General features: G+C 53.4%; 56 protein-coding genes and 11 tRNA genes (1 of these 67 only partly in view). 13 read left to right on the forward strand and 54 right to left on the reverse strand.

The annotated features are described in order from the left end of the window. Positions 1-138: 138 nt before the first annotated feature. The 20 genes from ilvN to murI form a co-directional block, all read right to left on the reverse strand. The gene (gene ilvN / locus BM322_RS06045; RefSeq protein ID WP_075429171.1) at positions 139-639 is read right to left on the reverse strand and encodes an acetolactate synthase small subunit; all 501 of its coding nucleotides are present in this window, start codon (positions 637-639) and stop codon (positions 139-141) included. Positions 640-641: 2 nt separating this feature from the next. Beyond that, positions 642-2,330, reverse strand: coding sequence for a biosynthetic-type acetolactate synthase large subunit (gene ilvB, locus BM322_RS06050; protein ID WP_082334404.1), 1,689 nt, complete (start codon positions 2,328-2,330; stop codon positions 642-644). A 127-nt stretch (positions 2,331-2,457) separates the two neighbouring features. Beyond that, on the reverse strand, positions 2,458-3,120 hold the full coding sequence (locus BM322_RS06055; RefSeq protein WP_075429172.1) for a phosphoribosyltransferase family protein: 663 nt from the start codon (positions 3,118-3,120) through the stop codon (positions 2,458-2,460). 25 nt (positions 3,121-3,145) lie between these two features. Continuing rightward, positions 3,146-3,988 carry a selenium-dependent molybdenum cofactor biosynthesis protein YqeB gene (gene yqeB / locus BM322_RS06060; RefSeq protein WP_075429173.1) on the reverse strand — a complete coding sequence of 281 codons (843 nt, stop codon included), beginning with the start codon at positions 3,986-3,988 and terminating at the stop codon, positions 3,146-3,148. A gap of 751 nt (positions 3,989-4,739) precedes the next feature. After that, the gene (locus tag BM322_RS06065) at positions 4,740-5,399 is read right to left on the reverse strand and encodes a TatD family nuclease-associated radical SAM protein (RefSeq protein ID WP_075429019.1); all 660 of its coding nucleotides are present in this window, start codon (positions 5,397-5,399) and stop codon (positions 4,740-4,742) included. A gap of 1 nt (position 5,400) precedes the next feature. Next, positions 5,401-6,225, reverse strand: a complete 825-nt coding sequence (locus BM322_RS06070; protein WP_075429020.1) for a pyridoxamine kinase — start codon at positions 6,223-6,225, stop codon at positions 5,401-5,403. A gap of 29 nt (positions 6,226-6,254) precedes the next feature. Then, a complete protein-coding gene (gene queF / locus BM322_RS06075; RefSeq protein WP_075429021.1) occupies positions 6,255-6,749 on the reverse strand; it encodes a preQ(1) synthase in 495 nt (164 codons plus the stop codon). Continuing rightward, positions 6,749-8,449 carry a GGDEF and EAL domain-containing protein gene (locus BM322_RS06080; RefSeq protein WP_075429022.1) on the reverse strand — a complete coding sequence of 567 codons (1,701 nt, stop codon included), beginning with the start codon at positions 8,447-8,449 and terminating at the stop codon, positions 6,749-6,751. The genes queF and BM322_RS06080 overlap by 1 nt, the downstream gene beginning before the upstream one ends. 189 nt (positions 8,450-8,638) lie before the next feature. Next, a complete protein-coding gene (gene sdhB / locus BM322_RS06085; protein ID WP_075429023.1) occupies positions 8,639-9,391 on the reverse strand; it encodes a succinate dehydrogenase iron-sulfur subunit in 753 nt (250 codons plus the stop codon). Between the two features lie 18 nt (positions 9,392-9,409). After that, complete coding sequence (gene sdhA, locus BM322_RS06090; protein WP_075429024.1) at positions 9,410-11,317, reverse strand: succinate dehydrogenase flavoprotein subunit; 1,908 nt, start codon at positions 11,315-11,317, stop codon at positions 9,410-9,412. Between the two features lie 31 nt (positions 11,318-11,348). Continuing rightward, positions 11,349-11,975 (reverse strand): succinate dehydrogenase, encoded by a 627-nt coding sequence (locus tag BM322_RS06095; protein WP_075429025.1) that lies wholly within the window; start codon positions 11,973-11,975, stop codon positions 11,349-11,351. A 33-nt stretch (positions 11,976-12,008) separates the two neighbouring features. After that, positions 12,009-12,575: a Fe-S-containing hydro-lyase gene (locus BM322_RS06100; protein ID WP_075429026.1), complete on the reverse strand. Its 567-nt coding sequence runs from the start codon at positions 12,573-12,575 to the stop codon at positions 12,009-12,011. Between the two features lie 23 nt (positions 12,576-12,598). Beyond that, complete coding sequence (locus BM322_RS06105; protein WP_075429027.1) at positions 12,599-13,441, reverse strand: fumarate hydratase; 843 nt, start codon at positions 13,439-13,441, stop codon at positions 12,599-12,601. A 275-nt stretch (positions 13,442-13,716) separates the two neighbouring features. Further along, positions 13,717-14,199: a metallophosphoesterase gene (locus BM322_RS06110; protein WP_075429028.1), complete on the reverse strand. Its 483-nt coding sequence runs from the start codon at positions 14,197-14,199 to the stop codon at positions 13,717-13,719. Next, the gene (gene rdgB, locus BM322_RS06115; RefSeq protein WP_075429029.1) at positions 14,196-14,795 is read right to left on the reverse strand and encodes an RdgB/HAM1 family non-canonical purine NTP pyrophosphatase; all 600 of its coding nucleotides are present in this window, start codon (positions 14,793-14,795) and stop codon (positions 14,196-14,198) included. Before rdgB ends, BM322_RS06110 begins: the two co-directional genes overlap by 4 nt. A gap of 19 nt (positions 14,796-14,814) precedes the next feature. Continuing rightward, complete coding sequence (gene rph / locus BM322_RS06120; RefSeq protein ID WP_075429030.1) at positions 14,815-15,561, reverse strand: ribonuclease PH; 747 nt, start codon at positions 15,559-15,561, stop codon at positions 14,815-14,817. Between the two features lie 50 nt (positions 15,562-15,611). Beyond that, positions 15,612-16,271 carry a coenzyme F420-0:L-glutamate ligase gene (locus BM322_RS06125; RefSeq protein ID WP_075429031.1) on the reverse strand — a complete coding sequence of 220 codons (660 nt, stop codon included), beginning with the start codon at positions 16,269-16,271 and terminating at the stop codon, positions 15,612-15,614. Positions 16,272-16,286: 15 nt separating this feature from the next. After that, a complete protein-coding gene (locus BM322_RS06130) occupies positions 16,287-16,838 on the reverse strand; it encodes a hypothetical protein (protein ID WP_075429032.1) in 552 nt (183 codons plus the stop codon). A 27-nt stretch (positions 16,839-16,865) separates the two neighbouring features. Continuing rightward, positions 16,866-17,297 (reverse strand): thioesterase family protein, encoded by a 432-nt coding sequence (locus tag BM322_RS06135; RefSeq protein ID WP_075429033.1) that lies wholly within the window; start codon positions 17,295-17,297, stop codon positions 16,866-16,868. Positions 17,298-17,384: 87 nt separating this feature from the next. Beyond that, positions 17,385-18,164 carry a glutamate racemase gene (gene murI, locus BM322_RS06140; RefSeq protein WP_075429034.1) on the reverse strand — a complete coding sequence of 260 codons (780 nt, stop codon included), beginning with the start codon at positions 18,162-18,164 and terminating at the stop codon, positions 17,385-17,387. A 118-nt stretch (positions 18,165-18,282) separates the two neighbouring features. Here murI and BM322_RS06145 point away from each other — a divergent pair. Next, positions 18,283-18,371, forward strand: a tRNA-Ser gene (locus BM322_RS06145). Positions 18,372-18,382: 11 nt separating this feature from the next. After that, a tRNA-Ser gene (locus tag BM322_RS06150) sits at positions 18,383-18,473 on the forward strand. A 47-nt stretch (positions 18,474-18,520) separates the two neighbouring features. Here the strand turns inward: BM322_RS06150 and sstT are convergent. The 6 genes from sstT to BM322_RS06180 form a co-directional block, all read right to left on the reverse strand. Continuing rightward, positions 18,521-19,786, reverse strand: a complete 1,266-nt coding sequence (gene sstT / locus BM322_RS06155) for a serine/threonine transporter SstT (protein WP_075429035.1) — start codon at positions 19,784-19,786, stop codon at positions 18,521-18,523. A 201-nt stretch (positions 19,787-19,987) separates the two neighbouring features. Next, positions 19,988-20,842 carry a dTDP-4-dehydrorhamnose reductase gene (rfbD, locus tag BM322_RS06160; protein WP_075429036.1) on the reverse strand — a complete coding sequence of 285 codons (855 nt, stop codon included), beginning with the start codon at positions 20,840-20,842 and terminating at the stop codon, positions 19,988-19,990. Between the two features lie 18 nt (positions 20,843-20,860). Further along, on the reverse strand, positions 20,861-22,282 hold the full coding sequence (locus tag BM322_RS06165; RefSeq protein WP_143102201.1) for an ATP-binding protein: 1,422 nt from the start codon (positions 22,280-22,282) through the stop codon (positions 20,861-20,863). Between the two features lie 25 nt (positions 22,283-22,307). Continuing rightward, the gene (locus tag BM322_RS06170) at positions 22,308-23,000 is read right to left on the reverse strand and encodes a response regulator transcription factor (RefSeq protein WP_075429038.1); all 693 of its coding nucleotides are present in this window, start codon (positions 22,998-23,000) and stop codon (positions 22,308-22,310) included. A 142-nt stretch (positions 23,001-23,142) separates the two neighbouring features. After that, positions 23,143-23,538: a thioesterase family protein gene (locus BM322_RS06175; RefSeq protein ID WP_075429039.1), complete on the reverse strand. Its 396-nt coding sequence runs from the start codon at positions 23,536-23,538 to the stop codon at positions 23,143-23,145. After that, positions 23,539-24,450: a LysR family transcriptional regulator gene (locus tag BM322_RS06180; protein ID WP_075429040.1), complete on the reverse strand. Its 912-nt coding sequence runs from the start codon at positions 24,448-24,450 to the stop codon at positions 23,539-23,541. Positions 24,451-24,765: 315 nt separating this feature from the next. Between BM322_RS06180 and dhaL the strand changes: the two genes are divergently transcribed. The 6 genes from dhaL to BM322_RS06210 all read left to right on the forward strand — a co-directional run bounded on the left by dhaL (position 24,766) and on the right by BM322_RS06210 (position 28,132). Further along, positions 24,766-25,389, forward strand: a complete 624-nt coding sequence (gene dhaL / locus BM322_RS06185; protein ID WP_075429041.1) for a dihydroxyacetone kinase subunit DhaL — start codon at positions 24,766-24,768, stop codon at positions 25,387-25,389. 131 nt (positions 25,390-25,520) lie between these two features. After that, complete coding sequence (gltX, locus tag BM322_RS06190; protein WP_075429042.1) at positions 25,521-26,981, forward strand: glutamate--tRNA ligase; 1,461 nt, start codon at positions 25,521-25,523, stop codon at positions 26,979-26,981. Positions 26,982-27,005: 24 nt separating this feature from the next. Continuing rightward, positions 27,006-27,080: transfer RNA gene (locus BM322_RS06195), tRNA-Glu, on the forward strand. A 6-nt stretch (positions 27,081-27,086) separates the two neighbouring features. After that, positions 27,087-27,161, forward strand: a tRNA-Glu gene (locus BM322_RS06200). Between the two features lie 4 nt (positions 27,162-27,165). After that, positions 27,166-27,240, forward strand: a tRNA-Glu gene (locus tag BM322_RS06205). 133 nt (positions 27,241-27,373) lie between these two features. Next, a complete protein-coding gene (locus BM322_RS06210) occupies positions 27,374-28,132 on the forward strand; it encodes a sulfite exporter TauE/SafE family protein (RefSeq protein WP_075429043.1) in 759 nt (252 codons plus the stop codon). Positions 28,133-28,207: 75 nt separating this feature from the next. On the opposite strand, the gene BM322_RS06215 is transcribed toward BM322_RS06210, so the two are convergent. From BM322_RS06215 to hydF, 6 genes are all read right to left on the reverse strand, one after another. Continuing rightward, positions 28,208-29,155 carry an LPP20 family lipoprotein gene (locus BM322_RS06215; RefSeq protein ID WP_075429044.1) on the reverse strand — a complete coding sequence of 316 codons (948 nt, stop codon included), beginning with the start codon at positions 29,153-29,155 and terminating at the stop codon, positions 28,208-28,210. Between the two features lie 106 nt (positions 29,156-29,261). Beyond that, entirely contained in the window at positions 29,262-30,161 is a 900-nt protein-coding gene (locus BM322_RS06220) for an ROK family protein (RefSeq protein WP_075429045.1), read from the reverse strand. 15 nt (positions 30,162-30,176) lie between these two features. Further along, a complete protein-coding gene (locus BM322_RS06225; protein ID WP_075429046.1) occupies positions 30,177-30,815 on the reverse strand; it encodes a hypothetical protein in 639 nt (212 codons plus the stop codon). Positions 30,816-30,889: 74 nt separating this feature from the next. Then, positions 30,890-31,825 (reverse strand): homoserine O-succinyltransferase, encoded by a 936-nt coding sequence (metA, locus tag BM322_RS06230; RefSeq protein ID WP_075429047.1) that lies wholly within the window; start codon positions 31,823-31,825, stop codon positions 30,890-30,892. A gap of 146 nt (positions 31,826-31,971) precedes the next feature. Then, positions 31,972-32,991: a hypothetical protein gene (locus tag BM322_RS06235; RefSeq protein WP_143102197.1), complete on the reverse strand. Its 1,020-nt coding sequence runs from the start codon at positions 32,989-32,991 to the stop codon at positions 31,972-31,974. An 86-nt stretch (positions 32,992-33,077) separates the two neighbouring features. Continuing rightward, complete coding sequence (gene hydF, locus BM322_RS06240) at positions 33,078-34,292, reverse strand: [FeFe] hydrogenase H-cluster maturation GTPase HydF (RefSeq protein WP_075429048.1); 1,215 nt, start codon at positions 34,290-34,292, stop codon at positions 33,078-33,080. Positions 34,293-34,396: 104 nt separating this feature from the next. Between hydF and BM322_RS06245 the strand changes: the two genes are divergently transcribed. Continuing rightward, positions 34,397-34,972: a hypothetical protein gene (locus BM322_RS06245; RefSeq protein WP_075429049.1), complete on the forward strand. Its 576-nt coding sequence runs from the start codon at positions 34,397-34,399 to the stop codon at positions 34,970-34,972. A 70-nt stretch (positions 34,973-35,042) separates the two neighbouring features. On the opposite strand, the gene BM322_RS06250 is transcribed toward BM322_RS06245, so the two are convergent. The 5 genes from BM322_RS06250 to BM322_RS06270 all read right to left on the reverse strand — a co-directional run bounded on the left by BM322_RS06250 (position 35,043) and on the right by BM322_RS06270 (position 39,380). Then, positions 35,043-35,276 (reverse strand): hypothetical protein, encoded by a 234-nt coding sequence (locus tag BM322_RS06250; protein WP_075429050.1) that lies wholly within the window; start codon positions 35,274-35,276, stop codon positions 35,043-35,045. A gap of 294 nt (positions 35,277-35,570) precedes the next feature. Next, positions 35,571-36,419 (reverse strand): histidinol-phosphatase, encoded by an 849-nt coding sequence (locus BM322_RS06255; protein WP_075429051.1) that lies wholly within the window; start codon positions 36,417-36,419, stop codon positions 35,571-35,573. Positions 36,420-36,537: 118 nt separating this feature from the next. Continuing rightward, entirely contained in the window at positions 36,538-37,536 is a 999-nt protein-coding gene (gene nirJ2, locus BM322_RS06260; RefSeq protein ID WP_075429052.1) for a putative heme d1 biosynthesis radical SAM protein NirJ2, read from the reverse strand. Position 37,537: 1 nt separating this feature from the next. Further along, a complete protein-coding gene (nirJ1, locus tag BM322_RS06265) occupies positions 37,538-38,725 on the reverse strand; it encodes a putative heme d1 biosynthesis radical SAM protein NirJ1 (protein ID WP_075429053.1) in 1,188 nt (395 codons plus the stop codon). 40 nt (positions 38,726-38,765) lie between these two features. Then, on the reverse strand, positions 38,766-39,380 hold the full coding sequence (locus BM322_RS06270; protein WP_082334407.1) for a TetR/AcrR family transcriptional regulator: 615 nt from the start codon (positions 39,378-39,380) through the stop codon (positions 38,766-38,768). A gap of 264 nt (positions 39,381-39,644) precedes the next feature. Between BM322_RS06270 and BM322_RS06275 the strand changes: the two genes are divergently transcribed. After that, positions 39,645-39,722: transfer RNA gene (locus BM322_RS06275), tRNA-Arg, on the forward strand. A 115-nt stretch (positions 39,723-39,837) separates the two neighbouring features. On the opposite strand, the gene BM322_RS06280 is transcribed toward BM322_RS06275, so the two are convergent. Genes BM322_RS06280 through BM322_RS06295 form a run of 4 tightly spaced genes read right to left on the reverse strand, consistent with a single transcriptional unit; the run spans position 39,838 to position 43,510 of the window. Further along, positions 39,838-40,656, reverse strand: a complete 819-nt coding sequence (locus tag BM322_RS06280; RefSeq protein ID WP_075429054.1) for a MetQ/NlpA family ABC transporter substrate-binding protein — start codon at positions 40,654-40,656, stop codon at positions 39,838-39,840. A gap of 28 nt (positions 40,657-40,684) precedes the next feature. Then, complete coding sequence (locus BM322_RS06285) at positions 40,685-41,344, reverse strand: methionine ABC transporter permease (protein WP_075429055.1); 660 nt, start codon at positions 41,342-41,344, stop codon at positions 40,685-40,687. Continuing rightward, positions 41,341-42,363, reverse strand: a complete 1,023-nt coding sequence (locus BM322_RS06290; protein WP_075429056.1) for a methionine ABC transporter ATP-binding protein — start codon at positions 42,361-42,363, stop codon at positions 41,341-41,343. The genes BM322_RS06285 and BM322_RS06290 overlap by 4 nt, the downstream gene beginning before the upstream one ends. Then, positions 42,356-43,510 carry an amidohydrolase gene (locus BM322_RS06295; protein WP_075429057.1) on the reverse strand — a complete coding sequence of 385 codons (1,155 nt, stop codon included), beginning with the start codon at positions 43,508-43,510 and terminating at the stop codon, positions 42,356-42,358. The genes BM322_RS06290 and BM322_RS06295 overlap by 8 nt, the downstream gene beginning before the upstream one ends. A 236-nt stretch (positions 43,511-43,746) precedes the next feature. Here BM322_RS06295 and BM322_RS06300 point away from each other — a divergent pair, with 236 nt between their 5' ends. Then, positions 43,747-44,715, forward strand: coding sequence for a bile acid:sodium symporter family protein (locus BM322_RS06300; protein WP_075429058.1), 969 nt, complete (start codon positions 43,747-43,749; stop codon positions 44,713-44,715). Positions 44,716-44,774: 59 nt separating this feature from the next. On the opposite strand, the gene BM322_RS06305 is transcribed toward BM322_RS06300, so the two are convergent. Continuing rightward, a complete protein-coding gene (locus BM322_RS06305; protein ID WP_318254551.1) occupies positions 44,775-45,110 on the reverse strand; it encodes a cupin domain-containing protein in 336 nt (111 codons plus the stop codon). A 227-nt stretch (positions 45,111-45,337) separates the two neighbouring features. Here BM322_RS06305 and BM322_RS06310 point away from each other — a divergent pair, with 227 nt between their 5' ends. Then, positions 45,338-45,976, forward strand: a complete 639-nt coding sequence (locus BM322_RS06310; RefSeq protein ID WP_075429060.1) for a TonB-dependent receptor domain-containing protein — start codon at positions 45,338-45,340, stop codon at positions 45,974-45,976. Between the two features lie 63 nt (positions 45,977-46,039). Here BM322_RS06310 and BM322_RS06315 read toward each other — a convergent pair whose 3' ends face one another. Further along, complete coding sequence (locus BM322_RS06315; protein WP_075429061.1) at positions 46,040-47,539, reverse strand: oligopeptide:H+ symporter; 1,500 nt, start codon at positions 47,537-47,539, stop codon at positions 46,040-46,042. 428 nt (positions 47,540-47,967) lie between these two features. On the opposite strand from BM322_RS06315, the gene BM322_RS06320 reads away from it, so the two are divergent. Then, positions 47,968-48,354, forward strand: a complete 387-nt coding sequence (locus BM322_RS06320; protein WP_075429062.1) for a hypothetical protein — start codon at positions 47,968-47,970, stop codon at positions 48,352-48,354. A 96-nt stretch (positions 48,355-48,450) separates the two neighbouring features. Here the strand turns inward: BM322_RS06320 and BM322_RS06325 are convergent. The 11 genes from BM322_RS06325 to narI all read right to left on the reverse strand — a co-directional run. Beyond that, positions 48,451-48,536, reverse strand: a tRNA-Tyr gene (locus BM322_RS06325). Positions 48,537-48,540: 4 nt separating this feature from the next. Further along, positions 48,541-48,618: transfer RNA gene (locus BM322_RS06330), tRNA-Arg, on the reverse strand. Between the two features lie 35 nt (positions 48,619-48,653). Beyond that, positions 48,654-48,730: transfer RNA gene (locus BM322_RS06335), tRNA-Ile, on the reverse strand. Between the two features lie 36 nt (positions 48,731-48,766). Further along, a tRNA-Gly gene (locus BM322_RS06340) sits at positions 48,767-48,841 on the reverse strand. A 4-nt stretch (positions 48,842-48,845) separates the two neighbouring features. Then, a tRNA-Gly gene (locus tag BM322_RS06345) sits at positions 48,846-48,920 on the reverse strand. 122 nt (positions 48,921-49,042) lie between these two features. Beyond that, entirely contained in the window at positions 49,043-53,089 is a 4,047-nt protein-coding gene (locus BM322_RS06350) for an AAA domain-containing protein (RefSeq protein ID WP_407047826.1), read from the reverse strand. Between the two features lie 686 nt (positions 53,090-53,775). Beyond that, positions 53,776-54,609: a hypothetical protein gene (locus BM322_RS06355; protein WP_075429064.1), complete on the reverse strand. Its 834-nt coding sequence runs from the start codon at positions 54,607-54,609 to the stop codon at positions 53,776-53,778. 110 nt (positions 54,610-54,719) lie between these two features. After that, entirely contained in the window at positions 54,720-55,706 is a 987-nt protein-coding gene (locus BM322_RS06360) for an asparaginase (protein ID WP_318254552.1), read from the reverse strand. Between the two features lie 2 nt (positions 55,707-55,708). After that, the gene (locus BM322_RS06365) at positions 55,709-56,551 is read right to left on the reverse strand and encodes an HAD-IIB family hydrolase (protein WP_143102198.1); all 843 of its coding nucleotides are present in this window, start codon (positions 56,549-56,551) and stop codon (positions 55,709-55,711) included. 96 nt (positions 56,552-56,647) lie between these two features. Next, positions 56,648-57,004 (reverse strand): nitrous oxide-stimulated promoter family protein, encoded by a 357-nt coding sequence (locus BM322_RS06370; RefSeq protein WP_075429067.1) that lies wholly within the window; start codon positions 57,002-57,004, stop codon positions 56,648-56,650. Between the two features lie 241 nt (positions 57,005-57,245). Next, a protein-coding gene (gene narI / locus BM322_RS06375; protein WP_075429068.1) for a respiratory nitrate reductase subunit gamma crosses the window boundary here: on the reverse strand, positions 57,246-57,396 show its final stretch. It continues 515 nt past the right edge of the window; only the last 151 of its 666 coding nucleotides appear in the window; its start codon lies beyond the right edge, outside the window; its stop codon occupies positions 57,246-57,248.

The following is a 57,396-nucleotide window of genomic DNA, read 5'->3' on the forward strand; positions in this document are numbered from 1 at the left end:
CCAGCGCGGGTCATTTAGCGGAGCGGAGAAAAAGTGCCCCCCTCCTCACCCAAGCTGAGCTGTAGCAAGCTTATTGTAATCTCGTACTGACAGCCAAACTGCAATTTATCTATATCTTTTTGCATCCCGTCTCACAATTCACATATGCTTGACCGGTACCGGTCCACGCGAGAGCGCAATCGCTCCTGTGCGGGCAATCTCCAGGATCTCATACTCCGACAACACCTCGATGATGCCATCAATCTTGCTTTGCGAACCCGTAAGCTCAACGACTACATCCTCAGGGCCGACATCGACGATTTTCGCCCGGAAGATCTCAACGATGTTGATGATGTCGGCCCGATTCTTGCGGCCAGCCTTGACCTTGATCATGACCAGCTCACGCTCGATGGACTCCACCTTGCTGAGATTTACGATCTTGATGACGTCGATGAGCTTCGACAGCTGCGTGACGACCTGATCGAGCTCATTTTCCGACTCCACCGATACGACGATGTTGATGCGCGTTACCTCAGGTTCTTCCGTATAGCCAGCCGAAATGCTCTCGATGTTGAACGCCCGGCGGCTGATGAGCCCCGAAACATGCGTGAGTACACCAGGCTTGTTATCGACCAGGACGGCCAGCAGATATTTTTTCATCATCACTTACTCCCTCCCAGTACCATCTGATCCAAACGTTTGCCGCCCGGCACCATCGGCAGGACGTCCTCTTCCTCCGGAATCAGCACATCAATCAGTGCTGGGCCCTTTTCCGCCAGGATAGACGGAAGCTTCGCCTCCAGCTCAGCCTTCGTCGTCAGCCGATAGCCCTTGAGGCCCATGGCCTCAGCCAACTTGACAAAATCCGTCTTGCCCTTGAGCTCCGACTGGGAATAGTGATGGTTATAGAACAGCCGCTGCCACTGACCGACCATGCCGAGGATACAGTTGTGGACAATGACGACCTTGACATCGATATCGTTATCGGCAATCGTCGCAAACTCCTGACAATTCATCATGATACTGCCATCGCCAGTGAACAGCACGACCTTGCTGTCCGGCTTGCCAATCTTGGCCCCCATCGCGGCTGGCAGGCCATAGCCCATGGTTCCCTGGCCCCCCGAGGTCAGGAAATGGCGCGGCTTGTAGACATCGAAGAACTGAGCCGCCCACATCTGGTGTTGGCCCACATCGGTAACAGCAATCGTATCCTCATCGGAAAGCTCGCTGATTTTCCGAATCAATGCGCCAGGCTTGATAAGCTCACCGTCTTCCTTATAGCTGAACGGACGCTCACGGCTCATGTCGATCGCATGCTGCAGCCAGTCCGCATACTCAGCCGCAAAGGCCCTGCCCGTAACATTGAGCTTCTCATAAAAGAGCGGCAGCGACCAGCGCAGATCGCCGAGCACGCGATAATCTGCGGCAACATTCTTATTGACCTCCGCCTTATCGAGCTCGAAATGCACGACTTTCGCCTTTGGCGCAAACCCCGAGACCTTACCCGTGACACGGTCGCTGAAACGCATGCCGATACAGAGCAAGAGATCGCACTGCTGGATGGACATATTGGCTGCATAGGAGCCATGCATGCCTGCAAAGCCCAAGAATCCCTTGCTGTCTGCCGGCACTGCGCCCAATCCCAAAAGGGTCGTCGTCACCGGCACGCCAAGCAGCTTGGCGAGCTTGCGCACTTCCTCTGACATCCCTGAGCCTATGACACCACCGCCGACAAACAGCAGCGGGCGCTCCGCCTGCTTGACTGCCTCGACCACAGCATCGATTTCAGCCGCATCCCCTGTGTATTCCCCCGAATAACCGCGCAGATACACTGACTCAGGATATTCGTAGTCAAACTTCGTATCGAATACATCCTTGGCCACATCGATGACCACTGGCCCCGGACGGCCCGTGCGGGCAATGAAGAATGCCTCCTTGAGGACACGCGGCAGTTCCGTTACATCCTTGACCAGATAATTATGCTTTGTAATCGGCGTCGTAATGCCAAAGATATCAGCCTCCTGGAAAGAATCCTTGCCGATATAGGGATTGGCCACCTGTCCCGTGATGCAGACCAGCGGCACGGAATCCGTGCAGGCAGTAGCAATACCAGTAATAAGATTCGTTGCGCCCGGCCCCGAAGTAGCAAAGACAACGCCGACCTTCCCCGTAGCCCGGGCATAACCATCAGCCGCATGGACAGCGCCCTGCTCATGACGCGTAAGCACATGCGGGAATTTCATCTTATAGACTGCATCATAAAGGGTCAGCACAGCACCGCCCGGATAGCCGAAGACGACGTCCACCCCTTCTCTTTTCAGGCTCTCCAAAACAGCCTGAGCACCATTCATCAACACACGAAAGCCCCCTCTGTCGTTTGTTTACAAAGCACAGCATTGTTCTGATATATTATACACTATTTGTATACATTATTACAACCAGAAAATACATATTTAACAACTCTCGTCTCCTATCGAGTCAAAAGTGATGATCGCTGGCCAATACCAGCACACGGATCTCAGCCGCACCTGCCCGCTCAAGCTCCTGACAGCAAGCAGCCAGCGTAGCACCTGTCGTCAGGATGTCGTCGATGAGCAGTACCCGCTTGTCTGCCACAGCCGCAGCAGCACATACGGCAAACGCTCCTTTGAGGTTTGTCCGTCGTTCCTCCAGTGTCAGCTGATACATAGGCTGCGTTGACCGTACCCGCTGCAGTGCACGTACCATACTGACACCATGTTCCTGCAGCCACTCCCCGAAGATGAGCTCCGCCTGGTTGAATCCCCGCTGACGCTCGCGGCTCACATGCAAAGGGACTGGCACGGCTATCTCACACCATGCCAATAGGGCTGCGATTCCCTCATCTTTCGCCGCTGTAGATAGCAATCGGCGGATATACGGCAATGCACTCCGCTGCTGCCGATACTTCAGCCGGCGTATCAGTTCCCGCGTACCGCCCCTATATACGCTAAGCGCCCATGCATTGCCAAGAATTGGCTGCATGGGCGCTGAAACTGGCAGCCGCATTGGCTGACAAGCCTGACGGAGACACTGCTCACACCAGTCTCCCTTATTCTGAACGTATTTATGACAAAGCGGGCAGCGTGCCGGGAAGAGAAAATCCCACAAGGCTTGAAACATATCAATCACCCTATCCATTCCTCTGTCAATGACGCTGAAAGAATCTCCGCTTGGGACGCTTATGATCCCATACCATGACGGCCTCGAGTACCGAACCAGCAATACAGCGCGCCTTATCCGAAATCGTGAAGCACTCCTCCTGCCCCATCGTCGGATGGATGTCAGCCACCTTCTGTCCCTTGCGCACGCGCGAACCACCATGCAACGCACCGCGCAGGACACCATCGATTGTTGCCTTGAGCTCAATGACTTTCCCATCATCCGTATGCAGATGCGCCAGCGATTCTCCCTGCTTGACCATCAGCGAAATGCTGCGCAGCATTTCCAGGCGGCCATTTTCCGGCGCAAATATCAGATGCTCGACATTCTGGCTCACACCCACCGTCGCATTTTCAAGATTCTGGTCTTTGGAGGAAAAGCCCTCATAGATCAAGCGGCCCAGATTATGACCACGCCCAGTCTCGACCACGACGTCCACGTCACGTCCGGCACAGAACCCCGGCCCGAGTGCTACCGTATGCTCGGCCATGTCGCGCTTTGTTCCCCGATTCTCATGTGCTACCATGGCGTCGACGAGCACCTGCGGCTTGAGTTCCCGCACACATTTGGCCTCAGGGTCCTCAAGCATCACCAGCTGACCTGCCTTCAAGCGCTTTTTCGCATCCTCAATATCTTTCGCGCGATAACAAGTGATGCGCTCCACCGTAGCCTCATCGCGGTACATCGCCTCCGAGAATGCGACGCGCCGACGCGTTGCCGTCGGCTCTGCCTGCTCCAGCACCAGCACGCGGAATCCCGTACGATAGAGCGCATGGATAACGCCACTGGCAATCTCGCCGCCGCCACGTACGATTATGAGATGTTTCATTGCCTTGCTCCCTTTCATTCTGTTCTACATCTTCTCTATTATACTATATCTGCATAGAAGCGCGTCTTATTTTTTTACAAAAAAATATTACATCTTTTGCCAAAAGTATTGCAATCGTCTGAAAAATATGTTAATATAAAGGCGTAAAGAGGAGATAGATAAGCAAACCAGCAGGAAAGTAGTCCTGGAGGTCGAAATCTTACAAGGTGTTTATCCAGCCGAAACAGGCTCTCTTCAAGAACAACCATATCTGTCTAACGTGAAAGGATGTGAGTGTTTATTGAAGATATCACGCAGTTGCCTTTTATTTCGGACTGACTAGCAAGTGCAAAGGTGAAGAAAACGATTATCCTCAGGACGGAAGCGAGACGTAATGATGGTCGGGTGGCCGCCAGTCGTACTCAGAGTCTGAGGAAGTTGGGAGCACATCGTCAGTGGCACGAAATAAGAAGAGTGACTATCCCGGGTAAATCTTTACGAATCATCTGGAAAACCGTCGAAACTTTAGGTACCCTATCGTTATCGATAACGGCGAGATGACTAACAAGAACGTGTACATGAACCATGGTGTATGCACATTGTTTCAGCTGAACGTCTACATACGTAGTTAACAAAGTGCGCAGCCTTCCTGCTCGAGAGGGAATGTTGCAGACAAATGAATAAGAAGGATCACAAATATCTATGGTTATCAAGAGATAAAGCCGGTTCACATGAAAATGGAACCGGCTTTTGTTATGCCTGAAATCATATATCAGCTGTCTTCATATTCACGTACACGCAAGGTAAGGCCGCGGCTGTCGCAGATTTCCTGGCAACGGGCAATCTCCTCCGGTCCCTCCACCTTATCGACAATGGTCAGCACGACATTGGGCACGTATTTCTTGCTATGCTCGGCAAAATCCAGCATCGCCTCATACGACTTGATGCCGTATTTCGCCCGGGTGAGCTCATAATAGCGCTCAGCGTTCGAGGCATTCAGGCTGATGGAAATCGTGTCGAGGACACCGGCAAAATCGGCCGCAATCTCACGGCCATATTCGAGATCCCCGAGACCATTCGTGTTGAGGCGCGTCGGCAGCTCAGGATGGATTTTCTTCACATAATGCAAAAGCTCTACCAATATCTCTAGCTCCATGGTCGGTTCGCCGAATCCACAGAATACTACTTCCTTGATGTATTCCCAGGGAGCAGCATCAAGTGCCGCCTTGAATTCCGCAAGCGTCGGCTTTTCCTTGAGCCACAGCGAGGACTCCTCGGCCATCTTCTTCATATTGCGCAGACAGAATGTGCAAGCGCAGTTGCACGCATTCGTGACGTTCACATAGAGATTGCGCTTTCCCTCCGGCTGCAGCCGCAGACTGTCAGCAAACGTCATATACTTGCCCCCCGCATGGGTTGCATATACCAGCATATCACTTCAGCTCCCTTAGATATTCTTCAAATGGCAAGCCATAGTTCCACGGCAGGTTGAGCTCCACCGCATACTTCAGGCACTTGCTGATGAAATCAGCAGCCTTGCCTACCGCCTGATCAAGGCTCTCGCCATTGATCAAGCTGCCAGCCACGATAGCAGCAAAGGCATCGCCTGAGCCTGACCGGTCGCCGCCGATCTTCTCCACCTCAAGCACGCTGCCCCGGCCAGCCTCATAGATGAAGTTGCGGATAGTCTCGCCCTCGCTGAGCCCCGTGATGATGACCTGCGACGGCCCCTGATCGGCGAGTGCGCCCGCCATATACTCAAGCTCCTGATTGGATACCTTGCCATCAGCCGGATAAGGTATCCCGAGCAGCTGACAGGCCTCGGTGAGGTTTGGCGTCACGAGGTTGGCATAAGTCAAAAGCTTGCGCATCTCCTCACACATCTCCTGCGTATAGGAGCTATAGAGCTTGCCATAGTCCCCCATGACCGGATCGACCATGACGCGGGTAGCCGGCTGCTTGAACCGGCGGATGAAATCAGCCACGATCTCGATCTGATGCACCGATCCCAAAAAACCCGTGCAAATACCATCAAAGGACAGCTGGTTTTTCTCCCAGCTGTCCATGTACGGCCGCATGCGGTCTGTATAATCATCCAGATAGTGATTGGGAAAGCCAGTATGAACGGACAGGATAGCCGTCGGCAAAGGACATGCCTGTATCTTCATGACCGATAGCAGCGGCAGCTCAACAGCTACCGAGCAGCGGCCGAATCCCGTGATATCATTGACCAATGCAACGCGCTTCTGATGTTTCAACGGCTTAGCTCCCTTCCCCAGTTACCGCCTCAGCGGTTATCAACTTTCTCCATGGCTGTGAGGTCATGCTCCTCAAACCGATGCCAGGCCAGCTGTTCGTATTTCGTCCCCGGCCGACCATAATTTGCATACGGGTCGATAGAGATGCCGCCACGCGGCAGGAACTTGCCCCAGACCTCGATGTACTTCGGATCCATCAGTTTGATGAGATCCTTCATGATCACATTGACAACATCCTCATGGAAATCGCCATGATTGCGGAAGCTTACCAGATATAATTTCAACGATTTGCTTTCGACCATGCGCTCACCGGGTACATAACTGATGTAGATGGTCGCATAATCCGGCTGACCCGTAATCGGGCAAAGTGCCGTAAACTCCGGGCAATTGAACTTGACCCAATAATCATTCTCCGGATGTTTGTTCTGGAAAGTCTCCAGGATTTCCGGACAGTAATCATAATGATAGTTTACCTTCTTCTTGCCAAGAAGGGTAATCTCTTCGGCGTTCTTATCGCGTGACATTAATTCTTCTCCATATGTAAAAATTTCTCTTCAAAATTCTCGACGCTTTCAGGATGACCAAACAGGTAACCCTGAATGGAATCCGCCTGACACTCCTTCGTCAAGAGCTCATACTCCGCCTGCTCCTCGACGCCCTCGATACAGCATTTGATGCCAATGCTATGACAAAGTGCGACAACATACTTGACGAGCTGGCGGTCAAAGTCATTTTCCAGGATCTTCTTGACAAACTCACGGTCAATCTTGACGATATCGCAGGACAGGTACTTGAGCGAGGCCAGCGAGCTGTAACCTGTGCCAAAGTCATCCATCGCAATGGCCAGCCCCTGCTGACGGAATTCATCAAACTGCTTGTTGATGAAACTCCAGTCGGCAACGATCTTGCTTTCCGTGAGCTCCAGAATGATGGCTTCCGGCGGCATCTCATGACGCGCAAGGCACTCTGCTACGAACTTCTTGAACGACAGGTCCTTGACCTGTTCATAGCTCATGTTGATGCTGACGCGAAAATCAGGGATAACCTGACGCCAGCGCTTGCAGACCTTTACAGCCTCCTCAAAGATCCACTTGCCGACCGGAATGATCAGCTTAGTCTCTTCGAGGATAGGGATGAACTCCATCGGCGCCACCATGCGCCCCTTCGGATTTTTCCAGCGCAGCAGCGCCTCAGCGCCGATAATCTGCTGTTCCACAGCACTGACCTGCGGCTGGAAGAACAAGCTGAATCCCGTACAGCCATTTTCCACGCTTTCCCAGATGCTGTCGCGCATCGAGATTGAGCGCACCCAGCGATTGTATTCTTCCTTGCTGAACAGCACGTTGCGGTTCTTGCCTTCACGCTTAGCGATGTCCATAGCTGCCTCAGCATGCTTGTGGAGTACAAGATAGTCCTTGCCTGCCGTCGGATAGAATACCGTGCCCGACGAAGCCGTACAGAAATACTGATGCCCGTCAATATCCTGGGGACGCGACAGCGCACTCTGAACACTGGCAAAGATATCCCCGACCTCTTTCTCGCCAGCCCCCGGATAGATCACAGCAAACTGATCGCCATCCAATTTGAACAGCGTCAAGGCTGGCGGCAGTACATTGGCAATCAGCCGCGAAACCCGTTTGAGCACCTGGTCGCCTAGCAGACGATTGTAGGTTTCATTGACGATCTTGAAATTGTCGAGACCGAACACCATGATCGCTCCACCCACTCCAGTGGCACGGTATTCAGCCAATGCCAGCTTGACCGCATGCTCAAACTGGTACTTGTTCAGCAATCCAGTGATCTCATCCGCCTGATTGCGCTGTGCCATCCTCGACATCATGCCAACAAACATACTGGGACGGCCATCCCGATCCGTTCCAACCCGGCCACGGCAGCGGATCCATATATACTCACCTTTGCGGCTCTTCACACGATATTCCATCGCATGCTCCAGCACGCTCTGCGCCGCCTTGATGCCACGCAGCGAGGTCAGATAAGACTCGCGCTCCTCCGGATGAACCAGCGGACTCCAATACTTGTCGAAATCCTCCATGACCTCCCCCGGCAAGTCAAAATCCTGAACGAGGTTCGGAGAAACCATCACTATATTTTCCTGTAAATCCGTGAAAAAGAGATAATCCTCTGTCGTCTTTTTCAGCAAATCAAAGAAGAATTTAAAACGTTTCAAACATGGGCTTAATGGGACACGATTATTCTTTCTCATAATTATCATCCTAGCTGTAAGAATTGCACGTCTAGGGTCTACACCCAATATATACTTATCATATACCAAAATAGCAAAAAGAATCAAGTATTCTCGCGGGATAAATTGCCCAACAAGAAAAAACAAGCGAAAATAAGACATACAAAAGGACCTGCCCTTTAAGGGCAGGTCCTGGTACATTCCTAACAATTATTTGTTGAAAATGTTCTTGAGTGCCTGTTTGTTGACATCGCGGTTAAGCTGTGCGAGATACGTCGTCAGCTTGATGTTCTTCGGGCAAGCCTCGACACAGTTCTGGCTGTTGCCGCAGCTCGTGATACCGCCTTTTTCCATCAGGGCGTTCAGACGCGTCGGAGCATCGAACTTCCCGAGCGGATGGAGGTTGAAGAGGTATGCCTGTACCGTCGGGGACGGTCCGATGAAGTCGGACTGCGGACCAACGTTCGGGCAAGCCTCGAGGCAGCAACCGCAGGTCATGCAGTGCGAAATCTCGTAAGCCGTCTCAGCCGTATGCGGATTCTGGATAGGTGCATCTTTGACGTCCCAGGTACCATCGACCTCAATCCAGCCGTGGATACGTTTGAGGCTCTCAAACATAACGGAGCGATCGATTAGGAGGTCACGGATAACCGGGAACGTGCGTGCCGGAGCCAGGTGAATCGGCTGTTTGAGGTTATCTACCAGCGAGCAGCAAGCCTGGCGGGCTTTGCCGTTGATGACCATCATGCAAGCGCCGCAGACTTTCTCGAGGCAGTTGCACTCCCAGACAACCGGAGCGACTTTCTTGCCGTCAACGGTTACCGGATTTTTCTGGATTTCCATCAGGGCGGCAACGATGTTGAGGCCCGGACGATAATCTACTTCGAACTCCTGGGTATACGGCTTGTCATTCGGGCCGTCCTGGCGTTCGATAACGAGTCTGACTTTCTTCTGTTCTGCCATTCTATTTGTCCTCCCTCATTACTCTTTCTTAGCTACGGCGTAGTTGCGCAGACGCGGCTTGATGAGAGAATGTTCGAACTCGCGATAGGAAACCTCCGGCTCGCTGTTAGCAGCATCGAAGGAAACGACGGTCGTGTACATGAATTTCTCATCATCACGGCCAAAGAATACGAGGTCGTCATTGCCGTCATCCGTCATAGCGCGGCCCGTCTCAGCATCGAAATGATATGCGCCGGTCTTCTCATCGAAGGCCTTCTTCTTCGCATCATCCCACTGCTCATAGTCGGATTTGAGGACGATCTTCGCATGGGCACCACGGCTCTCGTCACGCAGCAATGCGGACTTCGTGATAGCCATTGCATAGATGATCATATTGCGGAGCTGACGGACGAACATAGCCTCCTGGTTTGCCCAGTTGCCATGATCCGTAACACCGATGTTATCCCAACGCTTGAGGAGCTCATGGAGTTCCTTCATGCACTGTTTGAGGCCATTGTTATCACGCTCAACCGATACATACTTGTACATGATATCGCCGAGCTCGTGATGCATCTGGTGCGCGTTCTCCGGACCGTTCATGTTGCGGATACGGTCGAATTCCTCTACGCACTCTTTGCGAGCTGCCTCGAGCTCTGCCTCCGTGAGGGCATCGCCGAGCTTGCCGCTGCGGGCAAGCCGCAGGGACTCTGGGCCGGAAATCGTACCGGAGTACGTTGCCGACAGCAGCGAGTTTGCACCGAGACGGTTTGCACCATGATACTGGTAGTCGCACTCGCCGGATGCCATGAGGCCCGGGATGTTCGTATGATGCTCACGGTCAACCCAGATGCCGCCCATAGAATAATGGATGGACGGGAAGATTTCCATCGGAACCTTGCGCGGGTCTTTACCTACGAAATCATCATACATCTCGAGGATACCGCCGAGTTTGCGCTCGAGGTAATCAGCCGGGATATGGGAAAGGTCGAGGTATACGCGATTCGGGTTCTGCATGCCGAGGCCCATATGGACAACGACTTTGTAGATAGCACGGGAAGCAACGTCACGCGGTACGAGGTTGCCGTATGCCGGATACATATCCTCGAGGAAGTACCAACGCTCTTTCTCGTGGGTCTCCGGATTCTCGCGGTAAACCCATACGCGGCCACCCTCACCACGGCAGGCCTCAGACATCAGACGGTTCTTGTCCGAGCCCGGGATTGCCGTCGGATGGATCTGCAGGAACTCTGGGTTGCCGATCTCAGCCCCCTGCTGGTAAACAGCGGAAACTGCCGAACCGTTGCAGATCGTCGAAGCCGTGCAGCGGCCATATACCTGGCCAGGGCCACCCGTTGCCAGGATGACAACATCAGCCGGGAACGAAACGATCTCGTTGGAGTTCATGTTCTGAGCTACGATACCACGGCAGATACCGTCTTTGTTCTTGATGATCTTGATGAATTCCCAGAACTCGTATTTCTTTACGCCACCCTTGACTTCCCAGCGGCGAACCTGCTCATCGAGAGCATAGAGGAGCTGCTGTCCCGTCGTGGAGCCGGCGAATACCGTACGTTTATTCTTCTGGCCACCGAAGTTACGGAGGTCAAGGACGCCTTCAGCTGTACGCGTGAACGGTACGCCCATGCGGTCAAACATCTTGACGAGTTTCGGAGCTGCCTCGACCATGCCCTTTACAGCCAGCTGGTCAGCCAGGAAGTCACCGCCGTATACGGTATCATCAAAATGCTCATAGATGGAATCATGCTCGCCCTTCGTATCCATGCAGGCGTTCATGCCGCCCTGTGCGCACAAGGAATGGGAGCGTTTTACCGGGCAGTAAGAGAACAGGTCTACTTTACCGCCGCCTTCGCAGATCTTCAGCGCAGCCATGAGGCCGGAGAGGCCGCCGCCTACGACAATAATCTTATTTTCAGGTTTATTAGCCATTGATTTTCTCCTTTACTTTGCGATACTTCACTTACATTACGAAGTAGCTGCCCATGAATACCAGCGTAACCAGGCAGAGAAGAGCGCAGAGACCCATGCTGCAGAGACTGATGACGTTCTGGATGCGCGGGCCCTTAGCGATACCCCAGGTCATGCAGAAGGTCGTGATACCATTGCAGAAATGGAAGATAGCTGCAAACATGCCAAGGATATACAGCAGAGCATAAATCGGATGGCCGACAAAGTAGCTCTGAAGGAGTTCATAGGAAATCGGCGTGCCGCTGATGCCCTTCGTGAAGACGCGGAGATAGAATACGTGCCATACGAGGAATACAACGAGGAACCATGCCGTCCAGCGCTGGAGCGCGAACTGCCAGTTGCGGATGTAACCGAAACGGCCCGGGTTGTTGTTTGCCTGCAGGGCAATGTAAACACCGTAGATAGCATGGAACAGGAGCGGAACAGCGATGCCGAATACCTCAAGGCCGAGGAAGATTGGTTTCGGGATGAGCTCCATCATAGCGAGTGCACCATTAAGTGCCGGAGCGCCGCCGAGGGCCATCGAGTTGGTGAAGATATGCTCAAAGAGAACGATACCGAGCACCAGGAGACCCACTAAAGAATGCAAACGACGCAGATAAAAAGTTGTGTGGAACATTCTATACCTCCTAAAATAATACCTTTACCTCTATCAGTAGCCTTTCAGCGTACGATACTTAGCCTGGTTCGTCTCGTAGAGGTTGTTACCCTCACAATCGATGACAACGATAGCCGGGAAATCCTCAACCGTAAGAGCAGCTACAGCCTCCGGGCCGAGCTCCGGATAAGCGAGGACTTCATACTTCTTGACGGATTTTGCGATCAAGGCAGCAGCACCGCCAACAGCAGCAAAATACGTTACACCGTTCTTCTTCATGGACTCGACAACAGCAGCCGAACGGGAGCCTTTGCCGATCATGCCCTTGATGCCCTGATCGAGCATCGTCGGCGTATAAGCATCCATACGGCCGGAAGTCGTCGGGCCGCAGGAGCCAATCGGATCACCCGGTTTTGCCGGCGTCGGTCCGAGATAATAAACCATCTGATCCTTCCAATCAACCGGCAGTTCCTCGCCACGTGCCAGCGCCTCAGTCATAGCCTTATGCGCAGCATCACGGGCAGCGATGATCGTACCGCTGATAAGGACCGCATCGCCGACATGCAGCTTGCGGGACATCTCTTCCGTAAACGGAGTCTGGATTTTAATTGGTTCTGCCATTTTTATTTCCTCCTATCCTCAAATCAAAGCGTACGCGATGCATGGCGCATAGCATGGCAGCAGATCGTTACAGCGACCGGCAGACCTGCGATATGCGTCGGGCCCCACTCGACATTGACGGCGAGTGCAGAGGTCGTACCGCCAAGCTGCGGTCCAATACCCGTCTGATTGATGAGTTCCAGGAGTTCGCCCTCGAGTTTTGCGTATTCCGGCATCGGATTGCGCTCGTCGATAGAGCGGGTCAGAGCCTTCTTGGAAAGGAGTGCAGCACGATCCATAGTGCCGCCGATACCTACGCCGACAACCATCGGCGGGCACGGATTCATGCTGGCATGCAGGATGATGTCCATGACAGCTTTCTTCACACCTTCAACGCCATCAGCCGGAACCAGCATCTTGACGCCGGATTTGTTTTCCGAACCGAAGCCTTTCGGTGCGACCGTAATCTTAAGCTTATCGCCCGGCACGATTTTCGTGTAGATGACGCCCGGCGTGTTGTCCTTCGTGTTGACACGATTGAACAACGGCTCAGCAACGACAGATTTGCGCAGATAACCTTCCGTATAGCCTTTGGCAATACCGGCATTGATGGCATCTTCAAGCAGGCCGCCCGTGATATGCAGATCCTGGCCGACTTCAAGGAATACGATCGTCATACCAGTATCCTGGCAGTACGGGCGATCCTCAGCACGTGCAATCTCAGCATTCTTGATAATCTGGTCAAGAACGTTCTGACCGACCGGAGATTTCTCCGTCTCACGGCCGCGTTTCAGGCCTTCGTAAACGTCCTTTGGCAGATAATAAGCTGCCTCTTTGCACATCTGTGCTACGGTTTCCGTGATTTGTTTTGCATCAATTTCTCGCAAAGTAATCCCTCCCATAAATACAACTTATCACACATCTGTGGGTTCATCATAGCACATTTTTTCGCCCCTTTCAAGCGAAAGGAAAAGTGCCGCAACCCCGCATAAATAGTGAACCCAGTTCACTTTTTACCCCAATTCCCATGGAGACGCGCGTGACAACTATCACATCAATTAGTATATTAGCGATTTACGGAAAAATTCCTGCTGTAAATTTTATTTTCGTAAAAAAAAAATTTGTTTTTTTTATTGCTGGTTTATTGCAGAATTTAAAATATTTATATCCGTATAATTTTTACAACCGGCTCGCAATCCGGCAGCAAATCTGCCACCATGAACGAGCCTTTGGACGCATCACGCGGACGAGCTATGCTTCCCGGATTGAGCACCATGACCCCGCCTGGCTGGATATCCGCAACATGCGTATGACCATATATGGCAATATCTGCCTGCTGCGCTTCCGCCACCTGCACCAGCATTTCCGTAGAGAACTGCACGCCATAGAGATGACCATGCGTCAGCAGGATTCGGTGTCCCCCGGCTTCCGTTACAATAGCGTCTTTAAGAGTCGTATACGGCCAATCATTGTTGCCAGCCACTTTGGCCACCGGCAGCTGCGTGATCATGGCCAGATATTCTGCATCCATGGCAATGTCGCCAGCAAAGAACCAACCCTCGACATCCTGGGCTGCCGGATGAGCCAGCATCTGATCCAAGGCATTCGTATCCCCATGGCTGTCACTTACGATTCCGATCTTCATTTCAGTCTTGCCTCCAGCTCACGGGATAATGCCTTGAGGGCCTTGCCACGGTGGCTGATCCGCTGCTTTTCCTCCAGCGTGAGCTCTGCCATCGTGCGGCCTGGGTACTCCTGCGGATAGAAATAGGGATCATAGCCAAAGCCATTTTCCCCTTTCGGAGCAAGCTTTATCTGACCGTCACAGCGCCCATCAGCTGCCAGCTCCATGCCATCCAAGCCCACAAAAGCAATCGCGCAGCGATAATCAGCGGCCGACTCGCTGACGCCCAGGCGCTGCAGTTCCTCAACCATTTTGGCATTGTTCGTCGCATCATCGGCATGGAAGCCGGCAAAACGAGCCGAATGGATGCCTGGCGCACCCCCCAGCACCTCAATCTCCAGCCCTGAGTCATCAGCAATGCAGGCGCAACCCGTCTGCTGCCGGTAAAATGCCGCCTTGATACGGGCATTTTCGGCAAAGGTCTTGCCATCCTCGACAGCATCGGGCAGCTGCCCGAACTCCGCCAGCGAAACTACTTCAACGGGCAATGCACTGAGGGCTGCTGCCATCTCACGCACCTTGCCCGGATTCTTGGTTGCGATCACGATTTTCTGCATGGATTTCCTCCCGAACTCTTTATCCTTCACGGCCGACCAACCAGACCAGCTGACCGCCAAGCACATCCTTCTGGTACGAGATCAGCTCACGGCAGCCCTTTTCCCCAAGACTCAGCAACGAGCCAAGCTCCTCATGGGAAAAGGGGCGCCCCTCGCCAGTGCCCTGTACCTCGACGAATTTTCCCTCGCCAGTCATGACGACATTCATATCGACGATAGCCTGGGAATCCTCTTCGTAGCAGAGGTCAAGCAACGGCTCGTTCTCGTGGCTGATGCCGACGCTGATTGCCGAGACGAAGTCCTTGACGGGAAAGACATTGCCCTTCTCGTAAAATGTTGCGCAAGCCTCGACCAAAGCGACAAAAGCCCCCGTGATTGATGCTGTACGCGTGCCGCCATCGGCCTGGATCACGTCGCAGTCAATCATGATGGTGCGCTCGCCAATGGCCTTCGTATCGACCACTGAGCGCAGGCTGCGGCCAATCAGGCGCTCGATTTCCTGGGTGCGCCCCGACTGCTTGCCGCGCACAGCCTCTCGCTGGGTGCGCGTGCCGGTAGCACTCGGCAGCAGCGAATACTCGGCAGTGATCCAGCCTTCCCCTGTTCCCTTGAGGAAGAACGGTACCCGATCCTCAATCGTCGCAGCACAGATGACTTTCGTATTGCCCATCTCGATGAGCACCGAACCGGCCGGATACTTCTGGAAATGGCGATGTATCGTGTAAGGACGGAGCTGGTCTGCGCTCCGCCGATCTGTTCTTGGCATGATATCCCTCCTGTTAAAAAAACCTCCCCCTGCGGGGAGGTTCTTCATCTTCAGTTCTTTTCCTGATACTGGCGATAGTTCTTGATGATGCAGATTGGCGTCTTCTGGGAAGCATTGCCAAACGGATTATCAATCAACAGCTGTGCAGCCTTCGGACCGTCAACCTTGTCCGTGACGCCGACCACACGCGAGCGTTTGAGGTCATTGACGTCAGCAATCATCGCACCGAAGCAGCCGAGACGCTGCTGAATCTTCTTGACGACCTCATTCGGCTCACCCGGGCCATAAACGATGCATTTATCGAACGGCGGCATCGTGCCCGTAACGTCATCGATCATAGCCGTCTCCTTACCGCCCCAGACATAGAACATGCCCGACTTGCCAAAGATCTTAGCGATAAAGCCAGCAAACAGTGCAAAGGCCACGCGCCACTTGCCCTCAACATTCATCAGCGACTGCATGCCATGAGGCGATGCCAGCGAACCATAGTCCGGAATGAAGCGGCAGCAGAACTGCGCTACCTTGCTGATCTTGAGGTCTTCTGGGCGTACATATCGGCCCTGGGTGATGGCTACTACACTCTCTGCGCAGCAGAGCAGGTCATTTTCGCCAATCTTATCTTTCGTGTAACGCTCAATCGCGTCAACGATATCGTCCTTTTCCGTCAGGATGCGCGTCGGCACCGGGATAAGTTCTAATTCTTCTGCCATTGTTTCGCTGCCTCCTCAGTCTTCTGCCAGCTGAACATTTGCCAGCTTAGCGATCTCTTCTGCCGTAAATACCAAACGGATCTTGCGGTAATGCCATGGCGTACGGCCCGTTTCCATCCAGATGAAATCAACCGGCAGGTCCACCATATGGGAAAGGGCCTCCTTGAGGCTCATGCCCTTGCGCGGGGTCAGCTCGACCTTGGCATAGATATTGAGCTTATCCTCGCCATGCGCATCGCCCTTTTTCTGGATCAGGACAGCCTCGAAGTACTCGTCCTCACGCGGCTCGCCCTCGCGCTCAGCAATTCCCTTGACAGCAATGCCGTCATACTGCTCATAGGGCAGCTGGACATGGTTGATGGCGTCCATGATGGTGGCACACTGTTTGCCCTCATTATAGAAGTTCAGCTTTTTCGAAAGCACGATGCTGTTTTCGTCCTGGGACTCAACAACGACCGGAGCACTCGTATCCACACGAATGTCCTCCTTACCTGCCGCAGCGAGGTAAAGGTTAGCAGCCACAACGGCCAGTACAATCAGTCCAACAATAACGTATACGATTGTCACAATGATTCCTCCCTAAAATCCAATTACTTATTTCAGCTGCAAGGTTTTCTCTTTCGCCATTGCCGCCGCTAATATCCGATAATATTTTTCCGGCAGGCGGGTTATGCGTCCAGTCTCCTTGCTGGTAAACACATTCTGTGAATGGCCGGTCACCATGACCTCGCCATCAGCCTTGCGGATAATCCGATAATCAAAGGCCATCTTAGCCTTGGTAAGTGCCGTCGGCGTCGTCTCGATCAGGACGACATCGTCAAACTTTCCCGGAGAGACATATTTCGCTCGTACATCCGTAATCGGAAACACAAAGCCATCATCCATCAGCTCACCCAGTGTGATGCCAATGGAGCGCAGATACTCCACGCGGCCAATCTCAAACCAGCGAATGTAGTTCGAATGATGAACGACCGCCATCGCATCAGTATCGTAGAAATTCACGTGATGCTCCGTAATGACTGGCATATAATCCCTCCTGCGGAATAATTTTCTTTCATTAATAAAATGAAATACACAATGTATAGCCTAGAACAATTGCCGTCTAAAGTCAAGTCAAATCCTATACATCTTGTCAAGGCGCCGCAGATATGCCTGCAGGCGGGCAAGCTCCATGTCATCTCTGACCAGACGGCCTGAATAATAATACTCTACCGTCTGCTCCTGCGTCTCAAGCTGGTTTCGCTCCCGAAGGCGGCGGATCAGCTCACGTACCGTCCCCTCATTGCCATCGACAAAAGCTACATTGTCTGGCAGCAGACGGCGCATCGTATCCTTGAAATAATTGAAATGCGTGCAGCCCAGCACCAATGCCGAGTATTCGCTGAAGTCAAACGGTGCGAATTGACTGGTCAGATAGTCCGTCACGGCCTGCGACTCAAACTCCTGCCGCTCAGCAAACTCGACGAGGCCCGGCAAAGCCAGCCTGTCGACCAGATGGTCCTTATCCACCTTCTCAATGAGCAGTTCCATCTTGCGCCCGCTGACCGTAATCGGCGTCGCCGTCACCAGCACGCGATGCTCACCATCAAGATCCAGCGCCTTCTTGGCCGCAGGCTCCATGCCGATGATGGGAATATCATACCGACGGCGCATCTCGGCCACAGCCACCGACGTTGCCGTATTGCAAGCCGTCACGATTGCCTTGACATCTTTGGTCATCAGGAAGTCAAATGCCTTGGCCACGAAATCACGTACCTGCTGCTTGGACTTCGTGCCATAAGGCACATTGTCTTCATCGGCAAAAAAGACAAACTGCTCATGCGGCAGGACCTTCATGGCATGATGAAGGACAGACAAGCCGCCGACTCCCGAATCAAAGAATGCGATTTTCATGCACTCAGCTCCTAAAACGCATCATTACCTACTAAAAATAATCCAATGGCTATTATAGCAATCTGGCCGATATTTGACAAGGCATGCCTGCACCTGCTATAATATATCTGTTATTTATGGAGAGGTACTCAAGTGGTTGAAGAGTCCGGTCTTGAAAACCGGTAGGCTGTAACAGGTGCGTGGGTTCGAATCCCACCCTCTCCGCCATATAATTACATGGAGTGGTACTCAAGAGGCTGAAGAGGACGGTTTGCTAAATCGTTAGGCTGGGTAACCGGTGCGGAGGTTCGAATCCTCTCCACTCCGCCACTAAAAAATTTAAGCGCTGACTTTCGTCAGCGCTTTTTTGTATGTCTTTATTCTTCTTCGAGAGCCGGAACCATGTCATCCGCCGTCAGCGTGCCAGCTTTTGCCCGTTTGGCAAACTCTGCCGTGGCTGTGAACAGGACGTCACTGGAGCTGTTGAGAGCCGTCTCACAGGAATCCTGCAACACACCGATGATGAAACCAACACCAACGACCTGCATGGCGATGTCGTTGCCGATACCAAAAGACGAGCAGGCTACCGGGATAAGCAGCAGCGAGCCGCCAGCGACACCGGAAGCACCGCAGGCACCAACCGTTGCGATAATGCAGAGCAGCAATGCCGTCGGCATATCGATATCAATGCCCAGCGTATGGGCTGCAGCCAGCGACAGGACAGCAATCGTAATCGCCGCACCACTCATGTTGATCGTCGCACCGAGGGGAATCGAAATCGAATAGGTATCTTCATCGAGACGCAGGCGTTTGCAGAGGGACAGGTTAACCGGGATATTAGCCGCCGAGCTGCGGGTAAAGAACGCATAGATACCGCTTTCACGCAGTGTCGTCCAAACCAGCGGGAACGGGTTGCGGTGGATATGAGCATAGACGATAAGCGGATTCATGATGAGAGCTACTGAGAAGAAGGCTCCGAGCAGGACACAGAGCAGCTGGACATAGCCCAAAAGTGCGCCAAGGCCGCTTTCGCCAATGGCATTGGCAACGAGGCCCATGATACCGAACGGAGCAAAGCGGATAACCCACTGGACGATTTTCGTCACCGTTTTCGCCAAATCATTGATCATGACTTTCGTGGTATCCGAGGCACTGTGCAAAGCAAGACCGCAGAGAACACCCCAAGCCAGGATACCGATGTAGTTAGCCGACGCGATTGCATGGATCGGATTGTCTACCACACTGAGGATCAGGTTGTGCAGGACTTCCAGGATACCACTCGGCGGAGCGAGCTTGGCATCAGCCATCTGCAGCTGCAGGCTGGTCGGGAAGGCAAAGGAAAAGCCAACTGCTACCAGCGATGCCAGGAACGTAGCAATCACATAGAGTTTGACAATCGGGCGCATCGAGGCGCTGGCATCAGCATTCTTCTGAGCCATCGCATTCATGACCAGCACGAACACGAGGATTGGTGCCACGCCCTTCAAAGCACGCACAAACAAATCACCAAAGATAGCGATGACCGGCACCGTCTGCGGTGCAGCCACGGCCAGGATAATGCCGATAACCAGGCCAACGGCAATCAGCTTGATAAGCGCCGTTTCCTGATACTTGCGGCCAATTTTCTTCAACTGGTTGGACATCAGAAACATCTCCCTTAAAACTTTTATTACGTAAAATCAGTCCGTCTTTGCTAGAAATACATATGTTAGTATACATCAAACTTTACACTCTTGCAAGATATTTTAGTAAAAATGTTTTTCACGAGTGAACTATCCGTCCAGTGTACTAAAATACGCACATATCTTTTAGATATGTGCGTATTTCGTGGACATATTAAATATTCAATCTGCTTTTGTGTTAAGTTCCAGCAGATAACGTTTCACGGCATCCTGCCAGGATGGCAACCGCCGGAACCCAGCATCTTCGAGACACTGCTTGCTAAGCCGCGAATTCTTTGGCCGCACAGCCTTAGTCGGATAAGCCGACGACGGCACCGGCGTAACCGTTACGTTCCGTCCAGCCTGCCGGAACGTCTCAGCTGCCAGCTCCGCCCAAGAGCAGATGCCCTCATTTGTCGCATGATAGACACCATACTTATCACTTTGCGCCATATCGGCTAACAGCACAGCCAGATCATGGGTATAGGTCGGCGAACCAATCTGGTCATCGACCACATTCAGCGCATCATGCTTCTCGCTGAGTTTCAGCATCGTCCGGATGAAGTTCTTGCCATTGATGCCAAACACCCACGAAATGCGCACGATGAAATACTTGTCCAAAAGCTCCTGCACAGCCTCTTCGCCATGGAGTTTAGAAAGCCCATAAACATTCTGCGGAGCTTTAGCAGCCGACGGTTCATAGGATGACTCTCCATCCCCCGGAAACACATAATCGGTACTGATGTAAATCATCTTAGCATCGATGTCCCGCGCAATCATAGCCAGATTGCGCGTGCCCCCCGCATTGACTGCCTCACAGAGTTCCGGCTCATCCTCTGCCTTGTCCACCGCCGTATAAGCAGCACAGTGCATGATGACATCGGGACGATACGCCTCGATATACGCCTTGGCCGCTGCATAGTCCGTCAATGAAAAATCCCGGCTGGCGACGCCTCTGGCCTCTATACCGCGGCGTTCAAGTTCCTTCACGCAGTCGTGCCCGAGCTGCCCCGTCACGCCGGTAACCAATACCTTCATATTCCCTATCCTTTCTCTCTACACCAAAAGATTCTCTTCTGCCAATGGAATCTTCAAGATCATCTTCGTACCTTCGCCCAGTGCGCTCTCCATCGAGATTTCAATGCCATGCTGCTCACAGATCCAGCTCGCAATCGAAAGACCCAGCCCCGTACCGCTGACCCCACCTTCAGCCTTCGTACGGGAAGCATCGACGCGGTAAAAGCGCTCAAATACCTTCTGCTGGTCTTCCTTGGCTATACCGATGCCGTCATCGGCAAGTTCCAGCTGGATATGCTGTCCATCGGGCAGCCGGCAGGATCTAGCTGTGATATGGCCTCCCTGCGGCGTATACTTGACGCTGTTCTCCAAAAAGATGCGCATCATCTGCCGCATCGTGACCTGATCAGCATAGATGACTCCTTCATCATTCTGCAGGAGATCCACCGAATGGGTCTTGGTCACGAGTTTCATCTTGCGCATGACATCTTCGACAAGCTCCGAGAGCTCGATGCGTTCCTTATGGAGCACCTGTCTTTTCTGGTCTGCACGTGCCAAGAACAGCAGCTTCTCGATCAGCTGCTGCATATCCTCGGCCTCCGAGCGGATAGAGGAGATACCTTCGTCAAGGACCTCCTTATCCGACCGTCCCCAGCGTGACAACAGATCAGAATAGCCCAGGATGACCGTGACCGGTGTCCTAAGCTCATGAGAGGCATCTGATACGAACCGCTGCTGCTGCTTGAAGCCTGCCTCGAGACGCTCAAGCATATGGTTGAACGTATCCGCAAGCTCCGCGAGCTCATCACGGGCCGGCGGCACCGTGATGCGGCGATCCATCTTCTCCACCTCGATCTTGCGGGCTGTCGCCGTCATCTCGCGGATAGGCAGCAGGATGCGCTTGCTGACAAAATACCCTGCCAGCAGCGCCAGCACAAAGCCCAGTATGGTCATCAGGAACAATATCTTCTGCAGCGTCTCCAGGAAATGCTTCTCCGCTGTTATGGTCTTGAAAAAATGCAGCTGATAGATCTGTCCCTGATACTCAACATCCATCTTGGCATGATAGATGGTCATATTGCGCACTTCAGCAACCTGCATGTTCTTGTTGGCCCAGAATGGCGGATTCTTGACCGAGCTGCTCTCGATGCGCTTCAGCGACGGATAGCGGGCATCATTCTCGTAGACGACCTGCCCCGTGATATCCGTGATGCGCAGCACCACGCCCGGCATGACCGGATCATCCTTCCAGAAACTGTCGCCCATCGGCCGTCCTTGACGCATGCGCTCCAGCACATGATTCATGCTGATCTCGATCTCCACTTCAGCTTGATGGTAGAACGAAAAATAAACGCCGAGTCCTGTCAGCACACTGGTAAGTATCAGTACGAGCAACAGGACCGACGCATAAAAACAAGTGATTTTCGTCGAAATCCGCGCATAACGCAACCGGTTGAACATCATCTCAGGGTGACGCAGCCAGGCTTTAATCCTTGATCGCATATCCTACGCCTCGGACAGTGAAGATATATTTCTCATCGAAATGATCGTCAATCTTAGCCCGCAGGTAACGGATATAGACATCGACAACGTTCGTGTCGCCCGTGTAATCATAGCCCCAGACCTCCTGCAGGATCTGATCGCGCGTGAGGACATTACGCTTGTTGCGCAGCAGATACTCCAACAGCGAGTATTCCTTCTTCGTCAGCTGTACTTCCTCGCCCTTGACGCGCACTTCATAGCGGCTCGGATACATGATCAGATCGCGAACCTGCAGCTTCTCACCTTCAAGGCTCACCTCACGGCCATCAGCACGCGGCTTGCGCAGCGCGTTGCGGACGCGGGCCAAAAGTTCCTGGATGGCAAACGGCTTCGTCATGTAGTCATCGGCACCGATATCGAGACCATTGACTTTGTCTTCGACATCGTCACGCGCCGTCAGCATGATGATAGGGATATCGGAAATCTCACGGACCTTGCGGCAGATCGTCATGCCATCCATATCAGGCAGCATGATGTCGAGCAGCACGAGGTCATAATCCTCCTGGGCAATGCGCTCAAAGGCCCGCAGGCCGTTTTCCTCGGTTTCAGTCTCATAACCTTCATGCTCAAGCTCAATCTGCAGAAAACGCGCGATCCTTCGTTCATCCTCAACAATAAAAATACGTGTATTCGCCATTCTAAAAAACCTCCGAAATATACGTGATCACAGCTATCACATAATGTTTCTATTTATAGTCCATTACTATGATATAACGAAAGACAGGGAAATTAAACCCCTGCCTTTCATTTCTAATTCAAATATAACCCCCGCGGAACCTTCAGGCTTTCGCTGCGGCCTTGGCCACAAACTTGTCCTTCTGCACGGCAAAGCGTTCGTGAGTACCGAAGCCGATCTCTTCACGGTCATCAAAGGCACGGACAGCAAATGCAACCTTGCGCCCATCAACAGCGGTAACCTCAGCCTCAGCCCGCACTGTAAGGCCGACAGGTGTCGGTGCCTTGTGCTGGACAGACAGTGAGATGCCTACACTGGTCCAGCCTTCCGGCAAAAGCCCCTCAATAGCCTCCGTTGCCGCCTTTTCCATCAGGCAGGTCATCGCCGGTGTCGCATAGACCGGCAAACTGCCACTGCCTAGAGCTGCCGCCGTATTCTGCTCAGTAACCATTTCCGTAACGGTATTTGCGACGCCAACCTTGATTTCCGTCAATTCCATTTACCATTCGCCTCCATTACCGGCCTCACAGCCTTCGCTTAGATACATTTCCCGGAATAAATTGATAAGATGGGCACTCGATGAAGAGAGCGTGCGATTCTTGAGCCATGCAACCACCGTATGCGTGCTCATCTCCGGCTCCACCAGCTTCTTATAGATCAGATTGCCATCGGTCAGCAGGTTCTTCGACGAGATTGGCACCAGCGCATAGCCCATGTCCATCTTCGCCAGCAGCAGGTCCTGCACGATGCTGTCACTGACACAGACCACATTGGGCTCGAAACCGAGCTTGCGGCAATTCGAGACAAAAATCGACTGCCAACGCAGTGGAATGATGATTGGTGCATCCTTGAGCTCTTCCATGCGGACGCAGTCACCGGCCTCACCAATCTCATCGTTCTTGTTCATGATGACCACGAAGGGCTCATTGGGAAGAACAATCGACTCATAGACCTTCGAGTCCACCTGGGTGCGCGTCACACCAATCTCGATGACGCGGTTGTCCAGCAGCTCGAGGATGCGGGACCCTTCAGCCTCCCAAATCTGATACGTGACATTCGGGTACCGCGCATGGAACTCTGTGATGAGCTCCGGCAGCAGCATCGCCCCCGATGAGGTAATCGTACCGATGCGGATCGAGCCCGCAACCCCCGAGCCGATTTCCGTGATTTCCCGCACGGTTCCGTCAACCATGCCGAGAATATGCTCCACGCGCGAATACATGACACGGCCGGCATCAGTCAAGCGGATGCGGCGGCTGCCACGCTCAAAGAGCTGTACCCCCAGTGCCGTCTCAAGACGTTTCATCTGCCGCGACAACGCAGGCTGCGCAATATCGAGCCGCTGCGCCGCATGACTGATATTTCCCTCCTCGACGATGGCATAGAACGCCCTCATATCCTTGATTTCCATAACGCTCCTCTTTCTTACTCTCCCTATTGATATACTATATTCTTATAGTAGGTATACTCTTATTAATTCTATTATACTTTTCTTGCCAGAAATAGGCAAACTTTTTTGGCGAAATTTCATAGTACGGACAAAGTTTACAATCAAACCAAGTGTAAAGATGTAACTCTTATCCCATATTTCTGTCAATTCACACTTGTGCTTTAGCTATCCCATGTTATAATATTATGAGGAAATTTATCAATCACGCTCTATTGTTCTCCACACAATAGATACATAGTACTTAAATGAATGTTTTTGCGATAAAGGAGTTTTCGAATGACCAGAATCAAAGATGCATTGGATGCCGTTGCAGCTGCTATCATAGCTCAGAAGGATTACCTTACCAGCCTTGATGCTAAGATTGGCGATGGCGATCATGGCCTCAACATGGCCCGCGGTTTCCGCGCCGCCCAGGAAGCCGTCGACGAAATGGACGATACGTCAAAACCTGGTCCAGTCCTCAAAGCCATCGGCAAGGCACTGATCCAGAACGTCGGTGGTGCAGCTGGCCCGCTCTACGGCACGGGCTTCGTCAAAGCCGGTGAGGCCTGCGACACTGACACACATATGAACGTCGTCAGCATGGAAAAGCTCCTGCGCGCCGCCATCGAGGGCATCCAGAAGCGTGGCCATGCTGAGCGCGGCGACAAAACCATGCTCGACACGCTGATTCCGGTCTACGAATGCTTCCTGCCCGAAAATGCTCAGGGCAAGACGCTGTTCGAGGTCCTGCAGGAAGCCTCCAGGGCCGCTGGCGAAGGGGTCAACTACACCAAGACCATCGCTGCCCGCAAAGGCCGTGCCAGCCTCGTCGGCGAGCGCAGCATCGGCTTTGAAGACCCCGGTGCCGTAAGCTCCATGATCATGTACCGGGCCCTGTACCAATTCTTGAAAAACTAAGCGACCGAGCCTTCTCCGCCATCCGGGCACAGGAGAAGGCTTTTATGTTTGCCCCTATTCCGGGTTTGTAGTATACTCATAGAAGAAATTTCGACGCAATACAGGATTGTATAAATTAGGAGGAAATAACATTGACTGAACAGAGAGTCCGCACCCGTTTTGCTCCGAGCCCGACGGGTTATATGCACATCGGCAACCTGCGCACCGCGCTTTATGGCTACCTTTACGCCAAGGCACAGAAAGGTGACTTCATCCTGCGCATCGAGGATACCGACCGCACGCGCTATGTCGCCGATGCCGTCGACTTCATCAACCGCACCCTCGAACTCGCCAAGATTGTCCCGGACGAAGGCCCGGATATCGGCGGCAACTGCGGCCCATACATCCAGAGCGAGCGCATGGACATCTACAAGAAGTACGCCGAAGAGCTCGTCAAGAGCGGCCATGCTTACTACTGTTTCTGCGATCCCAATGAAGATCACTCCGTCGGCCAGTTCGGCGGCTATGACCGCACCTGCCGCGATTTGCCGCAGGATGTCATCGACAAGCATCTAGCGAATGGCGATCCCTATGTCATCCGCCAGAAGATGCCGCTTTCGGGCGAGACGACCTTCTTCGATGTGCTGCACGGCAACATCACGATCCCGAACGAAGAGCTCGAGGATCAGGTCCTGCTCAAACGCGACGGCATGCCGACCTATAACTTCGCCAATGTCATCGACGACCATCTGATGGGCATCACGCATATCATGCGCGGCGCCGAATTCATCACATCCACGCCGAAGTACAACCTGCTTTATCAGGCTTATGGCTGGGAGGTTCCGACCTTCATCCACCTGGCACCGGTCATGGGCAAGAACGAAGACGGCTCCGTCTCCAAACTCTCCAAGCGTCATGGTGCCACGTCCTTCGACGACCTCGTCAACATGGGCTACCTGCCGGAGGCCATCGTCAACTACGTTGCCCTGCTCGGCTGGAACCCGAAGACTACCAACCAGGAAATCTTCTCGATGGACGAGCTCATCGCCCACTTCAGCCTCGACGGTCTCTCCAAATCACCAGCAGTCTTCGACTACGACAAGCTCGGCTGGATCAATGGCGAATACTTCAAGGCCATGGACGATAAGACCTTTGCAGAGATGGCCCGCAAATTCGCTGGAGATCTGCCGGAAAACCTTGCTGCCAACTGGGAAAGCCTTGCTGCCTTGCTCAAGACCCGCCTGACGCGCTTTGGCGAGATTGCTGGCGAGATCAGTTTCCTCATCAATATGCCAGCTTTTGACGCTGAGCTCTACGTCAACAAGCGCAACAAGGTCACGGTCGAGAAAGCCGTCGAACTGCTGCCGACGCTCATCGAGCTCATCGAGAACGTCGACGAAGCAGACTGGAACAACGACAACCTCTACGCAAAGCTCGAGGCCTTCATCGAAGAAAAAGAACTCAAGAAAGGCCTTGTCATGTGGGTACTGCGCATCGCTGTCGCAGGCCAGAAAGTAACGCCAGGTGGCGCTACGGAACTGCTTTCTTTGCTGGGCAAGAAAATTTCTTTGGAAAGATTGAAAAAAAGCCTTGCAAATTTGCAAAACATGTAATATAATAAATCAAGTCAGTTACGTGGCACCTTCGTCAAGTGGTTAAGACACCGGCCTCTCACGCCGGGTTCATGGGTTCGAATCCCATAGGTGTCACCAAATATCGGCGCCTTCGTCAAGTGGTTAAGACACCGGCCTCTCACGCCGGGTTCATGGGTTCGAATCCCATAGGCGTCACCAAATCGGCACCTTCGTCAAGTGGTTAAGACACCGGCCTCTCACGCCGGGTTCATGGGTTCGAATCCCATAGGTGTCACCAAGAAATTTCAGCCAGGATGTTTATCCTGGCTTTTTTGTTGTGCGCAGCACTTTCCCAACGATTTGACATTTCCTCATGAGCTCTTATAATGAAATGTAACACTTACCCCTACAGAAAGGCTGTGACTCTCTCCATGTTGTTCTTCTCCATGCTGCTGCTCGGCGCTGTCATCGGTTTTGTCGGCGCTGGCGGTGCCGGCGTCACCATCACCTTGCTGACTGTCGGCTTTCATATCCCAATCCATACAGCTCTCGCCGTCGCTTTAGCCTCGATGGTCTTCACGATGCTCTCAGGTACCATCAGCCATTTCCGCCAGAAGGAAGTCATCGTCAAGACCGGTGCCATCATCGGTTTTGGTGGCATCAGTGGCGCCTTCCTCGGTGCCAACGTCTCCAATCTGATGCCTGCTGATTTCCTGAGCTCCATCACAGGTATCATGCTGTTCTCCAGCGCCATCATCCTCTATGTCAAGCTCTATCATGACAAATGGCTCGCCGCCCACACACCGATGCGCAGTGAGCTCCTGACCGGCCGCAAGCTCTGGATCTACGGCCTTGCCACCGGTATCATCACCGGCTTTCTCTCTGGCGCCTTCGGCATCGGTGCAGCTGCCTATATCCAGCTGGCCCTGATGGTCATCTTCGGCGTGCCATTGCTGCAGACCATCGGCACCTGCATGATGATCATCCTGCCGATATCGGCCGCCGGCGGCCTCGGCTACCTGTTCAACGACCGCCTAGACTTCATGATTTTCATCCAGACACTGGCAGGCCTCATGTTTGGTGCCTGGTTCGGTGCCAAAGGCACGCACCTGGCACCTTTGCCCCTGCTCAAGGCCGCCATCGTTGCCCTGCCAGCCATCGGCGGCATCACCATGATCCTCTTCCATTGACATATGGACAACAAAAACGGATAGCCATGCACGGCTATCCGCTTTAATATTCTCGCTTCGTTATTGCATTTTATATCAGCGCAGGAAAACGACATTCGTCGCATCAAGGAAATGGGTTGCCCCATTCTCGATCAGCACGCGATTGGCATCTGCCGTCGCAAGGATCGGGTTGCCGTTATGGTTGTCAAGGGCAATAGCCCTTACCACCAGCGGATTGCTGCCAGCGCGGCCTGCACGGTTGATATCACGCGTATAGCCTACCATACCGTTGGAGACCACCTTGTCGTAATCAAGGTTCTTGTAGCCATAGATTGGCTGACCGCTCTCATTCTTGATGACCGGGCTCATGACCGGCTTGAGGTCAAGGCCACGGCAGTCAACGATAAGGCCCGTGTAGCCGCCAATGGCGCGACCAGATGGTGCTGATGCTGCTGAGGAACCCTTGGACGATGCCGCCGAGCCAGTCGTCCCCGTATCCACGCTAGGCGTCGTCGTGCCCGTTCCTACATTGATATCGATATGGACCGACGATGGTGCTGCCGGCTCTACCGACGGTACCGGCTCCGGGAATGCCTCGACAGTTGCCGGACGTTCCATGACCGCACTGGCCACCGACGCAGAAACGCCAAACAGTGGCACCTCCATCGTCACCTCGTAGCCGCCATCACTAGTCACACCCTCTTTGATGATCCTGGCACCACGAATCGTCGCATTGACCCGCGTGCGGATGACATCGCTCGTGACCTCGGCCATATTGACGGTCGTCTCACCGTCAATGTTCACACCGCCAACATACTCAGCCAGCTGGCGATAAGCATCGACGATAGCTGCCCGACGAGCCATCATGCGGGCCTGCGCCTGCGTACGCGCCCGCGACGGTGCCACCCCACCGCCTGTAGCGCGGATTACGCTGTTATCCCAGTCCACATTGTCATTGGCTGCTGCAAAGACCGTCGCCATGGAAAAAACCATGATAGCTGTCATGGCAACCAGCGTTGCCAGCAGTCTGGATACTCTCATCATCTTTCTTCCCCCTCATTCTTTCAAAAGCTCTAACTATCAGTTATCCACCTAAGAGTATATTAAACAAATTCTCTTAAAATCCTCTTGAATCGGGGTTTAAATTTCATTAAATAGTTGCTCTAGTCAATAAAGAGTACAGCGCACCAGTCATCCCGGCGTCATTGCCCAGCTGAGCAAACTCCAGCCGCGTCGCATCGCGCATAGCCGGAACCACCAACGCCTCCAAACGCTGCTCGATGCGCGGCCGCAGATAGTCCTGCTGCGCCATGATACCACCGCCCAGCACAAAAACTTCAGGATTCAGCAGGCAATAGATGTTGGCAATTCCCTCAGCAAGATTATCAACCATATGCTCGATTGCAATCACTGCATCCACATCACCTGCTAATGCCCAGGCAAAGACCTGCTCTCCTGTGAGTTCTGCTGGCGACACATTATGCGATGCCGCAGCCTCCACGATCATCGCCCGCGTCGAGGCTGCCTCCTCGAAAATCTGCGGCTGACCATGCAGGCGCATGAAACCAGCCTCACCAGCACTGAACCCCGCACCATGCCAGGCCTTGCCATCGAGGATAAAGCAGCCGCCAATCCCTGTGCCGACCGTCATCATGAAGGCCGAGCCAGCACCTTTCGCCGCTCCCTGCCAATACTCGCCCAAAGCCGCCGCATTGACGTCATTCTCGACTGCACAGGGAACCGCACAAGCCTCCTGCACCAGCGTGCCAAGCCGCACGCCGCTGTACCCCGGAAAGCTCTGCTCACCGGCAAAGACAATATCCCCTGTCACAGGATTCACTATGCCCGCCGTATCGATTGCAACGCCTGCCACCGGCTCTTCAGCCTGGTACTGCCGGACAATCTCTATTACCTTGCGGACAATCCCCTCGCCGCCTTCTTCGCGGGCCAGCGTCGGCCTGTTCTTCTTGACGGCAAATTTTCCCTGCGCATCAGCCAGGCCGTATTTGATGGCTGTGCCGCCTATGTCTATTGCTACATATCTTTTCATGCTATACGCCACACTTTATTTGCGTTTTTTCTTGTTTTTCGTATCCTTGGAAGCATCCTTGCCATCCTGCGGTGCCCCCAGCCCCTTCTCGAGCTGTTTCTGGGCCTCTTTCGTTATCTTGGTGCCCTTCTCTTTTTCCGTACGTGCAGCAATCTCCTTGGCATGTACCTCTGCATACTTGATGATGGCATGATAGAACTTGGCATCAACGTCTTTTTCTGACAGCTCTGCCAGCTTTACCGTACGTTTCACGGTCGACGTCCCCAGCGTTCCCCAATCGCTGTCAAGGTCTTCATGTTTCATGATATCTACGGTCTGGTCTTTGATGTTTAACTGCAGATATTCTGCACAGCCTGCCAAATCACCATAGCCAGCCGTCGACTGTCCTTTCCAGCGGCGTTTGGATACCACATCCTGTATCTGAATGGAATCATATGTCTTCAAGGCAGGCACGGTGATGATATTGAGATTGATATTTTCCTTTTCATCCTTGCCAAAATAGATATGCTGTTTGTTGAAGTAATAATTCTGACGGGCAGTCGATTGCACCCACTGATAGATGTCCTCCGAAATCTTTTCCTCTGCACCTGCCTGCGGCATCGCCACAAACAACATCGCAGCTGCCAACAGACCCGCTCCCCATCGCATTTTCATGTAATCTTCCCCTTTAGTAATGGATTCATTCAAATGTTGTCAGTATATCATCAGCAACTGAAAACACACTGAACTCAATCGTCCACCTCTTTATAGAGCTCATCGAGTTCATACGGCGTCTCCTGATAGACATAATAATTGAGCCAGTTGGCAAACAGCAGGTGTGCCACACTGCGCCAGCGCACGATTGGCGGTTTTGACGGGTCATCATCGGGATAGTAGTTCTGCGGAATCTTCGGGTTCATGCCTGCCTTGAGATCGCGGTCATATTCCTGCTTGAGCGTCGTCGGGTCATACTCGGCATGCCCCGTGATGAAAAACTGCCGCTTGGCCAGATTTGCAATGATGTAGGGCCCCGCCTCCTCATCCGACTCCGCCAGGATTGTGAGCTCCGGCACCTTCAGGATATCTTCCTTGTGTTCTTCCGTATGGCGCGAATGCGGCACATAGAACTCATCGTCAAAGCCACGCAGCAGCCGCTCATACTTGACACAGGTATGATGCTTGAAAACACCGAATATCTTCTCAGGCACCGAGTATTTCGGTATACCGTAATGGTAGTAAAGGCCTGCCTGTGCCCCCCAGCAGATATGGAAAGTCGAGTAAACATGGGTCTTGCTCCACTCCATGATCTCGCTGACCTCATCCCAGTAGGCCACCTCCTCGAACTCCATATTCTCGACCGGAGCGCCCGTGATGATCATGCCATCGTATTTCTTATGACGCACCTCATCGAAGGTACCGTAGAACTGCGCCAGATAGTCACTTGGCGTATGGCTCGGTACATAGGTCTCCGTATAGATGAAATCAACCTCGACCTGCAGCGGCGAGTTGCCTAGCAGGCGCAGCAGCTGCGTCTCGGTGATGTATTTTATCGGCATCAGATTCAAGATCAATATCTTCAGCGGACGGATATCCTGGCTATAGGCACGGTCCGCATCCATGACGAACAGATTCTCACTCTCGAGAATATGCGCTGCTGGCAGCGCATTTGGTATCTTGATTGGCATTCAACCACTTCCTTCGTTTCTCATTCCCACACAATCTTTACATTTGTGCACATACTTTTTCCATTATACCATAAATATGGCCATTCATTTACACCATTACAGCAAAATAGCCGGTTCTTTTCCAAGAACCGGCCAGGATATTTTCTTCAATTCTTCGGTGCATACAGACGTTTATAGCGGTTGACCCACGCGTCATGGCTCTTGGCATAGTCGCGCAGGGCTGTGACCATCTGGTACTCCTCTGACGTCGACGGAATCATGCGGTAATGCCCATCAAGCTCATTCTCAAGGGACTGCCAGCCTGTCTGTGGAGCCCAATGGGTCCCATTGATGACGAGCAGCGTTGCCTCCGGCAGGTTCATCGCCATCTTGAGGAACTTGACATCGACCACCTTGCCATCGGCATCCTTGGTCTCCTGCCAGCTCCAGAAGATCAGATTATTCTTCTCCATGCGCATCGTCGTCGTATCAGCAGCAATCGAATAGCGGATACCATCCGGAGTCTGTTTCGTAAAGATATCATACCAGCGGTCTTTAGCCTCAGCCCGGGCTGTCTCGCCAGCACCACGGAAAGCCCGGTCGAGCGCCGCCTGATAGAACGAGGCATCAAAGGCCTGCGAATTGATTTCCTTGCCCTTGGCATCATTGTTGCGATAAGCCACATCATGGGCATTAGACCAGATCACCTTACCCGATGCCTCATGGAAATGCTCCTCCATATACCACACCTGACGCGTCTGCGGATTCATCGACAGCAAGGCCGTGCTATAGGACAGCTTGCTCGGATCACCGATCTTTTCAAGCAGGCCATATGCCGCCAGGGTCTCCTTGGCGCCCTCATAGCTGTACTCCGTCTTGGTCCAGGCCTGGACATCGGTCTCATAGGCATTGCCTGCTGAACTGCGTCGCGGCATCGCTACCACCGACTGCAAGTCGATGAACTTGCTGTACTTGTCATCCGAGCTGAGCCAGAACCAGCCTGCCGGCACTTCTGGCTTGTCAGCTGGCTTTGCCGTTTCCTTTGCTGCGGTATTCGTCGAGGCCAGACGAATCACTGCCGTCTCAGGATTGGTATTGACCACCGTTTGGGCAAACGCCGGCGCAACCATGAAAAGCCACAACGAGCAAGTGCCCAAGCCAAGCATGTATCGTATGTTCTTTCGCATTACTGTCCTCCTCTTTGTCATCAATATCTCTATCGGAATATGTATCATTGTACCGTATTTGCGTTTGCCAGGCAAATCCTTCCCTGTCAATTCCTGCGGCCTGGCATTTCTACATCATCCAGGATTCCCAGCAAGGCCGCAATCGCAATGCCATAATTCGACATCGGCACGCCCTGCCCGCGGCACTCGGCCACACGGCTCAGCACGTATTTGCGATTGAACATGCAGGCGCCGCAATGGATGACAAAATCGATTCCCGCCTGTCGCAGATCCTGCGGGAAATCACGCCCTGCCGTCATCGTAATCGTTATTTTCTCTCCCAGACGCTTGCGCAATAGCCGCGGCAATTTCACACGGCCAATGTCTTCCGTCAACGGCCGATGCGTGCACGCCTCAGCAATCAGGATATGCGCCTCAGCAGGGAGCTCCAGCAGCTTGCGTGCCGATGAGGTAAAGTAAGCGATATCCCCCTTATAACCTGCAAACAACACCGAAAAGGAGGTCAAGCGGCTCGCTGCCGGTTTCTGGGCATGGACGCTGCGGAATGCCTGCGAATCCGTGATGATGAGCTGCGGCGGCGCCTTGAGCAATGCCAATGTCGCCGTCAGCTCATCCGTCGTGCAGCAAAGCACATGGCAATGCCTATCCAAAAGCTCGCGCAAGGTCTGTACCTGCGGCAGGATCAGCCGCCCCTTCGGGGCCTGTATATCCTGCGGCATGACCAGCAGTACCGTATCGCCCGGCTCACAAAGTCCTGCCGTGATACTCTCAGCCTCATAATCCTCCGGCAGCTGGCGAATGATTTCAGCCCGCAGCGCATCCAGTCCGCTTTTCTCAACAGCGCTGACGACAATCGGTGTAAAACCTGCCTGCTCCTCTATCTTCTGAACCAAGTCCTGACCGCCATCGGCCAGCACATCCGCCCGGCTTACCACGGCTACCACTGGCGTCTTTGCTCCCTGCAGGCGTTTGATCCACGCACACTCCCCAGCCATATCCTCATCGCTGAAAAGTACCAGGGCGATATCTGTTTCCTTAGCTGCCTGCTCAGTCCGACCGACGCGCAACGCCCCGAGCTCTCCTTCATCGTCGAATCCAGCCGTATCGATAAATACCACCGGCCCGATACCATGAAGTTCCATGGCCTTGTAGACAGGATCTGTCGTCGTTCCTGGTACGGCAGATACAGTCGCTACCTGCTGTCCCGTCAATGCATTGACCAGACTCGATTTGCCGCTGTTGCGCTTGCCAAACAGGCCAATATGCAGCCGATTGGCCCTTGGTGTATCATTAAGGCTCATTTCTCCTCACTCCTTGCGTCATTCCTCTTATTCAGTATAGCACAGCCCCACAGAAATATGATACACTGTATTGGTACATAACAGAAACAAAGGAGTTTTCATCCATGAGTGACTATACGAATTTCCAGGTGGGCGAGCACTTCCCGCTGCCCATCAAGAATCAGCTGGACGGCGGCATGTTCCAGATTGACGCCAATGGCAGCATGTTCATCCTGCAGCTCTCACACACCGATATCATTGCCGTCGAGGCCTTCCGCACAGGCAAGATGGAGCTTGCCCTCTACGAACAGGACGGGCTGCTGTTCTTCCTCTACCAGATTGACGGTATCTTCAAAGAAGGCTGGGGCGACGCACCGTTCTCACTGACCAGCATCAAGCCCGAGCTTCTCCCAACGGAAAAAAGCCTGCGCGATTCCGTGATCCATCTCTATCTCGTCGACACCTCCCTACAGATCCTGCTCGCACAGCGTGAGGTACAGGTCAACGAAAAATTCATGAGCATCCTGCGCAAGCACGTCAAGAATCAGCTGCAAAAGCCATTCTCTGACGAAGGCTACCGCAAGAAAGTCCAGCAGGTGTGGGCTCAGAAAACCTCCGTGCAGATGCGCAAGCATGCCAGCGCTGTCCAGGAAGTAAAGCTCGACATCACGCTGCCGAAACCACCACAGGAACTGCACTGATTGCCCCAAAATGCACAATAAAAGGCGCCGCCTGCACGATAAATCAGGGGCGCCATTCTTACATATTTTGTTACGCGACACCTTCAGCCACGTTGTTATCATTCTCACGGCTATCGAGCCATTCAGCTACTGCCTGATACTCTGCAGACTTGCAATCTGCTAAAGTCCGGCCGACCACGTCATGATCCTCAGCATAAGCTTTGAAATCGGTATGACCCATCAGTTTAGCTGCTTTCGTGAACTGTTTTACGCGGACGGGAATAAATACATCTTCCATCCACTGAGAATAAATCTGTACTTTCATGATAATCTCTCCTTGTAACAAAAATCCTGATTGCAATTGATCGAATTGATGAAATAACCCTCCACATTATCTCGATCAATTTCCAATCATGCAAGTACAATCCTCTGTCATTGCTGCTCTGTTACAAGTTATATCGTCGATTATCATCAAAAACTTTAGCTCACGTAACAAAAATATGTAAAATTCTTAATCCACTTAATATTTACTTTGTACCTATATTTTACTCCCAGTAAGTACCCTTGTCAATAGATTTGTTAGAATATTTTTTATAGTGAATAAACTGTCTTTATCGTATCAATCTAGATCGATAATCTTGCGTTGACGACCTGCCAACTGCAGCGTTTTCGTATAGCCAAACTGCTTCGCATAATCAACAGCCTCCTGATTGTACGCGCCGCAATCCTCCGGTTTATGCGCATCCGAAGTCGTGATGATCGGCAAATCATACTTCGCCGCCAGGCGCATGAAATCCGGATACGGCGAAATCTCAGCAATCGGGTAGCGGTAGAGCGTCCCCGTATTGACATCTACGATCATATTGGCTTTTTTGAGCGCCTTGACGGCCCGCTCCAGATACGGTGTCACATCAAAGTCCGGCAGGAACTTGAACAGGCGGATATTGAAAGGATGGCCGAGCACATCATAAAGCCCTGCCGCAGCGAGTTTCTCGATTTCCTCCGTATACCATTCATAGATATCTTCAAGCGAGTGCCGTTTCCACTCCGCCTTGATTTCCGCCGAATCATAGGCCCAACCCCGCAGGAAATGCACCGAGCCGATCACATAATCGAAGTCATAGTCCTTCAGGATATCACGGACCTTGCCCTGATCCTGGAAATTGCAGACCTCGATGCCCGTGCGCACCGTATGTGTCTTGCGCAGCTCCGCCATAAAAGCAAAATATTCGTCCAGCGTATACTTGAACTTGTTGGATTTCAGCCACTGCTGCTGGAATTTGCCGATAAACGAATCATCAAGGACAAGATCCTCATAGTAGAGTTCTTTGAACTCAGGAAATGTATGCGAGTGCTCGGAAATGCCGATTTCCGCCAGGCCACGCGCCTTAGCTGCCGTAAAGAAACCTTCAACCCAATCCTTATCGTATGAACCCTTCTCAAAATGCATATGGTAATCAATCTTCATCGTATCAACCTCCCCATAAAGACCTGTGCCCCCATTGTAGCATATCCTTCGCAAAAGTTACAGGTTTACACACCATCCAATAGAAAAGACCTCCCCTTACGGGAAGGTCTCAGATCATTTATTCGCCACGACGGCCATGATACAGGCACCACGGCTCCTCGGACATATAGTCGCCATCATGATAGTAGGCAGCGCGGGCGCGGCAGCCGCCGCAAGCGCCTTTATAATTGCAAGTGCCACAGCCACCGCTATAATCAAGCGTGCGGAGCTTTTTCAGCACTTCGCTGTTTTCCCAGATCTCATCAAAAGGCGTTTCGTGAACGTCACCGAGTTCCATATTGAGGTACGCGCAGGGCTGCACTTTGCCGCGCGGGCTGATGATGCAGTAGGAAAGTCCTGCCAGACAGCCGCGATGGAAACGGCTCTTGTAGCCTAGCTGGTCAGCGATACGCAGGAACTGCGGCGCACAGGTCGGCTTGAGCTCGATATCGACCTCCTGCTGTTTTTTCATGATGCGCGTAAGTACGTTTTCGTACTGCTCAGCGCGCAGGGATTCTTCTTCGATAGTCTTGGCTCTCCCCGTCGGCACGAGGAAGAAGAAATGCACAGCCTTGGCCCCAAGTTCCACGGCAAAATCCACCATAGCTTCTACTTCTGCCTGATTCCAGTCCATGATGGTCATATGGATCTGGAACGGGATGCCAGCCTCGCGGCAGTTCTTCATGCCGGCCACAGCACCATCCCAGCCACCAGGGAAATTGCGGAATTTATCATGTTTCGCCTTATCGAGGGAATCGAGGGAAATCCCCATCCCCTTGGCTCCAGCCTCTTTGAGTTTCCCGGCCACTTCCGGCGTGATCAATGTGCCGTTCGTGCCAAACACCGGAATCAGATGCAGGTCAGAGGCATACTTTACGAGCTCAAAGATATCCGGACGCGTCAGCGGCTCGCCGCCCGAGAAGATCATGATCTTGAACCCTGCCTTAGCAATCTCACGCAGGAGTTTCTTGGCCTCCTCGGTGTTCAGTTCCTCCTCAGCCTTGCAGCCAGCATCACGGTAGCAATGGGCACAGTACATATTGCAAGCATTCGTCGTATTCCACGAAATGATCTTCATCTTATCTGCCCTCCGTCAAACCGATTTCTTCATCCGTAAGGTAGCAGGAGGGATCCGACTCCCAGAAATCGCCCGTGACCGCCTCGGCCCGCGTGCGGAAATTGCCGTTGCAGTTGTCGAGCCATTTGCACTTGGCACAACGGCCTTTGAGCAGCGGCTTGCGGTCCTTGAGGCCTGCCATGATCGGATTCGAGACATCCGACCAGATATCACCGAACTTGCGCTCACGCACATTGCCAAAGGTATGGTGCTGCGTGAACTGATCCGGATGCACATACCCCAGCGGATCGACCTCGCCGAAGGCGATGCCTGAGCGGTTGCCGCCATTCATCGCAATGTACTTCTTGATCTGGGCAGCTACCTCATCCTCACCAGCAGCCAGTGCCTTGAGATACATGTAGACGCCATCGCAGTGATTGTCGACGGTCAGGATTTCCTTCTCCAGGCCGCGCTCCTCGAAGTCCTTGGTGCGACGGATAATCGTATCCATTGCCCGGCGCGACTCATCTGCCGTGACGTCCTGATCCACCATATGCTCACCACGGCCCGAGTAGACCAGATGATAGAAGCAGACACGATTGATATTCTCGCGCTCAATGAAATCGAAGATATTATCGAGCTCCTTGATGTTGTGATGATTGATTGTAAAGCGAAGGCCGACGCGCTGACCGACAGCTACACAGTTCTTGATGCCCTGCATGGCCTTTTCGAAGGCACCATCGACACCACGGAACTTATCGTTGACATCCTTGAGTCCGTCCAGCGAGATGCCGACATAGCCCACGCCGATATCCTTGATGCGCTGCGCGACCTCCCGCGTAATCAGCGTGCCATTCGTCGACAGGGTCGGACGCACGCCTTTCTGCTGCGCATACTCAGCCAGCTCAAAGAAATCTGGACGGATCAGCGGCTCACCGCCCGAGAACAGCAGCACCGGCACATGGAACTCTGCCAAATCATCGATGAACTTCTTGGCCTCAGCCGTCGTCAGTTCATCCTTGTACTTCTGCGCATCCGAGCCCATATAGCAATGCATGCATTTGAGATTGCAGGTCTTCGTGGAATTCCAGACAACGACCGGCCCCATCCCTTCCGCTGCTCCATTGCGCATCGTATGGGCATTCTTCGTATACCGCAGGCCATCGCCAAAATAATCGCGGGCAAATAAAAGCTTCGTTACACTGATCATTACTTCGTACACTCCTAAAAATTACATCATCATACACACATCAGTTGCCAGAATTCTCCACACAAACGCCATCGAGCAGCAAGCACGTCTTCATCGCCACATTCTCCTGGAACGAAAGGTTGAGCTTGCTGAACGCCGCTGCCTGATAAATCGAATGGAACATCTCGGCTATAAGCTCCGGCGGCACATCATTGCGCACCTCACCCCTTTCCTGACCTTCCCGCAGGATACGCTCAAAGATTACCTTGAACCCTGGCGAAAGGACCTTCGTCTGCTTATCGCTCCCCTCCGGCAGGCCGGAATGGTCAGCTGCCGACAAAAACAGCGGCAGCACATAGCGGTTCTTGTCCAGGAAGGCCGCCGTGATGCGGCAGCCAGCCTCCAGGAGGTCTCTGGCCGGCCGGTTCTGGGCGCGCAATTCCTTCAGCTCCGTTGCCACCTCGCGCACCATTTCCTGCATCAGCTGGACAAGGATTTCCTCCTTGGACTGAAAGTAATTGTAGAACGTTCCGATGCCCAGATCCGCGGCATTCATGATATCTGCTACGGAAGTCTCCTTGAATCCCTTGTGGCTGAACTGCTCCACAGCCGCAGCAAGGATGGCCTGGCGAGAGAGCATTTTCTTCCGCTCCCGGCGCCCCATCTTCTCCTCCATCTCCATCGCTCTCCTAACTATGCCTGCATTTTGTATTAATGCTCATTCTATATTATCGTTCTCTTTTATTATAATCGAAAACTATTTCGCTGAAAAGAGAAAAATGAACTATATTCATAATTTTACCAACAACTGCATCCACCAGAAAACAACCGAAAAAAATTTTTAAAAGAAATCACAAAAAACTGTTGACATATTCCCCTGCCAGTGATATTATAATATTCGTTGATTGCGACAGCGATCAGCGAACAGAATATCAACCATGACTCAGTAGCTCAGCTGGATTAGAGTATTTGACTACGAATCAAAGGGTCGGGGGTTCGAGTCCCTCCTGGGTCACCATTTTGACTGACAAGTCCTTATTCCTTCGGGATAAGGGCTTTTTTGTTTTTCCAGACTGAACACAGCAAAAACGTGGCTATTGCACCATACCAGGCAATAGCCACGTTTTTGTTATCTATTTCTCTTCGGGGACATACCAAAGCCCCTTATTGTTTTTCTGCATGTACTCTTTGAACTCCACCGAATGATAGGCATCAGCGATATCCTTGACCCACTTGGCATCCTTGTCTTTCTCACGCACCACGAGCTGGAGCAGCAGGTGCGGCAGGATGTCTTCGGTCAGCAAGGCAGTCTGCGGATTGATTTTGGCATTATAGACAATCGATCCCGTGATCACGATGAAATCGAAATCCGTGCGCACGGCAGGGATGTTGAGGGACTTCATCTCCGTGAAGCGCAGATTATACGGATTTTCAATGATATCAGCCTGGGTTACCGTCGACAGGTCTTTCTGGGGATTGAGCTTTATCCAGCCAGCCTTCTGCAAGAGTGCATAGGCGCGGGCAGTATTGGCCGCATCATTGGGCACCGCGATATGGTCGCCGGCGGCAATCTCCTTCAGGTCCGACTTCTTGCCAGGGTAAATCCCTGCCGGCACCGTGGGAATCGGCGTGATAGCTGCCAATTTGCCCCCCTGCTTCTGATTGAAGTTTTCCATATAGGCCGTGTGCTGCTCGACATTGAAATCCACCTCGCCATCGTTGAGCACCACATCCGCCTGCAATAGATCCGACATATCCTTTCCGACCAGCTTATAGCCCTTCGCTTCCAGGATCGGCTTCACGCCCTGTTCAAACAGTTCCGAGTATGGCCCCTGGGATTTGCTGTATACCAGTTCTTTCTTGTCCGCACCATTATCGCTCTGCGAGCCGCAGCCTGCTGCCAGTAAAGCCGTAATCGCCAAAGCGGCTGCTATCCATTTTCTAAGTTTCATGATTTATCATCCTTTCCCCAACATAATGTCAATGACCGCGGGCTTTCGCCGCAAAGAAATTTCCTGCCGACTGGATCAGCTGTACGAACACCACGAGGACAATGACCGTAAACAGCATCAACGGAAAATTCATGCGCTCGTAGCCATAAGTCAGTGCCAGATCTCCTACACCGCCAGCACCGATAGCCCCAGCCATGGCCGTGGCCCCTAGCAAACCAATCGTCCCCGTCGTCACCGATAAGATCAGCGAGCCCTTAGCCTCCGGCAGCAGGAAATACCAGATGGTTTCCCAGTAGGATGCGCCCATTGATTTGGCCGTTTCAAATATTCCCGGGTTGACCTCCAAAAACGAATTTTCGAACAGCCGGGCCAGGTACGGCGTGATGAATACCACCAAGGGCACCAGTGCCGCCGTGGTACCGATGCGCGTTCCCACGATCAGTTTCGTCAACGGCAGGATAAAGACCAGCAAGATGATAAACGGCACACTGCGTATGGTATTTACCACCGAATTCAAAAGCACATAGATGCGCCGGTTCGGAACAAGTCCCTGCTGGCGGCTCACCACCAAGGTTACGGCAATGAGCAGTGCCAATATCGAGCCAATGGCCAAGGCCACAAAGACCATGTATAAGGTCTGCTCTGCCGACAACAAGAGCTGTTCCGGTGATACTCCTAAATCCATCATACTGCCACCTCCTGCCAGACTACTTCATGACGATCCAAATATTCGGTTGTAGCAGCCAGAGACTTTTCCGAGCCAATAAATTTCACAATGAATATCCCCAATACCACATGCTGCAGTTCCGTTACAGCGGCAAATAAGACACTGCTTTCCACCGGTATCCGGCGATTTATGCTGTAGAGGATATTTTCTTTGGCCACATTCCCCTGGAACCGGAGCTTGAGCAATTTATACGCCCGCTCCTCCTGCTGCAAATCTGCCACCAAGCTTTCCGGCAAAGCATCGGGAATGACTGTCCGCACAAATCGCTGGGTAATCGGCCGCTGCGGATTGCCAAACACGTCGAGCACCGCTCCCTGTTCCACGATTTGGCCGTTCTCCATCACCGCCACCCGGTTGCAGATGCGCTGCACGACTTGGATCTGATGGGTAACCAGGATAATGGTGATCCCCAGCTGCTGGTTGATCTGTGCCAATAGCTGCAAAATGGATTCCGTGGTGTCCGGGTCCAGTGCACTAGTCGCCTCATCACAGAGCAGGATTTCCGGATTCGTGGCCAAAGCCCGGGCAATTCCCACCCGCTGTTTCTGTCCACCAGAAAGCTGCCAGGGATAGGCATCCTTCTTGCCCGCGAGCTCTACGAAGGCCAACAGTTCCTCCACCCGCGCAGCTATCTGTGCCGCCGGTGTATGATTGAGCCTTAAAGGAATGGCAATATTTTCATAGACCGTACGCGATTCCAGCAAGTTGAACTGCTGGAATATCATGCCGATCCGCTTGCGCACCCCACGAAGTTCCCCCTCTGTGTAATCGCTCAGCTTGCGTCCATCCAGCTTGACATAGCCCTGATCTGGCACCTCCAGCGCATTGACCATCCGCAGCAGCGTGGATTTCCCAGCGCCACTGAACCCGATGATCCCCCAGATCTGCCCTTTCTCTATCGTAAGCGACACATCCCGCAAAGCCTCCACAGTCTGTACATCACTCACAAAGCGCTTGCTGACATGCGAAATCTCAATCATGCTGCCACACCTCCTGCCTAAGTGCCTCCACTGCCAAACGTGCCATATATGCCGCGGCGGGATAAAGCGCCTGCGGATTGGCAACGAACTTCGGATTATGGTTGACCGGTCCCAGCCCGGTACCGATGAGGGAAAACATCCCGGGGATATCATCCAGATAATAGGCAAAATCCTCACCGCCCAACGATGCTGCTGCTTGACGCACGGTAAGGCCTGCCTTCTGTGCCGTTTGCCGGGCAAAACCATAGAGCTTCGCATCGTTGCTGGTCACTGGCGGGCCAGCTGTATACCGGACCTTGGCCGTCCCGCCAAAGGTCGCTGCCACGCCCTGCGCGATTTCCTCCAGCCGCCGCTGGATAAACGCCCGTGTCTCCGGCGTCTGGGTACGGACAGTTCCCTCCAGCTGCACTTTGCCTGGGATGACATTCCAAGTGTTGCCGCCATGGAACTGGGTGACGGTAACTACCGCTGCCTCCAGCGGACTTGCATTGCGGCTGACGATGCTTTGCAAACTGGTAACAAAGGTCGCTCCCATGAGTATCGTGTCGCTTCCTCTCTCCGGATGCGCCGCATGAGCTCCCTTACCTTGGAATTCCACGTTAAACCGGTCAACAGCTGCCATAACCGGCCCTGTCATCAGCCCAACTTCTCCCACCGAAAACAGCGGTGACGTGTGCAAGCCAAAAATCGCCTGAACACCAGCCAGCACGCCTGTTGCCAAAATCTTTTTTGCTCCGCCCGGTGCTTCTTCTGCTGGCTGAAAGATAAGCAGCACCTTTCCAGGAAGCTGTGCTTCCTGCTTTTTCAGCAACAAAGCGGCGCCTAAAACAGCGGCGGCATGAAAATCATGTCCACAGGCGTGCATCTTCCCTGCCTGCTGCGACTGGTAAGGTAAATCCGTCTGCTCGGAAATCGGCAGCGCATCGATATCAGCCCGCAAGGCTATCAGCGGTTCTCCCTGACCGACTTCAGCCACGAGACCAGTATCGAGCTGCAGATCGAGGATGTGGATTCCTGCCGCAGTCAATATTTCCCGCAAATGTTCCGTCGTCTCATATTCCTCATACGACAATTCCGGATGCTGATGCAGCCAGTAAAACGTCTCGGCAATCTGTTGCTTTATATCATCATGAACACGATCCGGCATAAGCCCGCCCCCTTATTCATACTTATCATATATGTTATGTCTATATAATAGCATATTATTCCTCCTTGTCAACATTTTTATAGTAAAAATGTTTAATTTTGTTAAATAATGTAAATCACAATCATAGATAACAGCTTATCCTGTATTTTTTTCGGCCATTTTTCAGCTGCTCAATATTGACTTTTATGAAAATCAGCTGTAACATTGTAAACAATCTACGAAAGGAAGGCATTTATATGAAATCATTAGAAAGACTTAGTGCATTCATCTCCAAGTACATGGCTGTTTTCGTCATTCTCGTGGCAGCCATCGCCCTCATCCAGCCCTGGACATTCAAATGGGCGGCACCGAAGATTACCATCCTGCTCGGCATCGTCATGTTCGGCATGGGCATGACCCTGCGCCTGCGCGACTTCAAGCTCGTTTTCCAGCGCCCCAAGGATGTCTTTGTCGGCGCCTTGGCCCAGTTCACGATCATGCCGGCACTGGCCTGGCTGCTCGCCAAAGGCTTCGGCCTGCCGCCAGAGCTTGCCGCAGGCGTCATCCTCGTCGGCACCTGCCCGGGCGGTACCTCTTCCAACGTCATGACCTATCTTGCCCGCGGTGATGTCGCCCTTTCCGTCTCCATGACGATGACTACCACGGTGCTTGCGCCGATCGTCACGCCGCTCCTTACCTGGTGGCTGGCTGGCGAATGGGTCGAGATTTCCCTGGCCGCCATGATGATGTCCATCGTGCAGGTGGTCATCCTGCCGATTGTCCTCGGCATCGTCATCAACAGTTTCTTTGAAGAAACCGTACAGAAAATCGTCAAGCTCCTGCCGCTTGTTTCCGTTGTGGCCATCGTGCTGATTGTCGGCGGTGTCGTGGCCGTAAGCTCCCAGCGCATCCTAGAAACCGGCCTGCTGATCATGCTCGTCGTCATGCTGCACAACCTGCTTGGCTACAGCATCGGTTTCCTCATCGCCAAGGCACTCCATATGAACGTGGCCAAGGCTAAGGCAATCTCCATCGAGGTCGGCATGCAGAACTCCGGTCTTGCTACCTCCCTTGCCATGCTGCACTTCGGTGCCGCCGCAGCTATCCCAGGCGCCATCTTCAGCGTCTGGCACAACATCTCCGGCTCGCTGGCTGCCAACTATCTTTCCAGCCACATGAATAAGGAGCCAGAAACTCCCACCTACGAAACTGCCAACGCAGACTAAGACAAAAATAAATGAGGCTATTGCATCGATGCGATGCAATAGCCTCATTTTGTTTTGTCTCAGTGTTCTTTCATCAGCGATACAAGCAATGCCATCTTAAAGTTGCTGTCAGCCTTCACATAATGACGGCCATTCTTAGCAAACTTGAACATCTCGCCTGCCTTTACCGTATACTCCTGCCCTTCGTAACCAATAATTCCCTCACCATCCAATGCAAACAACAGTGCTTCCCCTGGAGCTGCATGTTCTGTGAGCCCCGTTCCCGCTGCAAAACTCATCAATACAAATTTCATCTGTGGTTCATGCACGATATCCATATTGACAATCCTGCCCTGCTGATACGGCAACAGATCCTTGAACATCCAAACTTTTCCCGGCGTGATCATTTGATTCATGGTAAAAACCTCCTGAAAACCAATCTCTACATAACGGCAATTTTCATTCTGCTCATTCCGCATCCCCACGGGAACATCCACTGGCAGCCTTATGCCTTCTCCATTCCAGCGGCGTTGATTTTACCTGCCTCCATAGCCTTCCTCCTTTTCCCTGCTCTTTCCTCGGCGCTTCCAGTATATAAAAAATTACTTTCATCCGCTGTAACAAACGATACAGATTATCATTATTGTTGTGCAGAATCGGCCTTTACTATGAAAACCAGCATCATACCAGCGGCCACTTGACATTCTTCCATACAGATTTCCGCGATAAGATTGAGCTGTCAGACTCCTTTTTCACGCCAGCAGGGGATGAAGTCCGCCAGTATGAAAATATCGGCCGCGCCCGTATTTATGGGTTCGAGCTAGGCACACGCTTTAGCCTGGGGAAAAATCTCACCCCCAGTATCAATGAGACCTTCCTCTTGAGCCGCATTCTATCGGGCCCCAAAGCCAGTTCTCCCCTCCATTCCACACCAAAGCATGCCTTGAACCTGCAATTGGATTGGACGCCGCATCCTGATACTGACATATGGTTCCAAGGGCAGTACCGCACCGGCGTATACCGTACCCAGCAAGCCCCCGGACTGCCATCAACCTATTCGCCGTTTTTCCTTGCCGATCTCGGCATGACACAGAAACTCCCGCACGGTCTGTCACTGCACCTTGCCATCAACAATCTATTTGACCGTGATTTTGACCGCAGGACAACGGCTGGCGGCATAAGTTATCCCTGTTACTACGATGATCCCGATTCCGACGGTCGTGCAGGTGGAGCCTATCTGTCCCGCCGCAGCTACTGGCTCGGACTAAGCTACGATTTCTGATAAAAAGATCCGAGGGAATCAACCAGCCGATTGATTCCCTCGGATCTTTTATTTCATCATATATTACTTGTCAGCGATAGCTGTCTCCGGCTCGCCCTCAAACTCTTCCTCATCTTTCTTGTTGATGAGGCGGTTGAGCATCGGAACCGTCAATGCCATGATTACCGTAACGCCAAGGGTCACAAGACCAATCTGCGTGAATACCTGACTGTAGACTGGCAACGTCTGCAACGGATCGACGATATCCTTCGATACGGTCGTCAACGTCGCAAGCTCACCACCGAGGATGGCCGAGATAGCCGTCGTCAGGAACCAGGCCCCCATGAGGAAACCGATGAGTTTCTGCGGAACGAGTTTCGAGATCATCGACAGGCCAAGGCCGCTGATGAAGAGCTCACCAATCGAGGACAGGAAGTAGGAACCGACCAGCCACCAAGCCGAGACGATACCCTCGCTGCTGGCAAAGTTAGCCGAGAAACCTACCACGAGGAAGGAACCTGCCGTCAGCAGCATGCCCAGTGCGAATTTCGCCGGCATCGAAAGGTCCTTACCCTCGCTGCCAAAGTGGGAGTAGGCCCAGGCGAGAATCGGGCTGGCAATCATGATCCAGAACGGATTGAGCGTCTGGAACACCTCGGCATTCGGGATTGCAATGCCAAGAATCGAATGCTCGACGTTCTTGATAGCAAAGAAGTTCAGCGACGTCGGCATCTGCTGATAGAGCGTGAAGAACACGATTGCCTCGACAATCAGGATCATAGCCGCAATCATACGGCTGCGCTCAGCCCCCTTCGACTGGATGATCATCTTGAAGAACACGCCGTAGACCAAGAGGCCGATGATCAACAACAGCCAATGGGCCACTGAGAGATGCGAGAGCATCCAGCTCGAGAACAGCGTCATCACGATGACACCGGCAATCGTCAGCGCTAGTTTCTTGTAGGACAGCGGCTCAGCACCAGCCGGGGAATCAATCCCGCGTACCAGATAACGGAAACCAACAAAACCGCCGATGGCCATCACAAGGCCCATCGCGCAGACCATAAAGCCCAGGGACAGGCCATACTGCGAGCCGATGATCGGTACCAGCAGCATCGAGATGAACGAACCGATATTGACAGCCATATAGTACATCGTGAAGGCACTATCTAAATCCTGCTCATCGCCCTCATAGAGTTTCGAGAGCAGCGACGACGGATTTGCCTTGAAGATACCATTGCCGCAGGCAATCGCACCGAGAGCAAGGAAGACCAGCGTCTTATCCTCGCCAGCCATGGCCATCAGCGCGTAGCCGAGCATCAGCACCACGGCACCGAGGGTAATCGTGCGCTGCGTGCCGAGCACCTTATCGCCCAGATAGCCGCCGATGGAAACATAACCATAAACCATGGCACTGAATGCGCCAAAGACAACAAAGGACTCTGCATCCTCCATACCCAGGCTCTTGACAAAGAAACCTGCCAGCACGGCCTGCAAGCCATAAAAACCGAAACGTTCCCAGAACTCAAGGAAGAACAGCATATTGAATGCTTTCTTGCGATTCACTGGATGTGATTCAACCATAATCAAATCTCCTAACTTTTTGCGCCGATAGACACCTTCGTCCATCAACCCTTTACCTGTATAATACCAGAGGACATTATAGCATATATACCAGTATAGTCAAATGGTCCCAAAGTGTAAAAACTGTTACACCGCTTAACAGCCCATCGATAGCTCCCGCTTTATTATACAAATGTACTCTATATACATAACAAAAGGACATGTGTCCTATAAATAATCCGCTTTTAACTCCTATTCATAGGGCAAAATAACACAAGAAAAAAAATGATTTCGTAACCTTGTATTGTTTTCGCAACAATCCAGTAAAATGTCCATATTTCATATACAAAGCGAAACTGCTGCCAGCGTAAGTCATCCACCACAAATTGACATGCGGCCGATATTTGCTACAATAGATAGGAAAAAAGATAACAGAAAGGACTTCATCTATGCTTTATATCATTACCAAACTCGTTACCGAAGGCGACAAGAAAGCCTTTTCGATCCTCGGCGCTGTCGACGACAAGAAAAAAGCCGCTGCCATTGCCGCTGAAGCCTATAAGGACTACAACAAAGCAGCCTCATTCCAGAATGTCGAGATGATTACCGAGTGGCTGGCCACACGCCTCTCGCACTCCTTCCGCCTTGACAAGGATCATCGCCTGCAGCTGGCCATCACAGAGCTCGACGGCGAGACACTGCCCGAAGACAAACAGCTCGTTTTCAGCGCCGCTGCCGAGGAAGAGGAACTCATGCGCCGCGTCAGCCAGGCCCTGTTCGAGGGCAAGCATACAGCCGAGCGCGGGGCAAAGACGACCTCCTGCCCCATCGAATAACGTACGTCGCTCACTCCCCATACTGGGGAGTTTTCTATTGCCCCGATCCTTGCAGACAACAAAAAAGCGCCGCTTGCGCGACGCTGTCATTTCAGGTGGTGGGCAGGGATGGATTCGAACCATCGTAATCCGAAGATGACAGATTTACAGTCTGTTCCCTTTAACCACTCGGGCACCTACCCACAATGGTGACCCAGGAGGGACTCGAACCCCCGACCCTTTGATTCGTAGTCAAATACTCTAATCCAGCTGAGCTACTGAGTCATAACATTGGTTATAAAAGATATTGAGTTGGAAATTGGTGGGCCCACTTGGACTCGAACCAAGGACCGACCGGTTATGAGCCGGTTGCTCTAACCAACTGAGCTATAGGCCCATTGTATATAGAAGCTTTTCAGCTACTAAGCAAAAATGGAGCGGAAAACGAGGCTCGAACTCGCGACCCCCACCTTGGCAAGGTGGTGCTCTACCACTGAGCTATTTCCGCAATATGGAGCGGAAAACGAGGCTCGAACTCGCGACCCCCACCTTGGCAAGGTGGTGCTCTACCACTGAGCTATTTCCGCATTTCATCACCGCTTGACTCAGAAGTTTTTCTGTGTCTCGCTGACTGACAAAATCTATTATAGCCATCTCCATATGCTATGTCAACACTTTTTTTGCAAAAAACGAAAAAAATCTTTAAAAGTCATTTTTCCTCTGTCGTATGCCATTCCGACAGGATCTCGCCGGCCCGCTGACGCACGCGTGCCAGCAATGCATCACGCTGATACTGCAGCGACTGCTCGGCCGCTGCATCTGCCTCCGGCTCGATGCCGGCAAGTGCCAGCTCGGCAGTCAGGCGCGCAAAGGCCTGCTCTGGCTCACGGTACCACCGGCTGCCGCGCACATGCAGGAACTTCCAGCCCAGACGCTCGAGCACCGCCTGCTGGCAGCGTTCCTCGGCAGCCTGCTGCAGACTGCTGACCCAATGCTCGCCGTCGCAGTCGATGGCCACCTTGTGTCCCTGATAGATGACGACCATATCGATAGCATAGGCTCCCACTGCAAAATTCTTCTCGACATGGTAGCCAGCCTGTCCCAAAGCGCGGGCAACAGCCGTCTCCAGCGAGGATTCCTCGCTCTCGCCGATGCTCGCCTGACAGCTTTCCGGATGCGCGGCATACTCAAGCAGGCCGCGGCGGATATCGCCATCCTTGAGATCATTGATTGCCATCGAGTGGAACAACCAAAGCTGGTCGCGGGCTCGGCTCACGGCAACATTATACCGCTTGCCCGTCACGCCATTATGGCCTTCCGATAGCAGGCGCAGCATGCCCTCTTCGGCCGGACTGTCGACGAATGACAGGAATACGACATCGCGCTCATCGCCCTGGAACCGCGCTGGATTGCCGCAGAGGAACTGCCGCTCCTCTAGCACGCCGATGCCCAGTCTTTGGACAGCCAATTCACGGATGACCTTCGCCTGCTCATCGCCAAGCAGCGAGATCGCGCCGAAGGTCTTGCCCGCATACTCAGGCTGCTCCAGGCAGGCTGCAAGGGTCGCCGTGATTTCCTCTGCCTCGCGCAAGTTGCGCTTATGGGTACCGTCGCGCTGCCCGGCAGCATGCCAGTCTACCATCGGCATCAGCAGGCTCGTCCCCGTCTCACGCAGAGGACGGATGCGGCCATCATAAGCCAGCTGATTGCAGTAACCGATGATTTCCGGCACACAGCGAAAATGCTCGGTGAGCATCCGCGCCTCAAAGTTCATCTGCGCGATATCATAGAGCGAAGTGTCCATCGTATAGAGCGAATCATGCTTGATGATGCCGCTTATCGATGATGTCTGCAGGCGCTGGATATCCTCCGCCGACACACCAACTGCCGACGGGCTGACCTGCCGGTCATCACCGACGATGATAACTTTCTTGCCAAAATACAAGAGGGGCAGTGCTGTGATATCGGCCTGGCTCGCCTCGTCGATCAGGATGATATCAAATTTCTGGCTCTCGGGGCGCAGGTTCTGCCAAACGCGCGAGAGCGGCATGATCCAGGCAGGCACTGCTGCCTGCGCCTCTAACATGCATTGGCGCGCCTCACGGATATGCCGGGAGGCATAGCGTCCCTTGCCGCGGCCAATCTTGGCCACAGCCTTGCTCCAGCCAATCAGGCTCGACTGCAGGTTGCTGCCTGCCACATCCTTGAGCAGATGATACCAGGAACGTTTCTCCGCCAGCTCCATCGTCGTCTGATGCAGGCGCGCCGTAAGCTCCTGGATCTCCTGCCCAAGCTGCTGCTCATCCTCCTGCGGCACGAGCAGCAGCTGCTGCTCAAACTGCGCATAAAGCCAGGCCTCGCCGATATCTTCAGGCACCTCAGTCCCATCAAAGCCAGGCTGCTGCTCACGGATGGCGTCAGCCCAGACCGGCGCTGCAGCGGCCAGCCGGTCTATGAGCTGCTGACGCAGGTGATAGCGCTCCATCAGCGCATCGTCTGCTGCCAGCTGCTCATAGGCCGCATGGTAGAGTTCTGCATCGCCAGCAGCCAGTGCCTGCTCAAACTGACGGGCAATCACACCATCGGCAGCGGCCACCGCAGCCCGGGTCTTAGCCAGCTTATCTGCCATCGGCTCTTCGCCATAGCAGAGCAGCAGCAGGCGCTGCCAGCGCGGGAAATCCTGCTCCAGCCAGGAAAGCTCGCGCTCGAGCCGCTGATGCGGCGTCAGATAGCCACTTTCCCCATAGACCGCCTCAACATTGACCCCGGCCCGGCGCCAATGCAGCATGAGGTCATTCCAGACATGCGGATACCAGTCGAGCAGCTCCTCGATCTCCTGCCAGCGCGCACTCGTGAGGTCATCGATATCATCCTCATTCTTGGCCAGCTCCTCATAGGAAATCATGCCGAAGGGCACCAGCAGCTGCGTCCATTCGCGGCGCACAACCTCCCGCGCCTGATGCAAGGCGACATACTGCATCGCCAGCTGGCAGTCCCCGCGGCTCGAAAGCGGCTTGCCATCGATGCGGAATCCCTGCTGCACTTTTTTCCACTCGCTATGGCGCAGACGGTTCCAAAGGGACAGATGACCGTCCGCATCAAAGGCCTCAGCCAGCTCCGACAGCAGCTGGATAAGTTCCTGCCCCAGCGGCATGTCGAGGGTATAGGCAAACTCCCGCCCGAAAAAGCGCGTCATCGACTGCTGCTTGAGCTGCTGTACCTTGCGGATATCGCGGCCAAGCATCTCCCAGACCTCGCGATGGGCACCGCCCTGCTGACCGGCCAGCACCGCCTCGCGGGCCCACTCCTGCTGCAGCCGCTTGAAATCCACACCTTCATACAGGCTGTTCGTCTCAGCCAATACCTCCAGTGACAGTTCGCTTGCCACGGGCTGCCCTTTGCGCAGGATATGGCCATCTTCCAATACCGTGACATCTGGCAATGCCGCGAGCAGCTCAGACCTCTCCTGCTGATGTGCCAAAGCAGCCTCCAGTGCTGCACCGGCCTCAGCCGGAGTCAGCAACTGGCTGCGGTCAGGCAGGCGCTCGCCGAGCTCGGCCAGTCTGCCGGCATCAAAGTAGGCATTTGACGCATAGAGCTCTGCCAGCTCCACGGCCGACAGCGGCAGCGAGGCTCCCGCCTGTATCGCACCAGGAATCCTGCCCGCCAGCTCCTCATGGTCATGCAGGAACGCTGCCATGCGTGACAGCGACCAAGCCTTGCCATCGAGCATGAAATAATCGCGGCGCGCCTCCATGCGCTGGATGTTTTCGAGCCGTGTCCGGTGCGCGGCAAGCTCCGTAAGCAGCTTATGGCGCTCAGCCGCCAGCTTTTCAGCCTCGGCCTGCATCTCCTCCGCCGAGCTGCGCGACAGGCGGTCACAGATGCCGCTGACGGACCGCTCCATATCCTTGCGCGAATCCTCCAAGAGAGTCACGCAAAGATCCTGGATGCCCGCCGGCAGTTTCTCCTTGAGCACTGTCAAGGCCTTGGACGTTGCGCTCGTCACCAGCACATGCTGACCCTGGGACAGGAAGTGGCCGAGCAGGTTCGCAATCGTATGGGTCTTGCCCGTTCCCGGCGGCCCCTGTACGACAACGGCCGGAGCTGCCTCAATCTTGCGCGCGATTGCCAGCTGCTCGGCATTGGCCTGCTTCGTCAGCAGGATATCCTCAGCCTCGCCACGGATATCTTCAAGGCTCACGCTGAGCGGCTCAGACTTGGCCCGCTGGTAGTTTGGGTCGACAATCTGCATGAGCGCCGTCGGCACCTCGCCATGAGTGTCGATATAGGCCATCATCCCAGCAATGGCCCGCTCGATGCCCTCATTGCGGCGGCGCAGGAACAACACCTGGCGCGGATAGACGAGATACCAGTCCGTCGGCAGGATGTCAAAGCGGTTCTCCACATAGCGGCAGTTCGGCGTCAACGCTGGCACAGCCTGTTGCAGGAACTCCGGCAGCCCGGCCATCAGCGGATGGATCTCTGCCTCATCAAGCTCAGCCGTGAAGGCGCGGATGCCCTCGGCATCGACGCCGGGCATATCCTGGAACATATCCAGGTACAGATCAGTCGGATAATCCGTATCCACGAGCTGCATCGCTCCGCGCTTGTCGTAATGCAGGCGCACGCGTTTCATGACCATCGGATGATTGATCGATGAATCCAGTCCGCTGAAGAACATCGCCGCGCCCACCATGAGCTCCAGCTGCTCCGGCTCCTGACGGCAGCGGTCATAGATCTCATAGAGCTGCATGAAGAGTGCCTGCGTGCGGCTCTTGACCAATTCCCCGGCCCGCCAGAGCGTGCGGCGGCGTTTCCAGTCCTCAAAGGCCGCAATGCGCACGCCGGAATCCACAAAGCGCTCGGTAATCTCGCCGAGCCGCGGATCTTTGCGCATGCGCTCCTCGCGGACCTCGATATCTGCCACCTCGAAATTGCGCCAATCCAAGGTGCGCACCCAGCCCACCAGATCAAAGGGCATATCGGGGCAGGCCGAAAACTCTGGCTTTTCGACCTCCAGCAGCACACCTTCGTGTCCTGCCTCATCAGAATCTGCCCAAACATGGATGCGTTTCGGGTCAACCGGCAGTTCATCAAAGAACAGTGTCCACTCCTGTTCCTTGATATTCCTGACCAGCTGCTGACGCAGACTGCAAACCTGCCGTATGTAATCAAATAACTTCAGTACCTTTTTCTGGTTATCCATATATTCCTCGAATCCATCCACTAATCCACATAAATCACAAGGTTATCCCCAAAACCATCCGCTTATCCACACGATTGTGGATAAAAATGTGGATAACCCCACCGTTTTCGTCAATATACTGCTTATATTCTACGATTATTTCCGCTTTCCTGCAATATAAAAGCCATTGTACTGACATCTAATACCAGTACAATGGCTGATTCCCGAGGTTATACACACAGCTTTGTGGATAACTATGCTGCTTTCTTGATCTGCATCGGCCAGGTTACCGTCTCAGCTCCGTCAGGAGCTATGACCTGCGCATTGTAGGCCAGGCTGTCGCGCGTTGCCGCCTCGACCTCGGCAGGCGTTGACGCCGGATTGCGGCGAATCTCATAGACCTCATGGGAGGCCTGCTTGATGGCATACGACTGCGCCGTATGGAACTGCAGCTCCACGCGTACGCCCTGCGGGCTCATGAGCTGGGCATTGATGCCCTGATAGAACTTGCCGCCCCAGGCATTGCGGAACTTCGTCACCCGATAGCCCTTAGCAGTCAGCTGCTCGAGTGTCTGAGGCACACACTCACTGTAATCTGACGGATCAAATACCAGTGTATAGCGCAGCACATCACTGATGGCGGCTGCCGCTGCCGGCAAGGGCACATTGTCGCTCTCGGCATCAGCAAGGATCTTGCGGGCTAAGCTGCTGGAATCCTTGAACCGGTTATCAAGGCCTGCAAGCTGCGCACCATCCTGGGCCAGGCTCTGCATCTGCTCCGTTATGGCAGGCTCTGCCTCCCGGGCCTTGGCCAGAAGCTCTGCCGCCAGCACATCGGCCTGACGGCGGCGGCTCTGGCGGCTGCTGCCCTGCTGCCGCTCATCCACAAGATCGGCCAGCTCGACTACCGCAGCCAGAGATTCATCTTCGGCCAACGGCGAAGCCAGCGCCTGCGTCAGATGGACTGGCGCGAGCACCGCCAGCATCAGCATGACCGAAGCCGTAATCGTCCGCACCGCCCAGCCAGCCTTGAGCAGGTTGCGGGCATCATAGCGCGATAGGTTTATATTTTCCATAAGTCTATTCATATCTTCTACCTCCAAACCACTTTATCCTGGTTTTCTCGGTTTCAACTTACGAATCTGATTATATGATAAGAATCTTGAAAGAATATGATTGACTATGAAAACTAAATGAATCAGTATTTATCGAACCATGCCTGGATGGCTGCCGTTTCCTTTGTCTGCAGCAGTGCCAGCTGCAGCAGGATGCGGGCTTTCTGCGGATTGAGTCCCTGACTGTAGAGGATATGGGCTGCATCATACGACGCTTCAGCCGGCGTCACATTGCCTGCGTAGCCGCGCGTGCTGCGCACGACAGCAACCCCCTTGTCTACGGCAGCCGCCAGTTTCTGCTCGACAGGTGCCGGCAGGCTGCCGTTGCCCATGCCGGCATAGATGATGCCCTTGGCACCAGCATTCACAGCCGCGTCGACAAGCAAGCCATCGTCGCCAGCATAGCCATAAAGGATACGAACATCGGGCAGCTGCTGCAGATTCTCACTGAGCTTCAAGCTCGCAGCCAGATGCGTATAGCGGCTGCGACGGCTGAACTTCACGACACCATCGTCGATGGATCCAAGCGCGCCGCCATTGGGGGACTGGAAGGTCTGCACGGAGGTCGTATGGGACTTCGTGACGTCGTGGGCCCCGTCAATCTGATTGTTCGTGACCACAAGTACCCCCTGATCACGGGCCTCGTCACTTACCGCTACGCGCACGGCATCGAGCAGGTTCAGCGGGCCGTCGGCACTGATAGCCGTCGCCGGACGCATGGCTCCCGTCAGCACGATGGGCTTATCCGTGCAGGCCAACAGGCTCAGCAGATAGGCCGTCTCTTCCATCGTATCCGTGCCATGTGTGATGACGATGCCATCCACACCCTCAAAGGCCAGCAGCTCATTGCAGCGGCGTGCAAGCTTGAGCTGCACCGCCTGCGTCATGTCCTTGCTGTCGATGGCTGCGATCTGCTCACCAGACACCTCTGCAATCTTGCGGATTTCCGGCACCGCAGCCAGCAGCGTCTCGATGCCGATGGCCCCGGCCTGGTAGCCCGTCGTTGCCGTATCCGATTCGGCACTGCCAGCAATCGTCCCGCCTGTCGCCAGTACATAGATCTTCTTCACGTTCATTCCTCCCCGCCGTCAATCACATGCTCGATAATCCAGGGCATCAGATGCTCTTCAACCGTACAGCCTATGACATCAGCTGCCGCCTTGGTCATTTCATGCGCATTGCCCGAGGCCACGCCAACATCCGCCAGCTGCAGCATCTCATTGTCGTTGAGGAAATCACCAGCCGCAATGATGCGATAGCCCTGCCACTCCGGCAGCTTGCGGATCTCCTCGACCATCGTGCCCTTCGACACTCCTGCCGCCACGAACTCATAGTAATTGATTTCCGAGTAGAAACTGTTGCTGAGCACGTCGACACCCATCTGCTTGGCCAGGCGCTCCAGCCGATGCAGCACAGCTGGCTCAGCATTGACAAAGAACTTGAGCCACGGCGTCTTTTCCGTATCGGTAAGCTTGTCCAGCGCACAGTGTTCATACTTATAGTATTCAAACGGCAGACGCGGATCATCGTATTTTTCCTCACTGATGATATGGCAATTGTCTGCCGTGTAGACCTCGATGCAGGCATGCGGGAACGACTGCTGGCAGGCCGCCGCAAACCGTGGCCAGATATCCTTCGCGTCCCCTGCAGGCAGCGGCCGCGTCGCCAGCACTTCCTGCTGCTGCCAGTCATAGAGCATCGAACCATTGAAGAAGATGCTCGGGGCATTGATGGGCAGGTCCCCCACATAGCCAGCAGCAGCCTCCGGCGTGCGGCCCGTCGCGATGCCAAACCGGCCGCCACCGGCCACAAAACGCCGCAGGGCCTCCTTGTTCTCCTCTGAAATAACTCCGCCGCGCGGAATCAAAGTACCGTCCAAATCACTGATGATCAGGGTATTTTCATAGGCGCTCACGCTAATTCCTCCTCTGCCGATTCACATATCCTCACTAAAATATAGCACAAAAAACGCCAGGCTGACTAGTCAAAAACCTGTCAGCCTGACAAACACTCAGCGTATCTTCTCTTGTTTGCGCAGACCATGGCGCGTCCGCCACTGGATCAGGATATGGCGCAAAGCCATGATGGGATGATGCAGCAGCATGCGCGGGCCGCCATAGCGCATGATCTCCTGGATAAGCGCCTGCTCTGGCCTTGCATAGCAGTGAATCGGACAGACACTGCAAAAGGTCTTCACCGCCATGCGTGGGCATTTGCCGATGCGCACATCGGCATAGTCAGCCAGCGCCTGGCAGTCGGGGCAAAGGTCAGCTCCCGGCAGGCGCCGATGCTTATGTCCCCGGCAGTATATCTTCATGATTTCCCGCACCGTCTCCCGTTCCTCACGGCGCTTACGCTCTACATCCATAATGATGCTCCTTCCGCATTGTCTCTTATTCCAGTTTAACACAGACAAGTTATCCACACGATAACATTTGTTACCTGTATTTCCTGTGGATAATTGTGGATAAACTTGTGATTTCCTAACAGGTTATCCACAAAAATATCGGTTAATACACAAGTATGCTGTGGATATCTGCCATAAACAGAAAAACCTCCCACAAAGGGAGGGCTTTCTGCTTGTGTATGTAAGAAGTTCAAAAAGGGGATTACTTCCTCCGGTAGATGATATCCCGCCGAAGGAAATACTCAAACGGCAAGCTCAGACAATGAACAAGCCGCGTAAATGGGAAGACGATGGCTACGACCATCCCCATGAAGACATGGAACTGGAACATAACCGGCACGTCCGCCATCAGA

It is taken from the genome of Selenomonas sp. GACV-9, assembly GCA_900116485.1.
Lineage (GTDB): Bacteria > Bacillota > Negativicutes > Selenomonadales > Selenomonadaceae > Selenomonas_A > Selenomonas_A ruminantium_G.

What these genes read in the sequence shown, in the direction of transcription:
- ilvN (WP_075429171.1), bottom strand. Translation starts at nt 639, where the DNA reads ATGAAAAAATATCTGCTGGCCGTCCTGGTCGATAACAAGCCTGGTGTA.
- ilvB (WP_082334404.1), bottom strand. Translation starts at nt 2,330, where the DNA reads ATGAATGGTGCTCAGGCTGTTTTGGAGAGCCTGAAAAGAGAAGGGGTG.
- BM322_RS06055 (WP_075429172.1), bottom strand. Translation starts at nt 3,120, where the DNA reads ATGTTTCAAGCCTTGTGGGATTTTCTCTTCCCGGCACGCTGCCCGCTT.
- yqeB (WP_075429173.1), bottom strand. Translation starts at nt 3,988, where the DNA reads ATGAAACATCTCATAATCGTACGTGGCGGCGGCGAGATTGCCAGTGGC.
- BM322_RS06065 (WP_075429019.1), bottom strand. Translation starts at nt 5,399, where the DNA reads ATGCTGGTATATGCAACCCATGCGGGGGGCAAGTATATGACGTTTGCT.
- queF (WP_075429021.1), bottom strand. Translation starts at nt 6,749, where the DNA reads ATGTCACGCGATAAGAACGCCGAAGAGATTACCCTTCTTGGCAAGAAG.
- BM322_RS06080 (WP_075429022.1), bottom strand. Translation starts at nt 8,449, where the DNA reads ATGAGAAAGAATAATCGTGTCCCATTAAGCCCATGTTTGAAACGTTTT.
- sdhB (WP_075429023.1), bottom strand. Translation starts at nt 9,391, where the DNA reads ATGGCAGAACAGAAGAAAGTCAGACTCGTTATCGAACGCCAGGACGGC.
- sdhA (WP_075429024.1), bottom strand. Translation starts at nt 11,317, where the DNA reads ATGGCTAATAAACCTGAAAATAAGATTATTGTCGTAGGCGGCGGCCTC.
- BM322_RS06095 (WP_075429025.1), bottom strand. Translation starts at nt 11,975, where the DNA reads ATGTTCCACACAACTTTTTATCTGCGTCGTTTGCATTCTTTAGTGGGT.
- BM322_RS06100 (WP_075429026.1), bottom strand. Translation starts at nt 12,575, where the DNA reads ATGGCAGAACCAATTAAAATCCAGACTCCGTTTACGGAAGAGATGTCC.
- BM322_RS06110 (WP_075429028.1), bottom strand. Translation starts at nt 14,199, where the DNA reads ATGAAGATCGGAATCGTAAGTGACAGCCATGGGGATACGAATGCCTTG.
- rdgB (WP_075429029.1), bottom strand. Translation starts at nt 14,795, where the DNA reads ATGCAGAAAATCGTGATCGCAACCAAGAATCCGGGCAAGGTGCGTGAG.
- rph (WP_075429030.1), bottom strand. Translation starts at nt 15,561, where the DNA reads ATGCCAAGAACAGATCGGCGGAGCGCAGACCAGCTCCGTCCTTACACG.
- BM322_RS06125 (WP_075429031.1), bottom strand. Translation starts at nt 16,271, where the DNA reads ATGGCAGAAGAATTAGAACTTATCCCGGTGCCGACGCGCATCCTGACG.
- BM322_RS06135 (WP_075429033.1), bottom strand. Translation starts at nt 17,297, where the DNA reads ATGCCAGTCATTACGGAGCATCACGTGAATTTCTACGATACTGATGCG.
- murI (WP_075429034.1), bottom strand. Translation starts at nt 18,164, where the DNA reads ATGAAAATCGCATTCTTTGATTCGGGAGTCGGCGGCTTGTCTGTCCTT.
- sstT (WP_075429035.1), bottom strand. Translation starts at nt 19,786, where the DNA reads ATGTCCAACCAGTTGAAGAAAATTGGCCGCAAGTATCAGGAAACGGCG.
- rfbD (WP_075429036.1), bottom strand. Translation starts at nt 20,842, where the DNA reads ATGAAGGTATTGGTTACCGGCGTGACGGGGCAGCTCGGGCACGACTGC.
- BM322_RS06165 (WP_143102201.1), bottom strand. Translation starts at nt 22,282, where the DNA reads ATGTTCAACCGGTTGCGTTATGCGCGGATTTCGACGAAAATCACTTGT.
- BM322_RS06170 (WP_075429038.1), bottom strand. Translation starts at nt 23,000, where the DNA reads ATGGCGAATACACGTATTTTTATTGTTGAGGATGAACGAAGGATCGCG.
- BM322_RS06175 (WP_075429039.1), bottom strand. Translation starts at nt 23,538, where the DNA reads ATGGAATTGACGGAAATCAAGGTTGGCGTCGCAAATACCGTTACGGAA.
- BM322_RS06180 (WP_075429040.1), bottom strand. Translation starts at nt 24,450, where the DNA reads ATGGAAATCAAGGATATGAGGGCGTTCTATGCCATCGTCGAGGAGGGA.
- dhaL (WP_075429041.1), top strand. Translation starts at nt 24,766, where the DNA reads ATGACCAGAATCAAAGATGCATTGGATGCCGTTGCAGCTGCTATCATA.
- BM322_RS06210 (WP_075429043.1), top strand. Translation starts at nt 27,374, where the DNA reads ATGTTGTTCTTCTCCATGCTGCTGCTCGGCGCTGTCATCGGTTTTGTC.
- BM322_RS06215 (WP_075429044.1), bottom strand. Translation starts at nt 29,155, where the DNA reads ATGATGAGAGTATCCAGACTGCTGGCAACGCTGGTTGCCATGACAGCT.
- BM322_RS06220 (WP_075429045.1), bottom strand. Translation starts at nt 30,161, where the DNA reads ATGAAAAGATATGTAGCAATAGACATAGGCGGCACAGCCATCAAATAC.
- BM322_RS06225 (WP_075429046.1), bottom strand. Translation starts at nt 30,815, where the DNA reads ATGAAAATGCGATGGGGAGCGGGTCTGTTGGCAGCTGCGATGTTGTTT.
- metA (WP_075429047.1), bottom strand. Translation starts at nt 31,825, where the DNA reads ATGCCAATCAAGATACCAAATGCGCTGCCAGCAGCGCATATTCTCGAG.
- BM322_RS06235 (WP_143102197.1), bottom strand. Translation starts at nt 32,991, where the DNA reads ATGCGAAAGAACATACGATACATGCTTGGCTTGGGCACTTGCTCGTTG.
- hydF (WP_075429048.1), bottom strand. Translation starts at nt 34,292, where the DNA reads ATGAGCCTTAATGATACACCAAGGGCCAATCGGCTGCATATTGGCCTG.
- BM322_RS06245 (WP_075429049.1), top strand. Translation starts at nt 34,397, where the DNA reads ATGAGTGACTATACGAATTTCCAGGTGGGCGAGCACTTCCCGCTGCCC.
- BM322_RS06250 (WP_075429050.1), bottom strand. Translation starts at nt 35,276, where the DNA reads ATGAAAGTACAGATTTATTCTCAGTGGATGGAAGATGTATTTATTCCC.
- BM322_RS06255 (WP_075429051.1), bottom strand. Translation starts at nt 36,419, where the DNA reads ATGAAGATTGATTACCATATGCATTTTGAGAAGGGTTCATACGATAAG.
- nirJ2 (WP_075429052.1), bottom strand. Translation starts at nt 37,536, where the DNA reads ATGAAGATCATTTCGTGGAATACGACGAATGCTTGCAATATGTACTGT.
- nirJ1 (WP_075429053.1), bottom strand. Translation starts at nt 38,725, where the DNA reads ATGATCAGTGTAACGAAGCTTTTATTTGCCCGCGATTATTTTGGCGAT.
- BM322_RS06270 (WP_082334407.1), bottom strand. Translation starts at nt 39,380, where the DNA reads ATGGAGGAGAAGATGGGGCGCCGGGAGCGGAAGAAAATGCTCTCTCGC.
- BM322_RS06280 (WP_075429054.1), bottom strand. Translation starts at nt 40,656, where the DNA reads ATGAAACTTAGAAAATGGATAGCAGCCGCTTTGGCGATTACGGCTTTA.
- BM322_RS06285 (WP_075429055.1), bottom strand. Translation starts at nt 41,344, where the DNA reads ATGATGGATTTAGGAGTATCACCGGAACAGCTCTTGTTGTCGGCAGAG.
- BM322_RS06290 (WP_075429056.1), bottom strand. Translation starts at nt 42,363, where the DNA reads ATGATTGAGATTTCGCATGTCAGCAAGCGCTTTGTGAGTGATGTACAG.
- BM322_RS06295 (WP_075429057.1), bottom strand. Translation starts at nt 43,510, where the DNA reads ATGCCGGATCGTGTTCATGATGATATAAAGCAACAGATTGCCGAGACG.
- BM322_RS06300 (WP_075429058.1), top strand. Translation starts at nt 43,747, where the DNA reads ATGAAATCATTAGAAAGACTTAGTGCATTCATCTCCAAGTACATGGCT.
- BM322_RS06305 (WP_318254551.1), bottom strand. Translation starts at nt 45,110, where the DNA reads ATGAATCAAATGATCACGCCGGGAAAAGTTTGGATGTTCAAGGATCTG.
- BM322_RS06315 (WP_075429061.1), bottom strand. Translation starts at nt 47,539, where the DNA reads ATGGTTGAATCACATCCAGTGAATCGCAAGAAAGCATTCAATATGCTG.
- BM322_RS06320 (WP_075429062.1), top strand. Translation starts at nt 47,968, where the DNA reads ATGCTTTATATCATTACCAAACTCGTTACCGAAGGCGACAAGAAAGCC.
- BM322_RS06350 (WP_407047826.1), bottom strand. Translation starts at nt 53,089, where the DNA reads ATGCAGCTCTATGAGATCTATGACCGCTGCCGTCAGGAGCCGGAGCAG.
- BM322_RS06355 (WP_075429064.1), bottom strand. Translation starts at nt 54,609, where the DNA reads ATGAATAGACTTATGGAAAATATAAACCTATCGCGCTATGATGCCCGC.
- BM322_RS06370 (WP_075429067.1), bottom strand. Translation starts at nt 57,004, where the DNA reads ATGGATGTAGAGCGTAAGCGCCGTGAGGAACGGGAGACGGTGCGGGAA.